Raw genomic sequence first — 56,319 nt, forward strand, 5'->3', positions numbered from 1 at the left:
AGAACTCCTTAATGAGAAAATTCTACTTCTGATTCCCCCGTTTTTTAGGGGGCATTACCGGGCGATGGCTGCCTGCGGCCTGTTTTCTTACCTTGCTACAGGAGTGTGAGTCATGTCTTCTCTTTCAGGAAAAACGGCGCTCGTGACCGGCGCCAGCCGGGGAATCGGCGCAGCCATTGCGCGTGCGCTGGCAGGTCAGGGCGCCGATGTGGCGCTGACCTACGGGACATCGAAAGACAAAGCCGAAGCCGTTGCAGCCGAGATCCGCGCGCTGGGTCGCCGGGCCGAGATTCTTCCGCTCGAGGCGGCAGATGCGGGGCAGGTCGCAGCCGTGGTGGATCAGGCTGCCGCCGCATTGGGCCGCCTGGATATCCTGGTCAACAATGCGGGCAACTTTCATACCGGCACCATCGATCAGCTGACCCTGGAAGATTATGAGCGGACGTTCTCCGTCAATATGCGCGCCGTCTTCGCCGCTACGATGCAGGCGGTCAAGTATTTGCCGGATGGCGGGCGCATCGTGTCGATCGGCAGTTGCCTTGCGCCGCGCGCCGGGCGGGCTGGCATCAGCCTGTATGCGGCCAGCAAGGCCGCCCTGGTGGGTTTCACCAAGGGAGTCGCGCGCGATCTGGGCGCGCGCCGCATTACGGTCAATGTGGTTCAGCCGGGCCCGACGGACACGGATATGAATCCGGCCGACGGGCCTCACGCCCAGGCGATGCGCGCCATTCTCGCGCTTCCCGGCTATGGCCAGCCAGAAGACGTAGCTGCAATGGTGGCGCATCTGGCCGGCGAGGGTGGCAACTACATTACCGGCGCGCTGATCGATGTCGACGGCGGGTTCAATGCCTGAGCGCCGGGGCGGCAATGCTGCCTTGAACCAGCTACCTACCCACCGGTATTTTGCTACATCGCCTTTATACCGCCGCAGGCCTTGGTGGCGGCGGTAAATGAAGGCGGCGAGGGCTATCAGCACAAGGCCGGGGCCGCGAGCTGATAGCCCTCGGCCCCGGCGGTCTCAGCCGGCTTGCCGGAAGGCCGGCTGGGCGGTGAAGCGGCTGATGTGGTGGTCGCGATCGCCGAACAGGGTGTTGATCACCGTCAGTCGTTTGAACATATGGGCTGCCGGCAGTTCGTTGGTGACGCCGATACCGCCGTGCAGTTGCACGGCCTCCTGGCCGACGGCCCGGCCCGCCTGCGCGATGCGGGCCTTGGCGGCCGATACATAGCGGCGCCGCTCTTCGGGGGATGCCGAGTCGTAGCGGCCTGCGGCGAGCATGGTGATGGAGCGCGCCTGTTCTGCGTGGATCAGCATGTCGGCCATGCGGTGCTGCAGCGCCTGGAAGCTGGCGATGGGCACGCCGAACTGTTTGCGCAGCTTGGTGTAGCTGACCGTGGTTTCAATCAGGCTGTCGATCAGGCCTACGGCTTCGGCGCACAGCAGTACGCAGGCGTAGTCGGCAGTGGCATCCAGCAGGTCCCAGCCTTTGCCCTCAGCGCCCACGAGCGTACCCGGTGTGTTGTCCAGACGGATGTCGGCGGCGCGCAGGTTGTCGATGCTGCGGTAGTCCTTGATCTGCAGGCCGGGCGCGTTGCGGTCCACGAGGTAGAGCGAGATGCCGTCTGTGTCGGCCGTCTCTGCGTGCGAGCGCGCCGACACGAGCAGCCAGTCAGCCTGCGCGCCGTGGGTGATGACGCACTTCTCGCCGCTCAGCCGGCCCTGGCTGGCGCGGGTCCGGACCTCATTGAGCTGATAGCGCGAACGGGCTTCGTTGAAGGCCGCAGCCAGCTTCAGGCTGCCGGCGGCGACCTGGCTCAGGACAGCGCCATGGCCGCCGGCCCGCTGCAGGGCGTGGGCGGCAATGACGGTTGCCTGGTAGGGCTCTACGATCATCGCCGGCGCCAGCGCTTGCTGCACGGCCATCATATCGACGGCTGAGCCGCTGAACCCGCCGTGCTCGCTGTCGATGGGCAGGGCCATCAGCCCCAGTTCGGCCAGGGCGCGCCAGGCGCCATCGTCATGTCCCTGCGGCTGGCGCAGGTAGCGGCTGCGGCTGTCGAAATCGTAGTCTTTCTCGATGAACCTGCCGATCGCGGCGGTCAGCTGCTTTTGTTCGTCGTTCAGATCGAAGTTCATGCTGCGGCTTCCTCACAATCCCAGGATCATTTTGCTGATGATGTTGCGCTGGACCTCGTCCGAGCCCCCGTAGATGGAGGTCTTGCGGTAGTTGAGGTAGTAGGCCGCCAGCGCTGCGGCCTCGTCGTAGCCGGTGACGGCATGCTCGTTCTCGCCGTCCAGATAGGCCGTGTCGAACGGCTGGGCGTAGGGGCCGACGGCATCCATCATGAGTTCGGTCAGGCGCTGCTGGACTTCGACCGCCTTGATCTTCAGCATGGAGGTCTCGGGGCCTGGGCCCTTGCCGGCGGTCTCGCCGGAGACGATGCGCAGGACGGTCATCTCCAGGGCCATGAGTTCGATTTCCAGTTCGGCCACCTTGGCGCCGAAGACGGGGTCGTGCAGCAGAGGCTGGCCGTCTTTCTGCTCGCGCAGGGCGATGCGCTTGAGGAAGGCCAGTTCTCGCTTGCAGGCGCCCAGCCGCGCGATGCCGGTCCGTTCGTAGCCCAGCAGCACCTTGGCGTAGGTCCAGCCGCGATTCTCCTCGCCGATGCGGTTCTCGACCGGCACCCGCACGTTGTCAAAGAAGACTTCGTTGACCTCGTGGTCTTCGTCCAGCGTCAGGATGGGGCGCAGCGTGATGCCGGGCGTGGCCATATCGATCAGCAGGAAGGTGATGCCGGCCTGCGGCTTGGCCTCGGGGTCGGTGCGCACCAGGCAGAAAATCATGTTGGCGAAGTGCGCCAGCGTGGTCCATGTTTTCTGTCCGTTGACGACATAGAAGCGGCCGTCGGGCGTGAGTTCGGCGCGAGTTTTGAGTGAGGCCAGATCGGAGCCGGCGCCGGGCTCCGAGTAACCCTGGCACCACCAGTCGGTGCAGTCGCGGATGCGCGGCAGATATTGCTGCTGCTGCGCTTCGTTGCCGAACTTCATGATGACCGGCGCCACCATGGAGGCCCCGAAAGGCAGTATGCGCGGGGCGCCGGCGCGCCCGCATTCCTCGTCCCAGATATGTCGCAGGGTAGCGTTCCAGCCGGTGCCGCCGAATTCGACCGGCCATTGCGGCGTGGACCAGCCCTGGGCTGCCAGAATGCGGTGCCAGCGGGCCTGATCCTCGCGCGACAACCGCAGGTGGCCTTGCACCTTGGCGCGGATGTCGTCGGGCAGATTGGCTTGCAGCCAGGCGCGCATGCCGGCGCGAAAGGCCTCTTCCTGCGCGGTGTAGTTCAGATCCACATCAGTCTCCTTTTCCCTTGTGCCGTTCTGCGACGGCATGGATGGACAGCCGGGGTCCGGCGGGCGGCCCGGCGCATCCGGGCCGCCCGGGCCGCGTCAGCGCAGATGGGCGATTTCAGGCGCCATGTCGCCGCGTGCGCGGAAGTGGTCTTCGATATAGGCCGGGCTGACGGCCTCGATCGTGCTCGGATTCCAGGCCGGGTTGCGGTCTTTGTCGACCAGCACGGCGCGGATGCCCTCGGCCAGGTCGGCCTGCGCGCAGCAGCCCAGCGAAGCCCAGTACTCGACCCGGAACACCTCGGCCAGCGACATGCGCTTGCAGCGGCGCAGCAGTTCCCAGGTCAGTACGATGGAGCTCGGGGCGCCCTTGTTGAAGGCAGTGACCGCGCCTTGCAGCCATTTGTCTTCGCACTGGAAGGTGCGCATGCGCTGGGCGATGTCCAACAGGTCGTCGCCGGCGAACAGGGCGTTGATGGTGTCGTAGTGTTCCAGCAGGCGGGACGGGGGCTGGGTGGCCTGGCTGCCGGCGTCCAGCAGCAGGCGCGACAGGATGGCGTGGTTGTCCTGGGCGCTGGCGCTCCAGGTCTGGGCGGCAATGGCGTCCAGCACGGCGGCCTTGTCCTGATGCGGCACGTAGAAGTCCGCCAGGCCGGTGAAGATGGCGTCGGTGGCGTTGATGATGGCCGCCGTCAGGCCCAGGAACAGGCCGGTCTTGCCCGGCGCGCGGCCCAGGAACCAGGTGCCGCCCACATCGGGGTACAGGCCGATGTTGATCTCCGGCATGGCCAGGCGGGTGCCGTCGGTGACCACGCGGTGCGAGGCGCCCACCAGCAGGCCGACGCCGCCGCCCATCACGATGCCATGCCCCCAGCACAGCAGCGGCTTGCCATAGTTGTGCAGCAGATGATCGAGCTCGTACTCTTCGCCGAAGAAGCGTTCGGCGTACTCGTTGCGCGCGCCGCCGACTTCCAGCAGGGTGTCGTACAGCTGGCGCATGTCGCCGCCGGCGCAGAAGGCTTTCTCGCCCGCGGCATCGAGCAGCACGCCGGCAATCGAGGCATCGGCCTGCCAGGCGCGCAGCTGGGGCGTCATGTCGCGCACCATCTGCATGGACAGTGCATTGAGCGAGGCCGGCACGTTGAGGGTGGCCACGCCGAAGAATTTATCCTGGCCGGCAGGGATCGTTGAAAACTTGACCACGGGTTCTTGCATCTTGCGTCTCTTCCAGGTTGATTCAAAAGTGGGGGTTCCGGCTTATCGATAGCGTCGGATGAGCCATTCGACCACACATGCGGGCTTGTCGGCGCCTTCCTGCTCCAACGCAATCTTCCAGGCGAACTGATAGCCGTTCTCGCCCACGGGCGTGGCGTCCATGAGGGTGGCGCGCGCACGGATTGCCGTGTCCGAGAGTACCGGAGCCATGAAACGCACCTTGTTCAGGCCGTAGTTCACGCCGGTGCTGGGCTCCTTGATCTCGAAGATACCGGCCATCAGTTTCGGCACCAGCGACAGCGTCAGAAAGCCGTGGCTGATGGTGCGCTTGAATGGGCCTTTGGCGGCGCGCTCCACGTCGACGTGGATCCATTGCATGTCGCCGGTGACTTGCGCGAACTGGTCGATATCCGCCTGGGTGATGGTGAGCCAGTCGCTCACGCCCACTTCTTCGCCCTTGCGGGCGATCAGGTCTTCCAATGTCTTGAATTCGATCATGTCGTGTCTCCTCGTTGGCTTATTTTCCTTGGAAGCGAGGCTTGCGTTTCTCACGGAAAGAGGCCATGCCTTCGCGGCCATCTTCGCTGCCTGCAATCTGTTCGAGCTGCGCTTTCTGCGGGTAGAAGGTGTCCATGGGGCTGCGTGCCAGCGTTTGTTGGGCGATGGCCTTGATCTGCTGCACCACCAGGGGGGCATTGGCAGCGATCCTGGCGGCCAGCTGCATGGCTTCGTCACGTTGCGCGCCGACTTCGCAGACCGTGTTGACCATACCCAGTTCGCGGGCGCGGGTCGCGCCCATCACGTCGCCGGTGATGGCCCATTCCAGGCCGGGGCCATACGGGATCTTCTTCGGAAAGCCGCCCATGACGCCCTGGAACAGGCCGACCTTGGCTTCCGGGTAGATGAAACGGGTGGACTCGGAGGCGATCACGATGTCCGAGTACAGGGCGATGGTGGCGCCGGCGCCGACCACCAGGCCGCTGACCGCAGCGATGATGGGCTTGTTGCAGGGCACCGAGAGGTTGGGCACCGCTGTCCAGATGTCGCCCGGCATGTCGTGCACGTCGGAGCCTACGCTGAAGGCTTCGTCGCCGGCGGCGGTGAGCACCGCCACACGGTCATCGGAGCGCGCGAAATCGCGCCAGGCCTGGGCCATGCCTTCGACCACGGCGCGGTTCAAGGCGTTCTTCTTGTCCGGACGGTTGATCGTGATGAGCAGCACGCCGCCGCTGGATTCGCATTGGATTTCCATGGTGTTCCCCTTCCATTCGTTGTGATGACCTTGCGCGCGCTGAAAGCGCGGGATACTTGCTTTTCTGAACCTCGCTGCCGCGGCGGGCGGCGTGCCCGGCGGGCATGCCCGTGGGGGCGCGCCGGTCTTATGGCGGCGGGGCGTGTCCGGCTGCGGCCAGGGTGTTGCGCCGGGTGGCCGGATAGAGCGCTGTCATGGGCGTGTTCCTCCTTGGTGTTTGCCGGGCGGCCTTTGCAAAGGCTCTGTGCAGGCCGCGGGCGTGTCGCCTTGGCGGCCGGGGGGCGAATTCACTATGGTGCAGGCCCGGCACATGCTCAATTGAGATTAAGTTCAATGGCGTGCCGGCCGTCGACGGGTGTTTTGCGATGCTAGCTGGCGGTCGGCATGGCGAACTCGGCGCCCGGCTCGGTGTCCTCGGGCCAGCGCTGCATGATGCTCTTCTGGCGGGTGTAGAAGCGCACGCCCTCTTCGCCATAGGCATGCATGTCGCCAAAGAGCGATTGCTTCCAGCCGCCGAAGCCGTGCCAGGCCATGGGAACGGGGATGGGCACGTTGATGCCCACCATGCCCGCTTCGATGCGGCGGCCGAACTCGCGCGCAGTCTGCCCGTCGCGGGTGTAGCAGGCCACGCCGTTGCCATAGGCGTGGGCGTTGATGAGCTCGACCGCCTGATTGAAGTCGGCCACCCGCAGGCAGGACAGCACCGGCCCGAAGATTTCTTCCTGGTAAATGCGCATCCCGGGCGTGACGTGATCGAACAGCGTGCCGCCGGTGAAGAAACCGTCCTCGTGGCCTGGGACGCGGTAGCCGCGGCCGTCGACCAGCAGGGTCGCGCCTTCCTGCACGCCCAGGTCGATGTATTGTTCGATGCGTTCGAGCGCCTGGCGCGTGACCACCGGGCCCATCTCCGCATCCGGCTCCATGCCGTTCTTGATCACCAGTTCGCGGGTACGCGCAGCCAGCCGGGGCAGGATGCGCTCGGCCACGTCGCCCACCAGCACGGCGACCGAGATGGCCATGCAGCGCTCTCCTGCCGAGCCGAAGGCCGCGCCGATCAGGCCATCGATCGCCTGATCGATATTGGCGTCGGGCATGATGACCATATGGTTCTTCGCGCCGCCCAGGGCTTGCACCCGCTTGCCCTGCCGGGCGCCGGTTTCGTAGATATAGTTGGCGATGGGGGTCGAGCCGACGAAACTCACGGCCTTGACGCCGCGATGATGCAGCAAGGCATCGACCACGACTTTGTCGCCCTGAACCACGTTGAAGACCCCGTCGGGCAGGCCGGCCTGCTTGAGCAGGTCGGCCATGAACAGGGCGGCCGAGGGGTCGCGTTCGCTGGGCTTGAGAATGAAGCAGTTGCCCGTGGCGATGGCCACGGGGAACATCCAGCACGGCACCATGCACGGAAAATTGAAGGGGGTGATGCCGGCCACCACACCCAGCGGCTGGCGCAGCGTCCAGTTGTCCAGACCGGTGGAGACCTGGTCGCTGAAATCGCCTTTGAGCAACTGCGGCACGCCGCAGGCGAACTCGATGATGTCGATGCCACGGGTCACTTCGCCGGCGGCATCGCTGAGTACCTTGCCATGCTCGGCGGTAATGATGGCGGCCAGTTCATCGCGATGTCGATTCATCAGCTCCAGGAACTTCAACATGATGCGGGCGCGCCGGATCGGCGGCGTGTCGGCCCACTTGGGAAAGGCCGCCTGGGCGGCCGCCACGGCCGCCTCGACATCCTCTGGCGTACCCAGCCGCAGCTGGCGCGTCACCGCGCCGGTGGCCGGGTTGAAGACCGGCTGCGTACGTGTGCCCTGGCCGGCGTGTCGCTGTCCGCCGATGAAGTGCGTGACCTCGCTGGATTGGGTATAGGGCGCCACCATGGAACTCTCCTGTCAGGGCAGGGCGCAAGGGACCTGCCGCGTTATCGATGTCTGCAGTGTAGGGAGGGGGGGCGCCTGCCGGTAGCGGGATGACGCCGAACCCACTGTTCACGAAAACAAGCTACTGGCATGCTATAGATACGAGACAGTCCCGCAACGAGAACAACCACCAGGAGGTCAGGGCGTGCGCAAGGAGAAGGTCGAGGAACTGTGGGGCCATCTGCATCGGCTGACGGTATTGCATCAGCAGGGCAGCTTCAGCAAGGCGGCCGCCCGCCTGGGGATCAGCAAGGCCTCCATGAGCCAGCACATCACCGACCTGGAGCGCGCCGCCGGCGTGGCGCTGGTGCGGCGCAGTACCCGCAGCGCCAGCCTCACCGATGCCGGTCGTCAACTGGTGGAGTCCATGCGCGGTGCTTTCGAGCAGATCGCAGCGGGCTATGCCGACGTTCGCGATCTGGCCGGCGAGCCGCGCGGCCATCTGCGCGTGACCGCGCCGGTGGCCTTCGCACGTCAGCAACTGGTGCCGCGTCTGGCGGGCTTTCTGCGCCAGTATCCGCAGATCCGGCTGGAGCTGGATATGTCGGATCGCCTCAGGCCGCTGGCCGAGGAAGGGTTCGATATTGCCGTGCGGCATACGGCTGCGCCGCCCGAGACCCACGTGGCCTGGACCTTGTCGGCTACGCGCAGTCTGCTGGTGGCGAGTCCGGCCTATCTGAGCGCGGCGGGCATGCCGCAGACGCCGCAGGCCCTGTGCACCCACGCCTGTCTGCACTACCCCCGGCGGCAAGGCCAGGCGACCTGGACCTTCGTGGCAGCGGATGCCGCCGCCACGTCGGCTCCCCACGGCGATCCGGTGACGGTGGCCGTGTCGGGGCCGCTGGCCGTCAACAACAGCGAGGCGCTGCGCGACGCCGCGCTCGATGGCATGGGCATCGCGCTGGTCCCGGACTTTAGCGCCCAGGCCGCCCTGGACGATGGGCGCCTGATCGAGGTGTTGCCGCAATGGCGGGCCGCGGGCGTGTTCGGTGAATGGCTGTATGCGATCCGCCCGTATTCGGCGCATGCGTCGCGCGTTTCGCAGGTGTTCGTGGATTTTCTGCGCACCGCATTTGCCGATGGCTTCGCCAGCAAGACGGCCCGCCGGGAGTAGGGCGGGGTTTCAGTTGCCCAGCAACAGCTCCTTGCTGCGCTTGGCTTCCAGCCAGAAGGCGCGCGCCACCGGAGAGAGCTTGTTTTCGTTCAGACAGGCCAGGCCGATGCTGCGTCGCGTGGACGGCGTGAGCGGCACGAAGGCCACGCCCGGATAGGCCTTGGGCAAGGCGAGCCGCGCCAGTATGGAAACTCCTTCGCCGCGCGACACCAGTTCCAGGATCGACATCAGTTGCAGCAGTTCGTGATGGATGTCGGGCTGATAGTCGTAGCGGGCGAAAAGCCGCAGGATGAGTTTCTGCGATCCCGCCAGCGTCATGATGAAGGGGTAGCGCACGATCTCCGACAGGTCGACCGTATCCTGGCGGGCCAGTTCGTGCCTTTCGGGCAGGACGGCCACCAACTCGTCGATGGCCAGCGGCACGGTCTCGAAGTCGCGCTTGGGCAGGGTGACGGCGGCGATCTCGACCCGCCGCTCGATGATGTCCTGGGTGGTTTCGTCATCCGGGCGCTCTTTCACCAGCACTTTGACGCCTGGGTACTTGGCGCGGAACTGTTTGAGCACCGGCGGCAGCGCGTGCAGCGATGCGCTGGCCCCGAAGGAGCCGAGCTTGAGCAAGCCCGTCTTGAGTTCGGCTCCCGAGCGGGCCGTCGCCTCGACCAGTTGCAGGGATGTGAACACATCGCGCACATGGGGCAGCACCTGTTCGCCGGGATAGGTCAGGGCCAGCCCTTGCTGGGTTTTCTCGACCAGCGTGGTCCCCAGGATTTCTTCCAGCGCCCGCAGTGCATGGCTGGTGGCCGAGGGCGTCATGCCGAGCTTGGCGCCTGCGCTGGCGATGCCGTCGGAGGCCGCCAGGGTCAGCAGGAGTTCCAGCTGTTTAAGAGTGGGGGCAATGCGCTTTGACCTGTTTGACATGGGTGCCGCTTACCCCGTTGGCGAGGTTTTTGATTATCGGAAAATCAGCAAGGCATATCGCACCTTGTTGAGATTAGTCTCACGTGGGAGCCAGGTCAACGAAGCGCAGCCTTAATGATGCACTTCAATCTGCTTGTTTTCCCTAGATACTGGAAAACCATGAGACGGCATTTTCTTGTGGATTTTCTTATTTCGAAAAACGATTTCCGAAGCCTGCCGTCCGATCGTTAGGATGTCTTCTCGAATTGGCTGAATGCTTGCTGCATGCGGCTCTCGGGGCATTGAACAGCGTCGTTCCCGTTTCTGGAGAGCCGTGCAACTGGTACGGCGTGCGCACGATGCCTGGACGCTGCATGCCTTATCTCGCTGTCACATTGCCGAATGAAACTAGGGATAACGCTGGTATGGCCCCGGGCTTGAAGGCAAATTCAATTGGATATGTTGAAAAAGGGCTTATATCTTGTAATCAAGGACGGGCTCGCAGAGCTGTACGCCGAGCAGGTGTTCCTTAAATAACTAGAAGGAGACATGAGGTGAAAAAGAATATTGTCATCGCCCTGCTGGCCGGCGTTGCTGCGGTAAGCAGTGCTTATACGTACGCAGCCGACGCCTTTCCCAACAAGCCGATCCGCCTGGTGGTCAATTTCGGCGCCGGCGGGTCTACCGATATCGCCGCGCGCATTGTCGCCAAGAAGCTGGCGTCCATTCTGGGCCAGGGGGTGGTGGTCGAGAACCGCTCCGGTGGCGGCGGCACGATCGGGCCGTCCTATCTGGCCAAGCAGGAGCCGGACGGATACACCATCGGCCTGACCGCCCAGGGCGCGATCGCCACGGCGCCCTGGATGTACAAGGTGACCTATGACACGGATGACTTTGACTACATCGGCGCATTCAGCAAGTACCGCTATGTGTTCATCGTCAATGCTGACTCGCCTTACAAGAACATCCAGGATGTGGTCGATGCGGCCAAGAAGTCGTCCAAGCCGCTGCTGTTCGGCACGCCGGGGCCGCAGACGAACTTTGTCTTTCCCATGCTGACCAAGCAGACTGGCGCCGAGTTCGAGCAGGTGCTCTACAAATCCGGCATGGATACCACCGTGGGCGTGGCGTCCAATCAGGTGCCGATGGCGGTGGTGATCTCACCGGAAGCCTGGCCGCAGATGCAAGCCGGCAAGGTGAGGATGATCGCATCGGCGACCGGCTCGCGCTGGTCGGAGTATCCGGACGTGCCGACGGTGGCGGAGCAGGGTTTCGATGCCACTATCGAAGGTTATCTCGCACTGGGCGCGCCCAAGGGCGTGCCGGCGCCGGTGTTGGCCAAACTGCGCGATGCGGTGGAGCAGACGATGGCCGATGAGTCGGTGCGCAAGGAGATGGAGCGCGCCGGCATGGAAGCCGCCTACATGAAAGGTCCGGAATATGGCGAGTTGATGCGCAAGGAGAAGGCCAAGGCCAAAGTGTTGATCCAGGAGCTCGGCCTGGCGGTTCAGGACTGAGCTGGATGCGCGCGCCCCGCGGGCGCGCGCATTGCCCCGGTTGTGCCCGGATGACCGGGCGTGGTCAGGCCAGGCCGACGTGTTCGCGCGTGGCGCGCTGGGGCCGCTGGATGCCGTTCTGGGCCAGGGTGCGCTCCAGCAGCTGCTCGTAGATGGGCTTGCCGCCGATCCATTGTGCGGTCAGGTTGGCAGCCAGGCAGGTTGCGATCAGCGGCAGGGTCATGTTGTAGGCGCCGGTCAGTTCCAGGGCGAGCGCCACGCCGACAATGGGCGCGCGCACCGAAGCGGTGAACAGGCCGCCCATGGCCGCGACGGCGAAGGCGATGGGGATGTCCGGCACGGACGGCGCCAGCGCCTCCACGACACCGCCAAAAGCCATGCCGATGCAGGTGGCCAGCGCCAGGATGGGCGCGAAGATGCCGCCGGGCACACCGCTGGAGTAGCTGCCGACCAGCGTGACGAAGCGCAGGCAGGCCAGCGCCAGCAGCAACATCAGGCCAGGGCTGTTGCCGACCAGACGCATGATGACGTGCTCGCCGCCGGTGACAGCGAAGGGCAGCGCGACGAACAGCGCGCCGATCACCAGACCGGTGATGGCGGGGAAAAGATAGGGCACGCGGGCATGCAGGCGTGCGGCGAAGGCGCCCGTCCAGAGCAGGCTTTTATTGAGCCACACGCCCACGAAACCAAGCACGCATCCCAGCACGGCAAAGGCAGCCAGCATCGGCAGGGGCTGGTCGGCAAGCGGCGGCATGGACAGGTCGGGGGCGGTGCCGCCGATGGCCTGCGAGGCGATCACCGAAAGCAGGGCCGCGGCGATCACGCCCATGTAGGTGCGCAGCGTGTAGGGAAACTGGCGATGGGTTTCTTCGACGACGAACAGCACGGCTGCCAACGGTGCATTGAAGGCGCAGGCCAGGCCGGCCGCCGCGCCGGCGGCAAGCAGGCCGCGGCGTTCCGGCACGCTGGTCTTGAAGAAATCGGTGAAGGCCGCGCCCAGCGAGGCGCCGATATGGATGGTGGGCCCTTCGCGGCCCAACACCAGCCCGGAAGACAGCGCCGTGATGCCCATGACGAACTTGACCGGCAGCACCCGCCGCCAGTGCACCACCCGCAGACCCTCCATCGCGCCTTCGACCTCCTGTACGCCGCTGCCGCCAGCCTCCGGCGCCACGCGGCGGACCACGTAGGCTGCCAGCAAGGTGCACAGCATGGTGATGAGGGCCACGCTGATGACCAGCGCCGTGCCGTCGAGATGGGCGGAGAGCCAGACGGGCCAGCTCAGCAGCGCGTCGATGATGAGGTGAAAGTAGGAGCCCACGACGCCGGTCAACAGGCCGGTCAGGGCGGCGATCGCAATAAAGCGGGCCTGCGCCGACTTGCTGCCGGCATTGCCCAACTGTTGGCTCGGGTCTTGCATCGTGGCGGGGGCGGCGTTGTCCGCGCTGGCCCGCCCCGGGCTTTTTTCTTGTGTCATTGACAACCCTTATTCCTGCCTGACTTGTCTGTGGCACGCGATGGTTCGTCTGGTGTCGGCGAACCGGGCAGGCTTGCATGCCTTGCGGTGCGAGCCGGGAGATGGCCGCCAGGGGCGGCGGCGCCGTTGCCGGCCGGCTCGACATGGCCGCAGATTGTAGCAAGGCAGAGGAGGCGGCTGTACGGATCAGTCCAGAATGCGCCGGCGGCGGAGGCCGGCTTACTGGCGCCGGAATGGGGCAATAGGGGCATCGATCCGGGCGCACCCGGCGATGGCACAGGGCAGATAAGCGAATGAAACGGGTGGTGGTGCAACGGGTCGGCCTGCTGGCGGGATGGGCGGTGATGGCGGCGTGCCCGGCACAGACGGCGGGCGCCTGGCGCAAGGTCTCGGATGCGCAGTTCGACAGACAGCATGTGTTTTCGATGCTGCCGCAGGAAGCCGAGCCCGGCAGTCGTTGGCTTGCCTATGATGCGCATGCGCATCGCCTGGTGTGCTGTCTGGTCGTGGGCGGCAAGGCCCTGAGCAAAGCCCAACTGGAAAGTGATTACGCGATTCCAGGGCCGTGGGTCACGGATCTGATCAACGGCTGGAACCTCGACGCGGCGCCCTACCGGCCGCAGGTCCAGCCGCTACGGGGGCAGGGGGAATATGCCGGGTATGAATTCAAGGAGCCGGATCAGGCGCTGGGCGGCCTTTTGCTGCCGATGGGCGCGACCGCCGCAAGCGGACCCGCCAGCCTGACGCTGGAGGGCCGCGTCTTTGCCGTCGGGCAGTCGGGCCGTTCGCTGGCCGATGATGACGGCGGCGTGGTGCTGTACCGTCTGCGCCCATCCGATGGCGGACCGGCGCTGCAGGTCGAAATCCGCTTTGGCATCTATTGACGTCCAAGCCGGCGCCAGCGGCCGGGCCGGTATCATCTCGCCCTGACCGAATCACCGAGACGCCGGGATCCAGATGAGCGGGATGCCACAAAGCCAGCACGCACCGCCGAGCCAGGAGGACAGGCTGTTGTCGCACCGCTGCGGCCGCGGCAGGGGGCTGGCTGCCCGCTTCGGCGTCGCGGTCGCGCTGCTGCGGGTGGTCCGCGCCATCTCCGGCAGCGAGTCATATGCCTATCTTTACCGTATTGGCGGCGGGTTGCTCTTTCGCGAGACACAGCCCGTGATGACGTTATGAGGGCGCCGCGGGGCGGCGCTGCAAGTATTTTTCAACTGATTGAAGAAGAGGAGTTTGTAATGTGGAGTAGCAAGGTAAGCCTGGAGAGCCTGACCGAGATGCAGCCGGGTACGCTGCCGGGCACGTTCGGCCTGCGGCCGGTAGCCGTTTCCGAAGGTCGCATGACCATGGAAATGGAGCTGCAACCCTGGATGATGGCGCCTAACGGCTATCTGCACGCGGCGGCCCACATCACGCTGGCCGACACCTGTGCCGGTTACGCTACGCGTGCCCATATGCCCGACGGGGCCAAGGGGTTCACCACGCTGGAGTTGAAGTCCAACTTCCTGGGCACCGCCCGCGAAGGCGTGTTGCGCGTGGAGGCGGTGGCCGAGCACCTGGGCCGCACCTCGCAGGTCTGGTCGGCCACGGTGTTCGACAGCAACGGCCGCAAGCTGTCGCTGTTTCGCTGCTCGCAGATCATTCTCTGGTGAGGCTTGCGGTCCGTCCGCCGCACGGCGCGGGCGGACCGTTCACGCCATCGGGGCCACCGCTGCCCCGACGACGTCGCTGCAAGCCGGCATCGCGCGTACCGGGAACGCCCCGGGGGTTGCCGTCAGGGCAGCCCCGGGGCGTTGTGTCATTGGAGCGTAGCCTTGAATTGTTCCATCCGGTCTTTCTCGCGCGCATAGGCCTGGGTGGCATAGGCGGTCAGTTCGGCGGGACTGCGGTAGCTTTCCGGTTGGTTGAGCTGTTCGAGCACGCGCTTGCCCGCAGGCGAGGCGAGTGCTTGTCGGAAGGCATCGTGGATGATCTGCACCTGTTGCGCGGGCAGATCCTTGGGGCCGGCGATGCCATAGGGAGAATCGATGACGCTGTCCACGCCCAGTTCGCGCAGCGTGGGGACGTCGGGGAACTGGCGGGAGCGCTCGGGGGTGAACATGACCAGATAGCGCAGATGGCCTGAGCGGATGTAGGTCGAGGCGACCCCCGACAGCACGCCCGCATCGATATGCCCGCCCATCAGGTCCTGGGCCTGTTCGGAGTCGCCTTTGTAGGGGGCGCGTATGACATCGAGGCCGGTTTGCTGTGCCAGTTCACCGAGCACGATGTTGGGCGTCTGCACCGGCCCGGCCGCGCCGATGGAAATCTTGCCGGGACGTTTCCTGGCGTCCTCGACGAAGTCCTGCCAGGTCTGCCATGGCGCATCTTGCTTGACGGCCAGGCCAAAGGTGTAATCCGACAGGCCGATGACATAGGTGAGTTTCAGCGGATCGAAATGAACGCGGTTCAGATGGGGTTCGCGGTAGACCGAGGCGGGTATCACCGCCAGGGTGTAGCCATCCGGCCTGGCGTGGGCCAGTTCGGCTGCGCCGAAAGTGCCATTGGCGCCGGGTTTGTTTTCCACGATGATGGGCTGACCCAGTGTGGCGGAGGCTTCCTTGGAAACCATGCGCAGGTGGATGTCCGTGGGACCGCCCGCGCCGTAGGGCACGATCAGGCGGATGGGCTTGGCGGGATAGCCTGCGGCCTGGGCGGTGGTCGCGCCCAGAGGCAGGGCGGCGGTCAGCAGCGTCAGCAGAAGCCGGGATACGGAGCGGGCGGAATAGCGCATGGTTGTCTCCCTGGTAGGGTTGTGTTGCTGCGAGAGCACTCTTTTTGTGGGGGTGGGGTGTGAGGCGGGCCTTCTGATAAGAAATATCCGGGCGGCGGGCGGGGGCCGGGGCCAAAGCCCGGGGGGGGGGCGTGGGGATACCGGACCATTCTCGAAAGCGTTGCGCTCTCTGTCCAATATCGAATACCTTGCGGTGAAGTTGGCACAGGATATCGAAGGCCGGTTCGGTCAAAAGGCACTGACCGCCGATCTGGCTGGCGGGCGCCAGGTCGTGGCGCCATGCGACATATGCGGCGCACAGGCTGTTTTGCAGTCCGGGCGGGCGGAAGGCTAGAATAAGGGCAGTTTTTCACCAAGGATTTTCGTCATGCGCCATTGATGCCGCCGTCTCCCCGACGGCCAGTCTCCACCTACCCCCGACCGAGCAGGGGGAGCTCTTGGCATCCCTGGAATGACACATGACGAATCCCTTTCTCACGCTGGAAGGCGTGTCCTGCGTTCTGCCGGACGGCAGAACTCTGTTTTCCGATCTCAACGAACACTTCGACCTGCGCCCGACCGGGCTGGTCGGGCGCAATGGCGCGGGCAAGTCGGTGCTGGCGCGCATGCTGGCGGGCCTGCTGCAGCCCAGCGCCGGGCGCTGCCTGCGTTCGGGCAAGGTGTTCTATCTTGCGCAGCAGGTCGCGCCTGGGCCGCAGGCGACGGTGGCGGCATTGGCTGGCCTGCAGGCACCGCTGGCCGCGCTGGCGCGCATCGAGGCTGGCAGCAGCGATCCTGCCGATTTCGACTGCCTCGATGAGCGCTGGGATCTGGCCCAGCAATTGACCCAGGCGCTGCAACGCTCTGGCCTGGGCCATCTGGATGCTACGACGCCGGCCGCGCGCCTGAGCGGCGGTGAAGCCATGCGCGTCAGCCTGCTGGCGGCTGAGATGTCCGGTGCGGATTTTCTGGTGCTCGATGAGCCCAGCAATCATCTGGACGCTTCCGCGCGCGGCGCACTGATCGAGCACTTGCAGGCCTGGCGCGGCGGCCTGCTGGTGGTCAGCCATGACCGGCAGCTGTTGCAGGCGATGACGCGCATCGTAGCCCTGTCGTCGTTGGGGCTGCGCAGCTATGGAGGCGACTTCTCGTTCTATGAGGCATGCCGGCAACAGGAGCGTGAGGACGCGCTGGCCGGGCTGGCGCAGCGCAAGCAGGAACGCCGGCGTCAAGAGCAGGCCTTGCGCGAGCAGCAGGAGCGCCAGGCGCGGCGTCAGGCACGCGGCCACCGCCATGGGCAGCAGGCCAATCAGGCCAGCATCCTGCTGGACCGCCAGAAAGAACGCAGCCAGGCGTCGGCCGGGAAACTGCAGCAACGGCAGGCTGCGGCGCGCGAGCAGTTGACGCAGCGCGTGCACGCCGCTGCGCAACGCATCGCCGACGAGGCCGAGATCGTGCTGCACGCCTTGCCGGTGGCGGCCTTCGTGCCACGCCAGGTGGCGGCGCTGGAGCAGGCGGTGCTGCCAGGGGTGCGCGGCGCGACACGCTGCATCGACCTTGCCCTGCACGGGCCGCAGCGCATCGGCGTGAGCGGGCCCAATGGCTGCGGCAAATCAACCCTGCTGCGGGTGCTGGCGGGGCGCCAGGCGCTCTTGCAGGGGCGCAGTCAGCGCTGGGTGCCGGGGCTGTACCTCGACCAGCGTCTGGAGAGCCTGGCGCCGCAGCTGTCGGTGCTGGCGCAGTTGCAATCGGCCAACCCGAAAGCGTCACAGAGCGATGTACGCCAGTGGCTGGCTCATCTGGGGCTGGATGCGCAGCAGATTCAGGCGCCCAGCGGCATGCTCAGTGGCGGCGAGCGTCTCAAGGCGGCGTTGGCTTGTGTGCTGTACGCGGATCCTCCGCCACAATGGCTGCTGCTGGACGAGCCCAGCAATCACCTGGATCTGGCGTCGCTGGAGGCCTTGGAGGCCCTGTTGCGTCACTACCCGGGGGCCTTGATGGTGGTGTCGCATGACGAGACTTTCCTGGATCGCCTGGCGCTGACGCATCGTCTGCGCGCTGACGAGGCCGGCTGGCGCTTGTTGCCCTGTTAGGGCGGGGCGTCTCGGATGCCAGAGGCGTCCAGGACGGCGGCAGCCTGCTGCGCAATGGCCAGGGCGTGGCCGGCGCTTTCGCCGTCTTCGAGATGCCATAGGGCGGACAGCCCGGTCCAGGCGAGCACCCAGCTGAGCAGGCGCTGCGGCTCCAGCGCAGCGGCCTCGCAGACCTGCCGCAGGCGCGCGTCGAAGGCGTGGCGGGCCAGCCCAGGCGCGCCTTCCGGGTTGCAGAACAGATTGGCATAGTCGAAACCGCGTTCGCCATACAGGCCCTTGGGGTCGATCGCCAGCCAGCCGGCTGCGCCGAAATCCAGCAGGTTGCCGTGATGCAGGTCGCCGTGCAGGGCGACCGGTTCGTGCGCGTTGTCCAGCAGGTTCTGCGCAGTATGCGCGCAGCGCGCCAGCAACTCAGAGTGGGCGCCGCCGCCCTGGATCAGCGGGGCAAACCATTGCGCCAGGGGTGTGAGGGCGGGCCGGGGCGCGGCGCGCGCTTGATGCAGTTGTGCGGCTGCAGCACACAAGCGGGCGGTGGCGTGGTGGTCGCCACCCTCGATCGCCATACGGGCGAGGCTTGCGCCGTGGGGGGCGCGCGCCATCAGCAAGGCGTGCGCGTCGTGGGCGAATACCGGCGCCGCGCCGGCGCCCGCCCACCAGGCCATCAGTGCGCCGGCCTGTTGTTCCTGCGGGTCTTCAGACAGCTTGAGCATGGCGGGCTGGCCGCGCCAGCGCACCGGTTGCAGGCAGCTGGTACGCGAACGCAACATCGCGCTATCGGGGGTAAGGCGCCAGCGGCGCAGATAGTCGTCGAGCATCATGCGGTCCGGGCGGCGACGGCGGCGAGCAGATCATCCGGATGGACCATCAGGGCCCGGGCGCGCTGACGGTGGCGGTCCATGTTGAGCACGCCCTGCCAGCGCGGCGCGGCGCGCAACTCGTGCCACAGCGGGGCGAGCTGCCGGCAGTCGGGGGCGAGGCCATCGGTCCATTGGCTGGCATAGGCCAGGCTGGCCGGCGCGCTCAGCAATTGCATGCGGCTGGCGGGGTTCAGGCCCGGCAGGGAGTCCGGGTCGGGCGGCGCGTCGCTGCAATAAAGCACCCGCGAAGCGATGGTCTGTGGTTGCGTGGGCAAGTGGTGCAGACTGAGCCCCCGCAGGCTGACCAGGCCTTGCTGGCTGGCGAAGGCATAGTCGCGATCCGGTTCGGCTCCGGCCAACAAGCGCAAGCCTCGCAACAGGCGCGGCAGGTCGGTGGTGGCTGCATCCAGTGAAGCTTTGGCCTCGACAATCAAGGCAATGTCCCAGGACGATGTCGTCTCCAGGCCTGCCGGGTCGCGACGCAGGAGTACAGCGTCCCATTCGGTCTTGGCATGATCTGCCGCTCTCGACAAGGCAGCCGGCACCCGCAGCGAGGTAACCACGCGGTGCCTGCCCGGATTGCCCTGGTCGAGGTAGTCGGCCAATGCCTGCAGCGCCTGGGCCGCGCGGATTTCGACAGCCAGGCCGCGCTCATGGGCCAGCTGCGCCTGGGCGGCTGCCGCAGGGCTGCCCGGACGCGGTCCCTGGAGGTCGCGCAGCGCTTCGTAGCGCAGCACGTCGTCTTGCAGGGCCAGACGCTGCAAGCGTTGCAGTCGTTCGAGCGCTTCGTCATGGGTCAGCCGCAACAGGCTATGGGCCAGTGTGGGATCCGATGCCGCGGTCTGCAGGCCGGCGAGTCGGGCGAGCCCGGCGGCCACGGCCTGCCAGTCTTCCCGGCTGGCTTGCGCGTGCAATTGCGCCAGCGCCTGGCGCAGGGCGGGCGGGCCGTGGCGTGGCGGCTTGGCCGGATGTGCGATGGCGTCGATGCGGGTGCGCAGGCGGCGGCGGTCGCCGCCCTGCTGGCGCAGCAGGGCGAGATAGTCGCGCAGGATCTGCGAGCGCTGTTCCAGCAGCAGCGCCTGGAAGGCCGGCTCGCCGCCTTGCGGCGCAAGCGCCTCGTGGATGAGCTCGGCCAGCGCCTGGCAGAAGACCGGCTCCAGGGAGTCGGCCGCCTGGGCTGCGGCATCGCCATCCTGCAGCGCGGCGATGCAGCGCGCCAGCCTCGTGGCCGCTTGCGTCGAGGCGGCCGGGGCAGCGGCAGCGGCGGCTGCCCCGGCATAGCGCCTGGGCAGCGCTTGGAGAAAATCAGCGAGAAGGTCGGCGTCGTCGGGCATGGCGGAGCGGCGGTTCGCGCCGGGCAGTCGAGGCTGCCGGCGGGCGTCAGGCTGTGATGGTAGCCTGCGCCCGCAAGCCGGGCCAGCCGCCTCCCGGCTTCAGCCCACGCGGCGCGCCAGTTCCGGCGAACGCAGCGAGTCCTCATAGGCGCGGCGCAGCGTGTCGGGGTCGGCCTGGCCGGCGGCGATCTGGTTGAGCGCCGCCTTCATGGAAGCCATTGCGCCGCTGGCGTTGTCCAGCAGGCTCTGGACATAGCTGTCTACCGCGCTGTCCAGCTCGGTGGGTTCGACCAGATCGGTCAGAAAGCCGATGCGCAGCATTTCCTCGGCATGGATGGTGCGCGCGGTCAGGAAGAGTTTCTTGGCCGCGGGCAGGCCGAGGTTGGCGACGTAGCGGCGCAAGCCGCCAGGGTAATAGTGCAGGCCGAAGCGGGCCGCCGGCATGAACAGGCGGCTGCCGCGCACGCCGATGCGAAAGTCGCAGCACAGCGCCAGGTCCGTGGCGCCGCCATAGACACTGCCGTTGAGCGCGCCGATGACGGGGATGGGCAGCGCCTCCAGCGTATCGAGCACGCGCTCGAAGCGGTCATCCAGCTCATGGCGGATGGCCGCCAGGGTATAGCCGGAACTGAATGTCTGCCGGCCGCTGCCGGTGAGCACCAGCACCCGCACCTGCGGATCGGCGGCCACCTGGGCCAGGTGCGCCTGCAGGATGGGCAGGTCGGCGGGGTCCAGCCGGTTGTGCTGGCGGGGCCGGCACAGGCGCAGCCGGGCCAGCGGGCCTTCGATGTCCAGTTCCGGCGCGCGGTCGTTGTCTTGTTGCATAGGGGTTTGCGTTGAGGAGGTCATCAGGCCGGCCCCATCAGGAGATCGGGCAGCCAGGTGGCGATGGCAGGGAAGATGGCCAGCAGCACAATGAACAGCAGCATGATCATCACGAAAGGCAGCGATCCCCACATGACTTCGCGCAGCGGCACCTGGGGAGCCACGCCGCGAATCACGAAGAGGTTCAGGCCCAGCGGCGGATGGATCAGGCCGATCTCCAGGTTGATGGTGAGCATCACGGCGAACCACACCAGGTCGATCTCGCTTTGCTGCAGCACCGGCAGCATGATGGGCATGCTCATCAGGATGACGGACACCGCAGGCATGAAAAAACCGGCCAGCAACAGGAACAGGTTGAGCACCAGAATCAGTTGCCAGTGGCTCAGCTGCCAGCCGAACATCCAGTCGGCCACGCTCTGTGTCACGTAGAGATACGACATCATGTAGGCATACAACGCCGCTGCGGCGATGATGAGCAGAATCATGCTCGACTCGCGCGTGGCGTCACGCATGATGGCCCACAGGTCTTTCAGGCGCAGCGAGCGGTACACCACTGCCACCAGCACCAGCGCCAGGAAGGCCGCGATGGCAGCCACCTCCGAGGGCGTGGCGAAGCCGCCGTACATGAAGACCGTGACCGCCACGATGATGCCCAGAAAGGGCAGGGTGCGCAGCAGGCCTGACAGCTTTTCGGCCAGCGTGTACGTCTCCGGCGGCGGAGCCTGGCGCGCGGCGATAGCGCGCTTGAGGCCGCTGCGGCTGGCGAACCAGGCATAGACCGCGAACAGCAGGATCAGGGCCAGCCCGGGGATCACGCCGGCCAGGAACAGGCGCGCGATGGAGGTGTGGGTGACGATGCCGTAAATGATGAAGGTGATGGACGGCGGGATCAGGATGCCCAGCGTGCCGCCGGCGGCGATGGCGCCGGTGGCCAGGCGCGCCGGCACGCCGCGCTTGAGCATTTCCGGGATGCCGACCTTGCCGATGGCGGCCGCGGTGGCGGGGCTGGATCCGCACATGGCCGAGAACAGTCCACAACCGAAAATGTTGGCGATCACCAGGCCGCCGGGCAGGCGACACAGCCAGCGATGCAGCGATTCGTACAGGTCGCGCCCGGCGCGCGACATGCCGATGGCCGCGCCCAGCACCACGAACATGGGCAACGTCAGCAGGGCGAAGTTGGACAGCTCGCCGATGAAGGTCTTGGCGACTGCCTGCAGCGCGCCCGGATCGCCGAAGATCGCCAGAAACCCGATCGCCACGGCGGTCAGGCCGAAGGCGATGGGGATGCCCGAAAACAGCACCACGAAGGTGATCACGAACAGCCAGGCGCCGATTTCCAGTTCAGTCATAGCGTTTCTCCAGGGGCAGGGCCGCGGCCTCGCGGCGCAGGCAGGGCCAGCGCATTTCCACCAGGTATTGCAGCGCCGTCAGGCCCATGCCCAGCGGCACGGCGGCATACTTGGGCCAGACCAGGGGTTGCCACACGCCCAGGGCGCGTTCGCCGCTGCGATAGGCGTCGATGGCCATGAGCAGCCCTGACCAGGCCAGGTAGAGGCAGACCGCGACCCCGACGGCCTGGGCGCTGAAGCGCAGCACCTCGCGGGCCCGGCCGGGCAGGATGTTTTCCAGCAATTCCATCTTGACGTGGCCGCCCGTGTAGAGCGTGTACGGCGAGCCCAGAAAGATGGCGATCACCATCATTTCGATGCTCATCTCCAGTTCCCAGGAGTTCTGGTAGCCCATGCCGCGCACCAGAACCATCCATGTCAGCACGCCGATGGCCGCCAGCAGCAAGGCGGCCGCCACCATGGCGCAAGCCATGCTGCAGCGTGTTATCCATTTTCCAAGCGTTGTCACCCCGGTCTCCTTGCGTTGTGAATGACGATGCAGAATCGCGCCGGCGCTCAGGGTTTGCGGGATTGTTCCAGCGCTTGCAGCAGGTCCTTGGCCGCGGGGCTGATGCTGGCGTACTCGGGCCAGGCGGTGCGTTTGGCCAGGGTCAGCCATTGGTCGAACTCAGGCTGGGTCATGGTGTGGATGCGGGCGCCGGCCTTGCCGAAAGCGGCCAGGGTTTCCTGCTTGACCTTGATCTGTTCGGCGTTGAAGGCCTGCTGGGTGCTGGCGGCGGCCTGTTCCAGGGTTTTCTGTTGCTGCGGCGTGAGTTTGTTCCAGACACGCATCGAGATGGCCAGCGGCTGGAAGACCACGAAGATTGTGTAGTCGCCGCCGATGGTGGCGTACTTGGTCTGTTCGTACAGGCGCATGCTGACGAAGGTTTCATACGACGTCATCAGGCCGTCGAGCACGCCGGTCTGCAAGGCGTTGTACAGCTCGGTCGACGGCATGGAGAACACCGAGGCGCCGGCGCTCTTGAGCATGGTGTCGATGCTGCGGTCGGCGCCGCGCATCTTCAGCCCCTTGACGGTGTCCGGCGCGCCGATTTCGCGTTCGCGGTTCGCAATGCCGCCTTCGGTCCACCACCAGGTCAGCAGGTGAAAGCCGTTGGCTTCGCACAGTTCCTGCAGCTTCTGCTCGAAGGCGGAGCCTTTCAGCTGCATGGCATCGTCGACGCTGCTGACGGCGCCGGGCAGGATGGTGATCGACAGCTCCGGCACCTTGCCCACGCCGTAGATGAGCGGGAAGATCGCCAGGTCGACCGTGCCGTCCTGCAGGGCGTCGATCTGCTTGACCGGATTGCTGATCAGCGAGGCCCCCGGGTAGATGCGGAACTTGAGCGCGGGGTCCAGGCGGCTGGCTTCGGCGGCGAAGGCGCGTGCGCCTTCGTCGCGCCCATCGCCGCGCGGCCATTGGTGCGAGAGTTTCATGGTCTGGGCCTGGACAGCGGCGCAGGCCAGCATCAGCAAGGGGGCGGCCAGCAGGCGGGAAAGATTGCGTTTCATGATATGTCTCCTCGGGGTCGTTGTTATCGCGGCGTGTCGGCGCACGCCTGGTGTTGGAAAACGACGCGATCGGCGCACAGCGCGTCGATGCGCGCGGCGGGCAGACCGTAGGCCTTGAGCACCTGGCGGGTGTGCTGACCGAAGAGGGGCGGCGCGCTGCGCACGCTGCCCTCGGCCAGCGCCTGCATGGTGATCGGCAAGGCCAGCTGGCGGATCTCGCCCAGCTCCGGGTGCTGGGCGGTTTCCACCATACGGCAGTGTTGCACCTGTGGATCCGCAAAGACATCGGCCAGGTTGTTGATGGGGCCGGCCGGGATGCCGCGCGCGATCATTTCGCGGGTCCAGTGCATGCGGGTGTTGCCGCGCAAGCGGCTTTCGATCAGGGCTTTCAGTTCGTCGCGATGCTGCATGCGCTCGGCGTTGCTGAGATAGCGCGGGTCATGGGGCGCGTCGGGCAACTCCAGCAGTTCGCACAGCCGCAGCCACATGTCCTGGGTGGCCGGGGCGAGATTCAGCGGGCCGTCGGCAGTCTCGAAGACGCCGTAGGGGGCAATCACGGGGTGGACGTTGCCGGTGGGTTGCGGCACTTCCTGCAGGCTTAGATAGCGCTGGCCCTGCACGCTCAACAAGCCCACCAGACTGGCCAGCAAGGAGGTCTGCACCTGTTGCCCGCGGCCGTCGCGCTGGCGTTCTATCCAGGCGGCCAGCACGCCCATGGCGGCCCACATGCCCGAAGTGAGGTCCCCGATGGCCACGCCCACCCGGGTCGGGCCGCTCTCGGGCATGCCGGTCACGCTCATCAGGCCCGAGTAGCCCTGCGCGATCTGGTCAAAGCCTGGCCAGTTGCCGGCCGGGCCGCTGCTGCCGAAACCGGTGATGGCGGCATAGACCAGGTCGGGCCGTTCGGCGGCCAGGCTCTCGTAGCCCAGGCCCATCTTCTCCATCGTGCCGGGCTTGAAGTTCTCGACCACGATATCGGATTCCAGGGCCAGTTCGCGCAGCAGGGTCAGGCCCTCGGGATGACGGAAGTCCAGGCCCAGGCCGAGTTTGTTGCGATTGCTGCTCAGGTAGTAGGCGCTGACGCCGCGGTCGAAGGGGCCCCATTGGCGGATCATGTCGCCGGTGGGGCCGGGCTCGACCTTCACGACTTCCGCGCCGAGGTCGGCGAGGATCATGGTACAAAAAGGGCCGGACAGGGCCCGGGTCAGATCCAGTACTCGCACACCTTCCAACGGCAATGCCATGCGTCGCTCCTGTGTCGGTTTCGGGGGCCGGGCCTGGCGGGGCGGGTCCGGCATGAGGGGCATCTTAGGAAGCGCAGGCGCAGTCGAAAAATACGGTTTCCTGATTGCTCCATAAGAAAAAATGATGTCGGCGATGCTGCAATGCAAAAAAACAATGGCATGGCAGGGAGGGGGAGATGAACCTCAGGCAGCTCAAGTACTTCGTGAAAATCGTCGAGGTGGGGGGCATGACGCGCGCCGCGCAGACGCTGTTCGTGGCCCAGCCTGCCCTCAGCCAGCAGATCGCCTTGCTGGAGGCGGAGCTGGGCGTGCGCTTGCTGGACCGGCATGTGCACGGCGTGATGCCGACCGCCGAGGGCGAGCTGCTGTACCGACATGCGCGCACCATCCTGCGCCAGGTGGACAACACGCGCGCCTTGCTGATGCAAAAGGACGAGGACGTCACCGGCAAGGTGTCCATCGGCATGCCGTCGAGCACCGGCCGGGTGCTGGCGTTGCCTTTGTTGCAGCGCGTGCGCGATGCCTATCCGGGCATCGTGCTCGAGATCGTGGATGTGCCCAGCGCCGACCTGACCGGCCTGGCGTCCCAGGGCCGGGTGGATATGTCGATTACCCCGGATCAGACGCCCAAGCGCGGGCTGCAGGTACTGCCCGTATTGCTCGAAGAGATCTACGTGATCCTGCATCCTGACGTGCAGGTCAGCGCCGATCCCATGCCGTTGGCCGAACTGGCGCAGATTCCGCTCATTCTGCCCAGCCTGCCCAACACCTTGCGCACCCGTGTCGAGCATGTCTTCCAGCAGGCCCGGCTGGAGTACAAGCTGGCGGGCGAGGCCAGTACCTCGGCGATCCTGATTCCGGCGGTCAAGGCAGGCATGGCCGCCACTTTGCTGCCCTGGTCGGCGGTGCATGAGGATGTGCGGGCCGGCGCGCTGCGGCTGGTGCGCCTGCCGCCGCCGGCGTTTCTGCGCGAGCTGTCCCTCTGCACGTCCAGCAGCCTGCCGTTCACGCAGGCCGCCAGCAAGGTGCGGGCGATCTGCCTGGCGCTGTGCCAGGAGCTGGTGCGCAGCGGGCAATGGGCGGGGAGTCGCATGGTGGACTGAACGTGCCGCGCCGCACGATGGCGGGCTTGCGTCACTTTCGAATTGACCGACGGTCGGTCGGAAAATAGAATAAAGACTCATTCAAGGGGGACGTGCCCCCGCATCGAGGAATTGCCATGTCGTCAATGCGTCGCCGGTCTGCGCTATGCGCCGTTTATCTGGGGAGTTTTCTGGCTACGCTGGACATCAGCATCGTCAATGTCGCCCTGCCCACGATGCAGGCGGCCTTGCGGACGGATATCGCCGGCATGCAGTGGGTGGTCAATGCCTATGCGATCTGCCTGGCCGCGTTCATGCTGTCGGCCGGCCCGATGGCCGACCGTCATGGGCACAAACGCAGCTGGCTGGCCGGCGTGTTGTTGTTCACGGCCGGCTCCGCCCTGTGCGGGTGGGCGCCGTCATTGGCGGCCTTGCTGGCCGGGCGTGCCGTGCAGGGCGTGGCGGCGGCTTTTCTGATCTGCGGGGCCATGCCGATCCTGACGCACGCCTTTCCCGACCCCAAGGCACGCATGCATGTCATCGGCGGCTGGTCGGCCTTCAATGCCCTGGCACTGATGCTGGGGCCGCTGGCGGGCGGCTTGCTGCTGCGCGACTGGGGCTGGCAGAGCATCTTTCTGATCAATCTGCCCATCGGGGCGCTGGCGATCGCGCTGGGCAGCCTGGGCATCGTCGAATGCCGCTATCCGGACCATGCCGCGCGAGACCCTTGGGGGCAGGGGCTGAGCATCCTGGCGCTGGGTGCGTTGACGCTGGGTGTGATCGAGGCCGGCGTTCAGGGCTGGACGGCGCGCCTGCCGGTGGTTTGCATGCTGGTGGCGGTGCTGGCCTTTCTTGCCTTCGTGCGGGTGGAGCGGCGCGTGCCGCGCCCCTTGTTGCCATTGCGGCTGCTGCGCGAGCGCGCGTTCGCGGTTGCGAATATGGCGTCTTTCGTGCTGGGTTTTTCCTACTACACCAGCCTGTTCTTCTTCTCGATCTTCCTGCAGGAAATCCAGGGTTTCTCGCCGGCCGAGGCGGGTTGGCGCCTGATGCCGCAGTTTGCAGCCACCCTCATCATGTCCTTTCTGTTCGGGCGCTTGAGCCGGGGCATTTCCCTGCAATGGCTTACGGCGGCAGGCTACGGTCTGTCCGGACTGGCTTTTCTGGTGATGGCCGGGCTGGGCGCCCACACTCCCTATTTGCCTGTGGCGATGGCTTTTTGCCTGCTGGGCGTGGGGGCGGGCCTGGCGGTGCCGGCCACCAGCATCGCCATCATGCGGCTGGCTCCCGGCGAGCAGGCGGGCGCGGCCTCGGCCACCATGAATGCCCTGCGTCAGTCGGGCATGACGCTGGGCATTGCACTGCTGGGAGTGCTGATGAGCGAGCGGGCGGTGGGGTTGTTCAGCCGCGCCGCAAGAGAGCTGGGCGTGGCGCAGGCCGACACCGTGGCGCGCGCCGCCATCACCGAGCATGTTTTCCCGCAACAGGGGGCGGCCTTGCAGGCACTGTTCGTCCCGGCCCTGGAAGGGGGCTTTCAATTGGCGATGTTGCTGGCCGGGCTGGCCTGCCTGTTGGCGCTGGGGTTGTTGCTGCGTCTGCCGGCGCTGCAGCCGGCGCAAGCTGCGCCGCCGTCGGCGTGAATCCTGCCCCGCGGCTCAGCTGCGGGAGGCAGCGCCCGTTGCGTCGTGGGGCGCGGCGTCAAGTCCGGCGTAGAGCGCATGGATCTCCTGCGCGGTCGGGATGACATTGGCGAACAGGATGCGATAGAGCAGGGGCGCCAGCACGCGCTCGATGATGAGGCCGGTGGCCGGCGGCGTTTCGCCACGTTCGGCCGCGCGCTGGGCAAGCGCGTCGATCTGTTGCCGCGTGATGCCATCGCATTTGCCGGCATTCTCGTGCCCGGCGTGGCACAGGACGTCGCGCAGCAGGGAACGCCCGGGCGTGGAGGAGGTTTCCTCGACGTATTGTTCCAGCCAAGCCAGGATGTCGCCACGGAAGCTGCCGGTATCCGCAGGCGGCTGCTCCGGCTGCATTTGTTCCAGCGCCACGTCGGCCAGCAAACGTGCCAGATCGCCCCAGCGCCGATAGATGGTCGACGGGGTGACGCCGGCGCGCATGGCAATGGCCGGCACGGTGAGCGCGTCGCGGCCGATTTCCTGTTGCAGCTCGCGGGTGGCCTGGTGCACGGCTGCCTGGACGCGGGCGCTGCGGCCGCCGGGGCGGATTGCGGGTCTATCGTTCATGGCAAAAAGAAGAAAGGCCGTTAATGCAAAATATTTGCTTTAGTGGGAGGGCTAGGTTTACCATGCTAACGCAAACATTTTGCCTTTAAGGGATAAGCATGTCCACGAGTGCAGAGCGGCCGGGGAGCCCCGGCGGCCGGTTACGACCGCCGGTGGCGCTGGCGGTCTACGCCAGCGCATCGGTGGCGTTCATGGTCGCGGCCAGTGCGCCCACGCCGTTGTACCGGCTGTATCAGCAGGCCTGGGGATTCAGCTCCACCGTGTTGACGGTGGTCTTTTCTGCCTACGCCCTGGTGTTGTTGCTGACCCTGTTGGTACTGGGGCGGCTGTCCGACTATATCGGCCGCAGGCCCCTGATTCTGCTGGCCCTGGGTCTGCAGTCAGTCGCAATGGGCTTGTTTCTGCTGGCCGGTGACGCCGAGGGGCTGCTGGCGGCACGTATGGTGCAGGGCGCTGCCACCGGAGCGGCGACGGCGGCGCTGAGCGCGGCCTTGCTGGATCTGGGCCAGGAGCGCGGCGGCCTGATCAACGGGCTGGCACCCATGGTCGGCATGGGGCTGGGCGCCATCGGCAGTACCGCACTGGTTGCCTTGGCGCCTGCACCGTTGCGTACCGTTTTTGCGCTGCTGCTGGCGATCTTTCTGGTGCTGTTTGCGCTGGTCTGGCGGGCGCCGGAAACGGTGGCACGGCGCGCGGGCGCAATCGCCAGCCTGCGCCCTCGCGTATCCGTGCCACGCCAGGTGCGCGCCACGCTGCTGTCGGTCACGCCGGCCAATACGGCGGTCTGGATGCTGGGCGGTCTGTACCTGTCGCTGATGCCTTCGCTGGTGGCCAGCGTGATGCGGACCGACTCGCCCTGGCTGGCGGGTTTCGTGGTGGCCGGGTTGACCCTGAGCGGCGCAGCAGGCGGGCTGGTGGTGCGCGGCTGGGCCACTTTCTCGATCTTGCTCGCGGGCGAGCTGGCCTTGGGCGTGGGCCTGTTGGCGGTGCTGTTCGGGATCAACACCGGGGTTGGCACAGCACTGTTGTTGGGCTCGGTCTGTGCCGGATTCGGGTTTGGCACAACTTTCCTGGGGGCGGTGCGCAGCATCATGCCGCTGGCCTTGCCCAACGAGCGCGGCGCGCTGATGGGCGCCTTCTATCTGCAGAGCTATCTGTCCAACAGCGTACCCACCATGGCGGCGGGCTATCTCGCGCAGCGGGTCGGGGTGCTGCCGGCCGCCAATATCTATGGCGCGGTGATCCTTGTCCTGGTCCTGTTGTCGCTGGCCTTGCTGTGGCGTCAGCGCTCTCGACGCCAGCGAAGTCCTGAGGCATGCTGAGCAAGCAATCCCGCTCTTGCGATACGCTGGTTTGACTGCTGATGAACATCTATCGTGCCCGCACCTTCACCGCCGGGCGCCCCTGGGGCGCGCTGGACATCGCCAGCCTGGACGGCGTCACCGTGCGTCTGCACTGGAGCGACCAGCCGTATCACTGGCATGTCAATGATGGTCAGGAGGTGTTCGTCGTGCTGGCCGGCCAGGTGGAGATGCGCTGGATGCGCGATGGTCTCGAAGAGCGTTTCCTGCTGGAAACCGGAGATATCTTCCACGCCTCTGCCGGCGATGCGCATGTGGCTCATCCGCGTGGCGAGGTGCGCATCCTGGTCATCGAGCGCGAAGGCAGCGAGTAGGCGCGGCCCGGCGCAAACGGCTACTTGAAATCGATATCGTCGACGCTGTCGAGCAGGCGCTGCTTGCCGGCCAGCACGTGTTGTTCGGCCAGTTCGGCCGCGCGCGCGCCATCACCGGCGACGATGGCATCCAGGATGGCGCGGTGCTCTTCGTTGGAGCGTTGCATCTTGTTGGCGTAATTGAAAAAACGCCGGCGGAACAGATGCAACTCATTGGTCTGCGCCTCGTAGACCTGGGCGGCGTGACGGTTGTTGCTGTACTCGAGGATCAGCGCGTGAAAGCGCAGGTTCAGCTCATAGTAGCGGCCGCTTTCGTTGTCGCGGCAGGCCTGCTCCATGTCGGCGTGCAGCTGCTCCAGCACGGGCAGGCGCTCGGGCGTCAGAAACTCAGTCGCGCGCCGGGCCGCAAAGCTGAATAGCAAGGCGCGCAGGTCGTAGCTCTCGAGCATGTCGCGCATGGAGATCTGGCGCACGAACATGCCGCGATGGGCGACCGGCGTGACCAGTCCCTTGCCTGCCAGCATGCGGATGGCTTCGCGGATGGGGCCACGGCTGGTGCCCATGCGCGTGGCCAGCGCCGCTTCGTTCAGGCGCGTGCCCGGCGCCAGTTCGCCGGAATAGATCATGTTGCGCAGTTCATCGACGATGGTGGTGGTGAACAGGGGCGCGCGCGGACTACGGTCATCGGTCATGAGAGGCGGGGCGGAGCACCAGGGAGGGACACGGCCGGAGTATACCTGTCCCCATTCGGAATCGCAGGCATGTCGGCCCATATTGTCATCAATAATCGCATGATTGATTTCACTTAACCATATAGTGTTGACACTTTTTCGTCATTAGTTCACAGTTCGTCCCGGCGTGTCTGCGGAAGAGGGGGTCCCGGTGATCCGAGGCGCGTAAACACAACGGCAAATCAAAGGAGACAAAGATGAGGAGAACAGCGGCGGCGCTGGCCATGAGTGCCAGCCTGGCGGCGGGTGGCGCAATGGCGGCGGATTTCCCGGGCCGTCCGGTGACGGCAGTGGTTCAGATGGCTCCGGGCGGGCCGACCGATCTGCTGGTGCGGGTGGTGCAGCAACGCATGGGCGATGCGCTTGGCCAGAGCGTGATCGTGGAAAACAAGGCCGGCGCCAGCGGCCTGATCGGCCTGCGGCATGTGCTCAATGCGCCGGCCGATGGCTATACGGTCGGCATCGCATCGGCCACCTCGCACGGCGTGGCGGTAAACATCTACGAAAAACTGGCGTATGACCCACTGAAGGACTTCAAGCCGGTGGGCGGCATCGTGATCGCGCCCGGGGTGCTGATTGCCAGCAAGCAGATCACGCCGGACTGCAAGTTCGAGACCCTGCTCGAGAAGCTCAAGGCCGAGCCGGGCAAGTACAAGTTCGGTTCGGCCGGCATCGGCACGCTGGCCCATATCAGCGGCGAGGCATTTCTTGCCGAAGTGGGCGCCAGCATGCTGCATGTGCCGTATCGCGGGCTGGGGCCGGCGATGGTAGACCTTTATGGCGGGTCGGTCGATGTGATATTTGACAATATCAGTTCAGCCAAGACGCATATCGAAAGCGGCAAGGTCTGCGCGCTGGCCGTGCAGTCGCCCGAACGGGTGGCGGGCTACGAGAGCATCCCCACCTACAAAGAACTGGGCTATCCGCAACTCAACCGCCCGACCTGGTACGGCATGATCGTGCGCGAGGACACGCCGGACACGGTGGTGGCCGAGTTGAACAAGGCCCTGAACCAGGCTCTGGCCAGCGAGGATGTCGTGCGCACCTATGCCGGGATGGGCGTGGCGCCGATTCCGGATACGCCGCAGGCCTTCGGCCAGCGGATGCAGGACGAGATTCTCTACTGGCAGGGCGTGGTGGAGAAGATCGGGTTTGAAAAACTGAAGATGTAGAGGCAGCCGTGAGCATGATCGCTTCGCATGGCGCCGAACTGTATGTCGAGGAAGTGGGCAGCGGCCAGCCCATTCTCTTTCTGCACGAGATGGGGGCGGATCTTCACAGCTGGGAGCCGCAACTGCGCCATTTTTCGCGCAGCCATCGCTGCATCGCCTACAACGCGCGCGGTTATCCGCCGTCGTCGGTGCCGCCCGAAGCGGCAGCCTATTCGCAGGAGACGGCCGCGCGCGATGCGCTGGCCGTGCTGGATGCGCTGGATATCGAGCGCGCCCATGTGGTGGGGCTGTCGATGGGCAGCTTCGCCACCCTGCAGTTCGGCCTGGATTTCCCCGAGCGGGTGCGCTCGCTGACCGTGGCCGGCTGTGGTTCGGGGTCGATGCTGGCGGACTATGACGCCAGCCAGCGCGGCTACGAGACCATGGCCGCCGGCATCGAGCGCGATGGGCTGGACGCTTTTGCGGCCCGCTATGCCGCCAAAGCGGTACGCCAGGCCCAGCGGCGCAAGGATCCGCGTGGCTGGGCGGCGTTTGCGCAGGGCCTGCGGCGGCTGGACGCCGTCGGGCTGGCAGGCACGCTGCGCGGGGTGCAGGGGCGGCGGCCTTCCCTGTGGCATCTGCAGACGCGCCTGGCACAGTTGCAATGTCCCGTACTGCTGCTGTGCGGGGACCAGGACACGCCTTGCCTGCAACCCAATCTGTTTCTCAATGAGGTGTTGCCCGACAGCCGCCTGTTCGTCTTCGGCGACAGCGGCCATGCGCTCAACCAGGAAGAGCCTGGACTGTTCAACCAATTATTGCGGGACTTCATCGAACGCCATGACTAAAGACAGTGCGGCCTTGCCGCTTTCCAATGTAAGGGTGCTGGACCTGACGCGTGTGCGCGCCGGCCCGACGGCCATCCGCCAACTGGCGGACTGGGGCGCGGACGTCATCAAGATCGAAGAGCCGGTGGATCCGGCAACCGAGACCGAGATGGGGGGCATGCGGCTGGGGCCCGATTACCAGAACCTGCAGCGCAACAAGCGCAGCCTGACGCTGAACCTGAAGGACCCGGCAGGTCTGGAGGTGTTCAAGCGCCTGGTGCGCGATGCCGATGTGGTGGCCGAAAACTACCGGCCCGACGTCAAGGAGCGCCTGGGCATCGGTTACGAGACACTGCGCGAGATCAACCCGCGCCTGATCTACGCCAGCATTTCCGGCTTTGGCCAGGACGGCCCCTATGCCCGGCGGCCGGGCTATGACCAGATCGTGCAGGGCATGGGCGGGCTGATGTCGGTGACCGGCCTGCCCGGACAGGGCCCGGTGCGCGCCGGCATTGCCATTTGCGATACCTCGGCCGGCCTGTATGGCGCCTTCGGCATCATGATGGCTCTGTACGAGCGCGAGCGCAGCGGCCTGGGGCAGTGGGTGCAGACTTCCCTGCTGGAGTCGCAATTGGCCATTCTCGACCTGCAGGCCGCGCGTTGGCTGGTGTCCGGCGAAGTGCCGGCGCAGGCGGGGAATAACCATCCCACCATGATCCCGACGGGCTTGTTCAACACCCAGGATGGGCTGATGACGCTGCAGGTGCCGGGCCAGGTGATGTGGGAGCGCTTCTGCAAGGCCTTGGGACGCGAGGACTGGATGGAAGATCCGCGCTTTCGCATGAATCGGGATCGCTCGCAGCATCGCGAAGCGCTCAATGACCTGATCGAGGAGATCTTCGCCACGGCACCGCGCCAGTACTGGATCGAGCGCCTGAACGCCGCGGGTATCGCCTGCGGCGCGGTCAACACCATCGACCAGGCGTTCGCCGATGAGCAGGTCCGCCACCTGGGGGTGGCCTGGCCGGTCGAGCATCCGCAGCTGGGCGAGATCGGGCTGGTGGGCCAGCCTTTGCGCAGCGACCGGCATCGCGCGAGTCTGCGTTCGATTGCCCCCATGCCGGGGCAGCACAATGAAGAGGTGCTGGGCAGCATCGGCCTGAGCACCGAAGAGATCACGGATTTGCGGAGCCGCCATGTCATCTGAACTCGATCAAGCTGCGCCGCAACTGCGGCTGGAAAAACAGGGCGGGGTGGCGACGCTGTGGATCGATCATCCCACCCGCCTGAACGCCATGACTTTCGATATGTGGGCGGGCCTGCCGGCCTTGCTGGCCGAGGCGCAGGAGGATGCGACGGTGCGTGTGCTGGTGTTGCGCGGTGCGGGCGACAAGGCGTTCTCGGCCGGTGCGGACATCTCGCAATTCGGCGAGCGCCGCAGCACCGAGGCCGGGGTCAAGTTGTGGAACGAGACCGTACAGGCCAGCGTGGCCTGCCTGGCGCGCTTTCCCAAGCCCGTGGTGGCGTTGATCCAGGGCATCTGCTTTGGCGGCGGAGTCGGCCTGGCGCTGCATTGCGACCTGCGCTATGCCTTGCCGCAGGCGCGCTTCAGCATTCCGGCCGCCCGTCTGGGCGTGGCCTATTACCCAGGTTGGCTGCAGCGCCTGACCGCGCTGGTGGGGCCAGCCGTGGCCAAGGAAATCATGTTCACGGCAGGTCGCTACGATGCTGCGCAGGCACAGGCGATGGGCCTGATCAATGGCGTGCTGGAAGAGGCGCGGATTCTGGAGATGGTGCAGTCCGTGGCGCAGCTGGCGCCCTTGTCGCATGCGGCAAGCAAGCTGGCCATCGAGGCGGCGGCGCAGCCCGCGGGGTGGTATGGTCAGGCGCAATGCGAGGCGGCCGTGCTGGCCTGCTTTCGCAGCCAGGACTACAAGGAAGGCCAGGCGGCGTTCCGCGACAAGCGGCCGCCCGTCTTTGCGGGGCGCTGACGCCCGTCTTCCGCCACCAAGGAGCAAGCATGCGCAGTACCGCCACCGTCACCGCCCGTCTGACGCCGGATCCTTTGCAGGGCCAGGACCTGGCCGCCTATGGCCGGGCCTTGCGGGCCGGTCGCATCACGGCCGTGGCGGCGACACAAGCCTATCTGGATCGGATTGCCCTGCTCGATCCGGTATTGACGGCCTATGAGGTGCTTGCGCCGCAGGCGGCGCTGGCCAGTGCGCAGGCCATCGATGCGCTGCTGGCCGCGGGGACCGACCTGGGCCCCCTGATGGGGGTGCCGCTGGCGGTCAAGGATGTCCTGCACGTCGATGGTTTGCCGACACGTGCGGGTTCGCAGGCCGACGTCGCCGACCTGATCGGCGGCGAAGGGCCTTTCGTGGCCGCCTTGCGGCGCGCCGGCGCCATCATTCTGGGCAAGACGCATACGGTGGAGTTCGCCATCGGCAGTACCGGTGTCAACTACCACCGGGGCACGCCGCGCAATCCCTGCGATGCCGGTCAGTTCCGGCTGGCGTCGGGCTCGTCCAGCGGGTCGGCGGTCGCCGTCGCGGCAGGCCTGTGCGCGCTGGCCGTGGGCACCGATACCGGTGGCTCGGTGCGCGGGCCCGCCGCTTTCTGTGGCGTGGCCGGCATCAAGTTCAGCCGCGACGCGGTCAGCCGCAGCGGTGTGTTCCCCATGAGCCGCAGTTTCGATTCGCTGGGCTTGCTGGCGGATTCCGCCGCCAGCCTGGCCCTGGCCTGGCAGGCATTGCATGGATCGGTGGTTGCGCCGCCGCCGCCGCAGCGGCTGCGCCTGGGCGTGCCGCGCGCCTATTTTTTCGAGGCTCTGGCCCCTGAGGTGCAAGCCTGCACCGAGCGGGCCCTGCAGGCCCTGGCCGAAGCCGGGGTGCAACTGGTGGAGATCGACTTTCCCGAACTGACCGAGATCGATGCGCTCTATACCGCTGTCGCGCGTCCGGAGTTGATGGCCAGCCTGGGGCAGGGCCGATTCGAGGCCATCCGGGGGCAGCTCAATCCGGATGTGGCCGAGCGGGTGGCCGAAGGGCTGGACGCCGGCGCCGAGGGGTATCTGCGCGCGCGCTGGCGCTTGCAGGCCTTGCGCGAACGCGCCCTGAGCCTGTTTCAGGGCGTCGATGCCTGGGTCGCGCCGGTCAAGCACAACCTGCCGCCGGTCTTTGCGGGGAGGTTCGAGTCGCAGGCGGCCGAGCGGGCCCTCAACCGCTATTGTGGTGGGCCGACGCGGGCGGCCAATGCCCTGAACCTCTGCGGCACCTCGCAACCCATTGCTCAATGGGGCGCGCCCTTGCCGGTGGGGCTGCAATTGCTTTGCCCGGCCGGGCAGGACAGTGGGCTGCTGGCCGTGGCGCAGGTCTGCGAAGCCATATTGGGCCGGCGTCAGGCGCCGGATCTGGCGGCTTTTGTGCCGGCCTGAGCCAGGCCGGGCGGCGTTCAGGCACGGTTGACGGTGCGCGGGGCGCGGCCGTAGTGCTTTTCGAACGCGGCGCTGAAGCTCGAGGGATGGCGATAGCCGACCTGGTAGGCCACGCTTGAGACGCGCTGGCCGCTGTGCAGCAGTTCCCAGGCGCGCTCCATGCGGATGCGCGTGAGCAGGCGGTGCGGGGTGGTGCCGAACAGATCGCGAAAACCCTGTTTGAGCTTGCATTCATTGGTGCCGACCGCCGCGCACAGGTAGCCCAGCGTCAGGGCTTGCGCATAATGCGCCGCCATCAGATCACGAGCGCGCAGGATCTTGTCCTGATCCGAGGCGCGCAGGGGTGTGATGGCGGGCGCGGGCAGCAAGCAGCGGGTCTGTTCGGCCAGCAGGCCCAGGGCGGCGATCTGCAGATCAAGCAGCCCGCCGCCCTGGGCATGCAAGCGCGTCACGGTGTCGGCCAGATGCCGGATCACGGCGCTGTGGGGGCCGACATGCAGGCGCTGGGCGATATCTTCGTGCCGGATGCCGTCGAGCAGATGCGCCAGGCCGTAGCGTTGCAACAATGCGGCTTCGGCCACCAGCCGCAGTTGCCGGACCGGGCGGTGGGCCGGAAAGCGGCGCTGGCCGCGCACATTGGCGAAGGCGGCGATGGTGCTGCTGCCCTGGACGAAATCGAAACGCCCGCCGTCCACGCCCAGCGTGCTGGACTCTCCTTCCAGCGCCACGGTGATCGTCAGTGAGCGGGGACGCTCCACCCGGCTGGCGTGCAGCAGGTCGCGGTTGGCTTGGTATTGCGCGTAGACCAGCGACAGCCCCGGGTCGAGCACGATGTGGTCGGTCAGGCAGCGACCCAGTTCGGTGGGCAGTTGGCTGCGCCACCAGCCCGATTGGCCCAGGCGGCTTGGGGCGCTGAAATCAGAACAACTCAAGCGATAAGACATGACATTCCTTGCGTGCCGGCAGACAGACGCTCCGGATGGCCTATGTAAAACTCCGGTTTGCCTATGTATTGAATGATAGCCATTTGCATTGCCGTTTTATAGTCCTCTCCAGGCGTAACGACGCTGTCATGGCTGGGGAAAGACACAATGAATGCAATGCGGGGGGCGCACCGGAGCGCCTGGAGGCTGGCCGTGCCGCTGGCGCTGCCGGCGGCGCTGGCGATCGGGCAGGAAGCGCCGCCCGTGGCGCAGTTGCCGTCCATCACGGTGAGCGCCGACAAGGTCGAGCGCGCGCTCGATCAGGTGCCGGCCAGCGTGGCGGTGCTGGATGGCCAGGAAATCGAACAATCGCACCTTACGCGCCTGGATCAACTGGAGGGGCGTGTCCCCGGCCTGAGCTTCCAGCCTTTCGGGCAGCCGGGCATGAAGTCGCCCGTGATGCGCGGCTTGACCGCCTCGATCTTCTCCTATTCCACCTCGGTGCTGATGGTGGTCGATGGCGTGCCGACCCTGACCGCCCAGGGCTTCGAGAATGACCTGATGGATATCGACCGCATCGAGGTGCTGCGCGGGCCGCAGTCCACCCTCTACGGCCGCAATGCCGAGTCGGGCGTGATCGCCATTTACAGCAAGCCCATGGATGACACGCCGCGCGCCAGCGTGGCAGCCGAGACCGGGACCCAGGGCCGGCGCGGTCTGCGGATGTCGTTGAGCCGGCCGCTGGTCGAAGACAAACTCTATGCGAGCCTGTCGGCATCCTGGCGGCGCGAAGAGGGCTTTATCCGCAACCGTTACACCGGCGGCAAGGCAGATGGTCGCGAGCATCAGGACCTGAAGGCCGGGCTGCGCTGGCGCCTGGGCCCTGACAGCGAGGTGGTGCTGCGCTACGCGCGTCAGCATTATCACGATGGCGCCAATCTGTGGGGCAGCGTGGATGCGCCCCGGACGCAGGTGTGGTCCGGTACGCCAAGCTGGAATCGTTCGCTGGGCCAGACGCTGTCCCTGGACGCTTCGCACACTTTCGGCAACGGTTGGCGGCTGCGCGCCATCACGGCCTACAACGATTTTCGCGACAAGGTGCAGCAGGATACCGACTTCCAGCCGGCAGACTTGCTGCATATCGGGCGGGACAGCCATCTGCGCACCACGTCGCAGGAGTTGCGTCTGGAGGGCAACTGGGGGCGCGCCGAGTGGCTGGCCGGGGTGTATGCGGACCGGGGCCGCCATGACCTGCGCAACATCAGCAAACGCGGGGTGGCTCGGCAGGATTATGGCGCCGATCTCAAGACCGGGGCCTGGGCGGTGTTCACGAACTGGACCTGGCCGCTGGGGCAGGACTGGACGCTGTCGGGCGGCGCGCGGCTGGAGCGCAGCGCGGTGGCCCTGCATCCGGATGACGCGGCACGTCAGCGCAAGGCCTGGACGCATCTCTTGCCCCGGCTGGCCTTGCAATACCAGTTCGACCCCGATCATCAGTGGTATGCCAGCGTCAGCCGGGGCGTGCGCGCCGGGGGCTACAACGTGTTCGTCTCGGCTTTGAACTACCCGGCCTACGCGCCGCAGCGCAGCTGGTCATATGAAACCGGCATGAAAGGCTGGCTGCTGCAGCGGCGCCTGCGCTACTCGGTGGCGGCCTACTTCATGGACGTCGACAACATGCAGGTCATGATGCAGCCGGTGCCGGGCGTGAACTACATCTCCAGCGCAGCCACCGCGCGTTCGCAGGGCCTGGAGCTGGAGATGGACTATCTGCTGGGGCAGGGCTGGCAGTTGCGCGCCGGGCTGGCCTGGAACCGCACCACGTTCGACCGCTTCCGCGATGGCGCGGCCGATTATGCCGGACACCGCAATCCTTTTGCGCCGGCACTCAGCGGGCGCGTCGGCGTGCGCTACGAAGCCGCCAACGGCAGCTATGTGCAGGCCGATGTGGTCGGTACCAGCAAGATCTATCTGGACCCGGCCAACGACTACAGCCGGCGCGGCTATGCGCTGCTTAATCTGACGGCCGGTTACCAGCAGGGCGATTGGGAGATCTCGGCCTACATCAACAACCTGACCGACAAACGCTATGACGCCGTGGGCTACCAGGGTGGCTTCGTGACGGTCTACAGCCCGCCGCGAGAGGCGGGGTTGCGCCTGACCTGGCGCATGTAATGGAGCGCATCAATATGAATTTTGAAACCCGGCACCCTCTGCAGCCCTATTGGAATGCAGCGGCGGCCCCCTTGCAGGCTCAGGCGCTTGACCAGGCCCTCGAGCACGGTTTGTTCGACGCTCTGGCCCGCGAGCCGGCCAGGGCGGTCGAGGTCGCGCAGCGTCTGGCGCTGGAGCCCCGCGCCACGGCGTTGTGGCTGGACCTGTTGTGGAGCATGGCGCTGTTGCAGCGCCACGTCGGCCAGGATAGCGCGGCCCCGCGCTATCTGGCCTCGCCGCTTGCGCGCCAGTTCTTTGCGGGGCAGGCTGCCCAGGCTTGCGCGCAAGCCTGGCGTTACCGCGCCGATCTGCTGGCCGCCATGGCGGCCAGCTGGCCTGAACTGCTGCGCGACGGCGTCAAGCCGCAAGGGCCGGCAGCACCGCGTGGCAGCTGGGCGCAGGCGGCGCGGGTGCAGATCGGCCAGGAGCAGACCGCCGTGACGGCGCCGGCCGTGTTGCGCCTGCTGCAGAGCCTGCCGCCTTTGCCGTCCCAAGGGCGCTTCCTCGATCTGGGGGGCGGCCCGGGGCATGTGGCCATCGCCCTGGCGCAGGCCTTGCCGCAATGGCACGGGGAGGTCTGGGATGAGCCCGAGACCGCAGGCGTGGCCCAGGAAAACATCGTGCGCGCCGGGCTGCAAGCGCGCCTGGGCGCGCGTGGCTGCGATCTGAACCGCGATTTCCCGGGAGGCGGCTATGGCCTGATCTGGTGCTCGGCCGTGCTGCATTTCCTGAGCGATCCGCAGGCGGCCCTGGCTGCAATGGCCCGGGGCCTGGCGCCTGGCGGGCGCCTGCTGCTGGCGCATGCCGAACAGACCGACGATCCGGCGCTGGCCGCGCAGGTGCTGCCTTTCTATGGCGCGTTGCGTCTGCGCGGCAACTACCTGCCGCAGGCCGGCGAGATCGCCGCGGGCATGCGGCAGGCGGGTCTGCAGAGCGTCGAATGCCTGGGCCGTTGTGATTTCCCCATGGCGCCGGTGTGGGTCTATGCAGGACAGCGGGCGTGAGCGCCGCACGCAACTGGTGGCCGCAGCAATGTTTGCTGGCCTGGCTGAACCTCGTGTTCACGGCTCCCGTCATCTATCTCTACGTCGGTTTGCCGCTGGTGCTGCGCCAGCATGGATGGAGCGGGCTGGATATCGGCCTGCTGCAGTTGGCCGGCCTGCCTGCCATTCTGAAGTTTCTGCTGGCCGCGCCGGTGGATCGCTGGCGTCTGGGGCGCGCCAGTTATCGCAACTGGGGCATGCTGCTGGGGCTGGCCTATGCGGGGGCCTTGTGGCTGATGGGGGTGCACGATCTCGGGCGCAGCAGCTATGCGCAACTGTTCACCTTGGCCATGCTGGTCAGTCTGCTGGGCACCTGGGTCGATGTGCCCGTCAATGCACTGGCGATTCAGATGTTGCCCCCGGCCCAGCGCATGCGCGCTGGCGCCTTGCGTTCAGCGGCCACCTCGCTGGGAGCCATCGTCGGCGGCGGCCTGGCCCTGATGCTCTACGACCAGGGCGGATGGGCCTGGCCATTTCAGGCCCTGGCGCTGGCCGTGTTGTCCGGCGTGCTGCTGGCGCCCTGGCTGGGGGCCGGGCAGGCGCCGCAGCCCGAAGCGCCGGCTGCGCCGGCGGGGGGGCTGGCGGGCATACCTCAGGGGCTGGCCTGGTTTGGCGCGCCGGCCCATCGGGTATGGGCGGTCTTTCTGGTGTTGTACTACCCGTCGATCGGTGCTGTGTGGGTCTATCTCAAACCGCTCATGCTGGATCAGGGTTTTGCGCCGGGGCGCATCGCCTGGATCGTCGGCATTCTGGGCGGCCTGGTGGCCGCGCTGGCCAGCCTGGCGGCGGCCCGTCTGTCACGCGGACCGGCGGCAGCTGCGGCATTGCCCTGGTTCGGCGGCTTTAATCTGCTGGCCATCGCGGCCCTGGCTGTGGCTACGCTCGGGCAATTGGGGCCGCAGGCGCTCACGGCTGCGGCCATGCTGATTGCCGCGGCCATGGGAGCGTCGGCCGGGTTGGTCTTCGGCCTGATGATGTATCACGCGCGCCCGGGACTGGCGGCGCTTGACTATGGCCTGCAGTCCAGCCTGTTCGTGGTGGGCCGCACGGCCGCACCGGTGGCCGCGGGCGCCCTGCTGGACCTGGGCGGCTATGGCCTGATGCTGGGCAGTCTGGTGGGGGCGACCACGCTGGTGTGGCTGATGGCACTGCGAGGCCGGCGCCGGATCCTGGCGCCGGGCGCGGCAGGGCGTTGAGACGCCGCCTGGCGGGTCAGGGTGCAGGCGCCGGTCCGGGCAGGGCGGGCAACCGCCACAGCAACAGCGTCGACAGCAGGTGCAGGGCGCTGGCCACCACGGCCAATGCCGCCAGCCCCAGGCCGATGAACGGCGCAGCCAGTGCGGTGCCCAGCGTGGTGATGCCCAGGATGAAGAATACGATCAGGGCCGAGCCGCGCGCGTGGTTCTCGCCGGAGGCGACCACGCCAAGATAGAAACCTGCCGGCCCGCGCAGGCCGAGCCCCACGCCCATGGGCAGGAACAGCAGGGGTAGCCAGCGAGGGTCGCTGCCGCCGCCCAGACCGTAGAGCAGAAGCGTCAGCGCGCTGAACAGGCCCATCAGGCTGCCCGCCATGATCACGCGCTCGGTGCCGAAGCGCTCGCCCAGCCGCGCGGCCAGGTTGGCTGCGACGATGAAGCTGGCGACGTTGATGATCTGCAGGATGATGAAATCATCGAGGCTGCCGCCCATGGCGCCGACGATGACCGCGGGCGCGCCGAACACGAAGGTCAGCAGCCCGCCCAGGGTCAAAGCCTGGCTGAGCGCATAGCGGAGATAGCAGACATTGCCCAGCAGTTGCCGATAGGTGCCGCGTGGTGTCGAGGCGGCCGTCTGCGGGGGCAAGCCCAGCCTGAGAATCAGCAGGGCCGCGAGGGCGGCCGCCACGCTCAAGACGCCGAAAGAGGAGCGCCAGCCGAAGTGCGCCAGCAGGGCCGCCCCGGCCAGCGGCGCGAGCGCCGGACTCAGCGACTCGGCGCTGCCCAGCAGGCCGATGGCGCGCACGCTGGCCTGCGGGTCGAACAGCTGACGGATGATGCCCGGCGCGAAAACCGGCGCGGCCGCCGAGGCCGCGCCTTGCAAGGCACGCAGGGCGATCAGCGTGTCGATGCCGGAGGCGAACATGCAGGCCAGCGAAGCCAGCGCGAACACGCCCAGGGAACTGAGCAACAGGGTCCGGCGCGCGATGCGTTCGGCCAGGTGCCCGAACAGCAGCAGGCCGAGGGCCGACCCCCCCGCATAGGCGGCGAGCACCAGTTGCGAGGTCGAGGCGGTGGTGGAGAACAATTCAGGCAGGCGCGGGATCGCGGGCAGGATCAGATCGGTACCGGCCAGCGACAGCATCGAGCACAGCATGAGGAGCGCGAAGGTCGTGTGGTTGCGCGAAGCAGGCATTCAGACAGCAGTAGGAAAACGCGGCATAACGAGCCAAAGGCGAAGCATACGCGTTTTTCCCGATGCGCCCGGGCGGCCCCGGTGGCAGCGTCAGGGCACGCGGCCCGGCCTGCGGGCCTGCCCATGAGAGCCAGCCGTGCTGCTCTTGCAGGCAAGTCGGCCGCATCGATTTCTGATCTAATGTGTAAGCTTTTATTGTCCTATGTCAAATAAGTCCAGGCCTGGAACGGGTCACGGGGAAAGAGCATCATGATGTTTTTCTGGTGGGCGCTGCCGGCCCTGCTGGTACTGCTGGCCATCGCCAGCGGGCGAGCCAACACCACGCAGGCTGCCTTGCTGGGGCTGCTTGCGGCGTTGCCGGTGGCCTGGCTGACAGGCCCGTCAGCGGTTGGCGCGCCGGTGCTGGGCGAGGCGCTCTGGCGCGGGGTCTGGATCGGGGCGGTGATCGCGCCCTACATCCTGGGCGGCCTGCTGTTCTGGCAAGTGGCCGCGCGCGCGCCGCAGGTGGCGGCAACGCCGGCCGGCCCCGGCACGGAGGATCCGCTGGCACGGCGCCGCCTGGCGTTTTTCGCCTGTTTTCTGGTGGGGCCTTTCGCCGAATCGGCCACCGGGTTCGGGGTCGGCATGCTGGGTACGGTGGTGCTGCTGCGTCCGCTGGGCCTGGCCCCGAGACACCTGATGGTGTTTGCCTTGCTGAGCCAATCCCTGATTCCGTGGGGGGCCATGAGCAGCGGAACCATCCTGGCGGCGGCCTACGCGCGCCTGCCGCCGGCCGTGCTGGGTTTGTACACGCTGCTGCCGGCCGTCTTGCTGATGGGAGTCTGGTTGTGGCTGTTCTGGGCCACGGCGCGCGCAGCCGGTCTGCCGGGCACGGTCGGGCAGCGTCTTGAGGAGGCTGGCTGGGTGGCAGCCGGTCTGGGGCTGCTCGGTTTGAGCACCCATTTCCTGGGGCCCGAGACCGCTTTGCTGGCAGCCTACGGTCCCTTGATCGTATTGCGCTATCTGCGCGACCAGCGCCCGGACTGGCGTCAGGCCCGGGCCGCGGCCGCCCGCGCGGCGCCCTATGCCGCGCTGATCGGCGGCCTGGCGGTTTCGCGGCTCGCGCCCGGTGCGCGCGAGGCTTTGGGCAGTCTGGGCCGGGTGGCGCCCTTTGCGGATCTGCCTGCGTGGTCGCCGCTATATCATGCGGGTAGCTGGCTGGTGGTGGGCGCTTTGCTGACGGCTCTGTTGCGCAGGCAGACCGCATGGCTGGGACAGGAGTGCCGCCATGCCTGGCGCACCGGGCAGCATGCGGTGCTGGCAGTATTCCTGTTTGCCATGATGGCCGAAGTGTTGACCGTCTCGGGGATTTCAGGCGCGTTCGCGCAGTCGACGCTGCAGGCCTTTGGAGAGAAGGCCATCTTGCTGGCGCCGCCGGTATCCGGGCTGTTCGGAGTGCTGACCAATAGTGGCAACCCGGCCAACAGTCTGTTTCTGCCGTCTCATGTCACGCTGGCCCTGGAAGCCGGGCTGAGCGTACCCTTGGTGGCGGCGTTGCAGCACGCCAGCGGCACCTCGCTGGGTTTGTTTTCTCCGGTACGCATGTCGATTGCCGCCGGCCTGGCTGGCGGTCGCGGACAGGAGCGTCAGGTATACCGGGGCCTGCTGCCTTATGCGGCGATGGCCTTGCTGGTGCTGCTGGTGTTCGCCCTGTTCGTGATCAGCCCGGGCGCGGCGTCGGCGGTCTCTGCCGTGACCTCAAGGGGAATCTGATGGCGCTCGAAACCCTGGATCGCCCACTGCGGTATTTCCTGTGCATTGCCGAACTGGGCTCGCTGTCCAAGGCGGCCGACCTGCTCGACCAGACCCAGTCCAGCGTCAGCAAGCAGCTTGCCGGCCTGGAGGCGACCCTGGGGGCCCCGCTTTTCGTGCGCACCGGCCGCGGCGTGGTGCTTACCGAAATGGGAGCCCGGCTGCATGAAACCCTGCGGCCGCTGTATCGCGATATCGATGCCGCGATTGACGAGGCGCGCCGGCATAGCCATACCCACGGTACGGTCCGGCTGGCGAGCGTGCATACCCTCAGCTATTACTTCACGGCAGAGGTGGTGGCGCGTTTCGCCAGCGCGCACCCGCAAGTCAACCTCGCCCTGCTGGGACGCAGTTCACCCGACGTGGTGGCCCTGGTCGACAGCGGCAAAGCGGACCTGGGATTCGTCTATGACGTCGCCGTCGATGTGGGAACGGTGATTTCGGAGCCGTTATTCCAGAACGAGATGGCACTGGTGACCCGGCGCGACAAGCCGACCATGCCCGGCGCACCGCTGCGCCTGGTGGGGTTCCCGCCCAACTATGCCTTGCGGCGCATGCTGCATAGTTCCGGGATCGAGGCGACGTATGTGGCCGAGGCCGAAACGGTCGACACCATGCTGCAGCTGGTGGCCTCCGGCGTGGGAGACTGCATCCTGCCTTCGCGCATCCCGCCGCAGCGGCTGGCGGAGTACGCCTTGTGCCAGCAGCCGCTGGAGAGCCCGCCGCTGCGACGCTGGGTGGTGGCGATCCGCCGTGCCGATCGTCCCTTGCCGGCCCTGGCGCAACGCTTCCTGGCCTGCGCCATGCAGGTCGCCAGCGGCCTCAGACGTGACGAAAAGGAATAGCTGCTATGAGCGCCGGGTCATGGCTGGTTTTGACATAGGTCAACACAATACGGGGTGAAGGCTGGCAGCGCGCCGGCCCGGGATGCACAGAGGAGATTCCCGCATGAACACCCAGGCCTGTCCGCAGCGGCGCTTGCGCGCCGCGCCATCCTGTAGCCCCTGTCGGCCGCATCGGCCGCACAGCCTTTGAACGCGGGCATCAGACCCGCATGACGGCCCGGCCGTCCGTCCTCGCCGAGGCCGGATAGGGCGTCGGGCCCGACCCGAAGATACTCACTGGAGACAAACCATGACGCCCTTCAAACGCGTATGGATGGGGATGCTGTTTGCCGTAAGCAGCCTGGCTTGCGTGGCGCCGCAGGGTGCGCAGGCCGCCTATCCCGAAAAACCGATTCGTCTGCTGATTCCTTTTGGCGCGGGCGGCATCACCGACGTGGCCGGTCGCTTGATCGGCCAGCATCTGGGCGAGGCCCTGGGCCAGACCATCGTGATCGAGAACCGTCCCGGCGCAGGCGGTGCGATCGCTTCGCAGTTCCTGATGGGGGCGGCTCCGGATGGCTATACCCTGATGCTCGGCACGGTCGGCACCCAGGTGGTCAACAAGATGCTCTATCAGCGCCTGAACTACGAGCCGTCGGCCATGACGCCGATTTCCCTGTTGAGCAATTCGCCCTATGTCATGGCGATCAACGGGATCGATGGCGTGAAGGATCTGCCTGGGCTGGTGACCTATGCGCGCGCCAATCCCGGCAAACTGAACTTCGGCTCAGCGGGCAACGGCAGTTCGCCGCATCTGGGGCTGGAGCTGTTCAAGCTGGCCACCCAGACGGATATCGTCCATATCCCGTTCAAGAGCGGCGCCGAAGCCGTCAATGCAGCCATTGGCGGCCAGGTGCAGGGTGTGATCGACGCCTTGCCGGTTATTGCGCCGCAGGCCGCCAACGGCAGGCTGACGATGCTGGCCATTGCCGCTGCACAACGCAATGCCGCGCAACCGGAGCTGCGCACCAGCGTGGAGCAGGGGGTCGAGGGCTTCCAGATCGGTTCCTGGAATGCGCTGGTCGCGCCGCCGGGCATGCCTGCCGATCGTGTGCAGGTGGTCAGCGACGCCGTGGCCAAGGCAATGGCCCGGCCAGAACTGCTGGCGCGTCTGGCCGAGATGGGGATCGAACCGATGAAGACCGGCGTGCCCGCCTATCGCGATCATATCGCCGCCGAAACGGACAAATGGACCCGGGTCATTCAGGCCGCCGGGACACGACTGGATTGAGGAAGCTTGCCATGTTGATGCTCTATGACACCCGGCGTTCGGGCAATGCCTGGAAAGTGCGCCTGATGGCCGGTCTGCTGGGCGTGCCCCTGCAGCGGCAAAGCCTGTCCATCGACCGGGGCGACCTGGCGCAGGAGTCGTTCACCCGCATCGCGCCGCTGGGGCAGGTGCCCGTGTTGCGCCTGCCCGACGGCCAGCACCTGGCGGAGTCGGCCGCCATCCTGCAATACCTTGCCTGGGGCACCCCCTGGTGGCCCGAAGGCCGCGAAGCGCAGGCCCAGGTGTTGAGCTGGCTGTCCTTCGAGCAGGACCGGCACATGAAGCCGCTGGCGCAACTGCGCCTGCATCTGGCCCTGCACCAGCGTGGCAACCCGCAGGAGGAGCCCTTTGCGGGCTACGCCGTGGCTGCCCATGCCGCCTTGCGGATTCTGGAGGCACGCCTGCAGGCCCAGGGGCCGCAAGGCTGGGTCGCCAGCCAGCAGACGCCCACCATTGCCGATGTCGCGCTTTATCCGTATACGCGCATGGCGCCCATGGGCGGCATTGCCTTGCAAGACTATCCCGCCATTCTGGCGTGGCTGGGCCGTATCGAGCAGTTGCCTGGTTATGAACCGCTCTTTCCCGGCCAGCCGGACCGCAACCTTTCCACTGCAGAACATCCTTGAGGCTGACGATGACGCAACCCGATACCTTCCAATTGGACAAGGCCACCCTGGTGGCGCAATCCACCGCCCGCATGGACAAGCAGTTCAGCGAAAGCGCCTATACGCTGCGCCAGAAGCTGGCGCTGACCTGCCGCATCCTGTTCGACAACGGCCACGATTCCGGACTGGCCGGGCAGATCACCTGCCGCACCGACGCGCCGGGCCAGTTCTTCACCCAGCAACTTGGACTGGGCTTCGATGAGATCACCGCCGCCAACCTGCTGCGGGTCGACGAAGACCTGAACGTCCTGGACGGGCAAGGCATCCCCAACCCGGCCAACCGCTTTCACTCCTGGGTCTACCGCGCGCGACCGGACGTGAACTGCATCATCCACACTCATGCCTTGCATACGGCTGCCCTGGGTATGCTGGAGCAGCCGCTGGTGGTGTCGCACATGGACAATTGCGTGCTGTACGACGACGTGGCATTCGTCGCAAAATGGCCGGGCATTCCGGTGGGCAACGAAGAGGGCGAGCTGATCTCGGCGGCCCTGGGCGACAAGCGCGCGCTGATGCTGTCGCATCACGGCTTGCTGATCGCCGCCACCTCGGTGGAGGAGGCCTGCGTGCTGGCGCTGGCTTTCGAGCGCGCAGCGCGCATGCAGTTGCTGGCCAGCGGGGCCGGCACCATTCAGCCTATCGACCCGGCGCTCGGCAAAGAGGCGCATGACTGGATCCTGCGTCCGCGCCGCAACACCATCGCCTTCGAGTACTACGCGCGTCGCGCCTTGAAGCAGCCTCGCAATCACGATTGCCTGGACACGGGCAACTGAGCGCCCCGGCGCATTCGTCTTTTCTTTCTTCCCCGAGCCGGCGGCAACGCCGGTTTTTTTTCGTCTTGCCTGCCCATCGGGCAGGCGCGGCAATGCCGCCGTGAAGGCGCGTTTTCCCTGGGAAAACAGGGCGCGGTTATGGTATATTTTTGACCTAGGACAAAATGCATTTGTAGCACGCCCAGGCGCCGTGCCTGGGCGTGAGCAATGCGCCGTATCGCAACGAGGCCCAGCCGTGAGCACCGAAGATTTCCCGTCGTCGTCGACGCAGCCCTTGCATGATCTGCACAACCGTTGGCCGCAGGCCGAGAGCGTGGATGACTTTCGCCACAACCTGGCGGCGGTGCATGCACGGATCGCGGCGGCCTGCGCGCGCGTCGGCCGCGACCCGGCGGGCGTACGCCTGCTGCCGGTCAGCAAGACCAAGCCGGAAGCCAGTATCCGCCTGGCTCATGCGGCGGGATGTCTGCTGCTGGGCGAGAACAAGCCGCAGGAAGCCTATCGGAAATGGGAGAACCTGCAAGACCTGCCAGACCTGAAATGGTCGGTGATCGGTCACCTGCAGACCAATAAGGCCAAACTGGTGGCGCGCTGCGCCAGCGAGTTCCAGGCGCTGGACAGCCTGCGCGTTGCCGAGGCGCTGGAGCGCCGGCTGCAGGCCGAAGGCCGTGCGCTGGATGTGTTCGTGCAGGTCAACACGTCGGGAGAGGCCAGCAAGTACGGCTTGCATCCCGATGAGGTGGCGGACTTCCTGCGCCAGCTGCCGGCGTTCAGCGCCTTGCGCGTGCGTGGGCTGATGACGCTGGCCCTGTTCTCGGCCGAGGGCGAGCGGGTGCGTCAGTGTTTCGTATTGCTGCGCGAGCTGCGTGAGCGCCTGCGGCAAGAGGCGCCCGAGGGCGTGAGCCTGGACGAACTGTCCATGGGCATGTCGGGAGACTTCGAAATCGCCATCGAGGAAGGGGCGACCGTGGTGCGCGTGGGGCAGGCCATTTTCGGCGCGCGCGCCACGCCGGATAGTTTCTACTGGCCGACCGCCGACGGGGACGCCGCCGACAAATGAGCCGTCCAGCCGTATCGATGGCCAGCGGCGTGGGGTGTTCGCTGCTGGCCTCGTCGTTGTTCGCCCTGATGTATTACTACGCCAGCTGGCTGGCCCCGCTGGACAGTCTGCAGATCTATGGCTGGCGCATCGTCCTGAGCCTGCCTCTGCTGACTGCCGTGCTGATGGCCGCGGGGCAGGGCCGGCAGCTGCGCGCGCTGGCGCGCCGCCTGCGCAACGAGCCGCTCCTGTGGCTGGGCGCGCTGGCGTCGGCCTTTCTGCTGGGCGTGCAGTTGTGGCTGTTCATGTGGGCGCCCTTGCATGGGCACGCCCTCGATGTGTCGCTGGGCTACTTCCTGCTGCCCCTGATGCTGGTGCTGGCCGGTCGATGGTGCTTCGGGGAAAGGCTTTCGCCGTGGCGCAAGCTGGCCAGTGTTCTGGCCGGGCTGGGCGTTGCGTATGAAATCCTGCAGGCCGGCTATCTCTCCTGGCCCATGGCGCTGGTGGCGCTGGGGTTTCCGCCCTATTACCTGCTGCGCCGTCGCCTGGGCACCGATAACCTGGCCGGATTGTGGCTCGATCTGGCCCTGAGCCTGCCGGCGGCTTTGGCCGTCGTTGCGGGCGGCGGGTCCTGGGCGCTGCCGGAGCCGGTGCAGCTTGGCTTGCTGGCGGGCCTGGGCGTGATCAGCGCCACGGCGCTGCTGGCCATGATCGCGGCCAGCCAGCGCTTGCCGCTGGCCCTGTTCGGCTTGCTCGGTTATGTCGAGCCGTTGTTGCTCGTGGTAGTGGCATTATTGTTGGGTGAGCAGATCGAGGCGGCGCGTTGGCCGACCTATCTGGCCATCTGGGCGGCAGTCGGGGTCTTGTGCGCGGAGGCTGTCGCGCGTCTGTGGCAGGCCCGCTGGCCGCGATTGCCACGGGTCGGGACGGGCCCTGTTCTGGAACAATCCCAGCCTTGAGCCTGCTGTCCGTTTTTTGCCGTGGCGACGCGGCAATGGTTTTGTCGTCTTCATAAAGGTAGACCTTCATGGCTTCCGAGCAAGGATATCTCGCCACCGGGCGGCCTTTGCTGTTCGATGTGGTTTCGGTGCAGTCGCAAGTGGTGTACGGCCACGTCGGCAACAACGTGGCCGCGCCCGCCTTGCGCGCGCATGGCCTGAATGCCGCCGTCGTACCGACGGTGCTGTTCAGCAATACGCCGCACTATCCGAGCATGCATGGCGGTCCGATACCGGAAGAGTGGTTCGACGGCTACCTGGAAGATCTGGAGGCGCGCGGCGCGCTGGCGAGCCTGCGTGCGATCCTGGTGGGGTATCTGGGAAGCCCGGGCCAGGCCGTGGTCCTGGGCCGCTGGATCGAGCGCATGCGACAGGCGCATCCGCAGGTGCAGGTGGTGGTCGATCCGGTCATGGGCGACGATGACCACGGCCTGTATGTCGCCGATGGTCTGGCCCAGGCCAGCCGCGAATATGTCCTGCCGCAGGCCCATGGCCTGACGCCGAACAGTTTCGAGCTGGGCCTGCTCAGCGGCCGTGAGGTCGGGCGCATCGAGCAGGCGGTGGTCGCCGCACGCAGCCTGCTGAATGAGCGGCTGCAGTGGCTGGTCGTGACCAGCGCGGCGCAGGAAGATTGCCCGCCGGGCCATCTGCAATTGCTGGTGGTCACGCGCGACGATGCCCAGCTGTTGCGTCATCGGCGGGTGGAAACCACGCCCAAGGGCACGGGCGACCTGTTCAGCGCCGAGCTGAGCGCGCATCTGCTGGCTGGCGCCAGCCTGCCGCAGGCCGTCGAGCGCGCGACCCACTATCTGGTTCAGGCCCTGGCGGCCACCCGGGCTGCCGATAGCGCCGAGTTGCTGATGCCGGCGAGGCAGGATATCGCCGCGCCTGGCCCGGCTGACTGGTTGCTGGATCTGGGCTGAGACGGAACGGATATTGCCAGAACGGGGCGCCACGCGGATGGCGCCCCGTTTGCATTGGGGGGCGCGATCAGGCGCCCGCTTCAGGCATCGAGGGGGGCAGTTCGAGCGCGAACATGGCATCGCTGAGGGCCTGGCCGCAACGCACGGCGGCCCCCGGGCGCCACGCGGCGGCCAGCGGGCCGGCGGTGGCCGGCAGCAGCAGCACCACGCTGGAACCCATTTCGAAATGACCGATGTCGGCGCCGGCTGGCAGCCAGTGCGGCGCTTGCCCGGCTTGCGGGGCGCGCCACTGCCAGCGGCCATGCCGCAAGGCCCTTGGCAGGGCGTCGTCCCAGCGGGTAACGATGCTGCCCACCATCGCCGCGCCCACCAGCACCATCGCGAATTCGCCCCAGACAGGATGGCGGAAATGACAGACCCGCCGCTCGTTGCGGGCCAGCAGCCCGTCCACGCGTTGCACGATCTCCGGCCGCACCGAGAAGCGCCGTCCGGGCACGTGGCGCATGGCGACCAATTGGGCCGGGCAGGGCAGGTGCACGCGGTGGTAATCCCCCGGGCTCAGGTAGAGCGTGAGGAAATGCCCGCCTGACAGGCGTCGAGCGAGGCGGGCGTCGCCCAGCAGTTCCGCTGCGCTGTAGGTCTGCTGCTTGGCCTGGATGAGCTGCTCGCCATCGATATGTCCGCGCTGGCTGATGCGGCCATCCACCGGGCTGATGCAGTCGGCCTTGGCCGGCGGACGGGCCTGCGGGTGCAGCGCGCGGCTGAAGAAAGCGTTGAAGCTTGCATAGTCGCCGGGCTGGGTGAGGGCGGCTTCGCGCATGTCGATGCCATAACGCTTGATGAAAAGACGTATCAGCGGCTGCGCGATCCAGCGGCGCCGACTCGCACCCAGGCGGCCCGCGCAGCGGCTCACGAAGGTCAGGGGCGTCAGGCGTTGCAGGAGAACGGATAGCGACATCGGACAGTAGCTCTCAGGAATTATGGAAATGACATGGATCGTACTATAGAATGTCCTAGGACAAATAAACACACGGCCAGGATGGCTATGTCGGGCCATTGCGCCGAAGGACGCTGGATAACCATGGAATCTGCTCGCATCAATGACGCTTGGCGTACCGCATCGGCCAGCACGCCGCAGGGGGGCAGCCGGCCTTTCAACTTCGGCGCTGGCCCCGGGGCCTTGCCGCAGGCCGTGCTGGCCCAGGCGGCCGAGGAGATGCAGGATTGGCGCGGCTGTGGCATGGGCGTGATGGAGATGAGCCACCGCGGGCGCGACTTCATGACGATCTATGAGGAAGCCGTGGCAGGGCTGCGTCGTCTGCTGGCGGTGCCGCCGGAATTCCACATCCTGTTTCAGCAGGGCGGAGGTATCGGGCAGAACGCCATGGTGCCCCTGAACCTGGGGGCGGGCGGCGCTGCCGATTTCGTGCTCACCGGCAGCTGGAGCGAGAAATCCCATATCGAGGCCGGCAAGTATCTGGAGAGGGCTGGCGTGGCGGCATCGGCGCGCGCGAGCGGGTACTGCGGGATTCCCGCAGCGGCGCACTGGCAGCTTGACCCGCAGGCGGCCTATGTGCAGATATGCAGCAATGAAACCATACAAGGGGTGCAGTTCGACGAGCTGCCCGATCTGGCGGCGCTCGGATCGAGTGCGCCGCTGGTGGTGGATTGTTCTTCCGATATCGCGTCGCGCCCCATGGACTGGAGCCGTGTGGGCATGGCCTTCGCCGGTGCGCAGAAAAACCTCGGGCCGGCCGGCCTGACCGTGGTGTTCGTGCGCGATGACTTGCTTGGGCGGGCGCAGACCCTGTGTCCCGACGCGTTCAACTACAGCCTGGCGGCGCGCCATCAGTCGATGATCAACACCCCGCCGACCTGGGGCATCTACATCCTGGGCCTGATGGTGAGCTGGATCGCCAGCCAGCAGGAGGGGCAATGGCGTGGTCTGGCGGCCATGGAGCGACGCCATGCACGCCAGGCGCAGACCCTGTATGCCGCCATCGACGCCGGCAGCTGCTATCAGAACCGGGTCGATCGCGCGGCGCGCTCGCGCATGAATGTGCCCTTTTTCCTGACCGATGCCCGACGCGAAGGCGAGTTTCTGGCCGGGGCCGCCGAGCGCGGCCTGCTGCAGCTGAAAGGGCACGCCAGCGTGGGCGGGATGCGCGCCAGCCTGTACAACGCCATGAGCGATGCCGGCGTGCAGGCCCTGGTGGAATACCTGCGGGATTTCGAGCGGCGCACGGGCTAGCCCCCCTGCGCCGGCTGTGTGGCTATCCGGCCCCTGCATGCGATATGAAACGGGGCCGCTTTTTGCTTGGAACCATCGCCATCATGGATGACTCTTTTCTCAGCCCCCGCCTGCGGGGCCTGCAGCCTTACGTGCCGGGCGAACAGCCCCAGATCGAGGGGCTGGTCAAGCTCAACACCAACGAGAATGCCTATCCGCCATCGGCGCGGGTGCGCGCGGCCATCATCGAGGCCGCCAGCCACGGACTGGAACGCTACCCCGATCCCGAGTCCTGGGCCTTGCGGCGCGCCATCGCGCATCATCACGAGGTCGACCCGAGCCAGGTTTTCGTCGGCAATGGTTCTGACGAAGTGCTGGGGCACGCGTTCGCCGCGTTCTTCCAGCATGCTCCGGCGCGTCTGCTGCTGCCGGATGTGACCTATGGTTTTTATGCCGTGTACTGCCAGCTGTACGATATCCCCGCGCTGCCGGTGCCGGTGGATGCCGGGCTGCAGCTCGACGTGGAGGCCTTCGCGCAGGCGGCCGGGCAGCCGGAGGGTTGCGCCGGCATCGTGCTGGCTAATCCGAATGCGCCAACCGGGCAGGGGCTGGGGGCTGAGCAGTTGCGCACCCTGCTGGCGATAGCGCCCGCGCGTGTAGTGATGGTGGATGAGGCCTATGTGGACTTCGGCGGCGAAAGCGCCGTGGATCTGGTGGCCCAGCATCCCAATCTGCTGGTGGTGCAGACGCTCTCCAAGTCGCGCGCGCTGGCCGGACTGCGGGTCGGCTGGGCTGTGGGGCAGCCAGAGCTGATCGAGCTGCTGACCCGTGTGAAGAACAGTTTCAATGCCTATCCGTTGGGCTGGCTGGCCCAGCAGGGTGCGATCGCAGCACTGCAGGACCAGGCTCATTTCGAGCAGACTCGCCGCGCCGTCATGCGCACCCGCGAGCGCCTGGCCGAGGGCCTGCGCGAACGGGGCTTCGAGGTGTTGCCTTCATTGGCCAACTTCCTGTTTGCGCGCCACCCGGCCCGGGATGCCGGCGAGCTGGCGGCGCAACTGCGTCAGGCGAGGATTCTGGTGAGGCATTTCCGCCAGCCGCGCATCGCGCAGTACCTGCGCATCAGCATCGGCACGGATGCCCAGGCGGATTATCTGCTGCACGCGCTGGACGGCCTGCTGGCGCAGGCCGGCGGCACGGCGGACACCGCTTCCGGCTAGGCAGGCCTTTGCCGGCGGCCCGAAGGCGGCCGGCAGGGACACACAGCCGTCAGGCGACGCAATCGACGTAGTGTGTTGCCTGGCCCTGGGCGTCGCGCAGGGTGACGAAGCCGTGGATGTCGGTGCCGAAGCCCGGCGCATCGCGGTTCAACTCACGCGAGAACCGCAGATAGTCCACGATGCTGCGGGTGAATACCTCGCCCGGGATCAGCAGGGGAATGCCCGGCGGGTAGGGCGTGATGAGGCTGGTTGTGATGCGGCCTTCCAGCTGGTCGATGGGTACGCGCTGGGTGCGTCCGTTGGCGATGCAGGCGTAAGCCTGCCCCGGCGCCATGGCGACTTCGGCCTGGGTGAGATACATGTCGGTCGTCAGCCGGGCGATATCGTGGCGGGCATAAAGCGTGTGCACGTGCTGGCACAGATCGCGCAGGCCCATTTCCTCGTAGCAAGGGTGTTTGCGGCAGAAGTCGGGCAGCACGCGCCACATCGGCGTGTTGCGGCGATAGTCGTCCTTGAATTGCTGCAGCGCCGTCACCAATGAGTTCCAGCGGCCCTTGGTGATGCCGATGGTGAACATGATGAAGAAGCTGTAGAGGCCGGTCTTCTCGATGATGACGCCGTGCTCGGCCAGGAACTTGGTCACGATCGAGGCCGGGATGCCTTGCTCCCCGAAGCGGCCGTCCATGTCCAGCCCAGGAGTGACGATGGTGGCCTTGATCGGATCCAGCATGTTGAATCCAGCTTCCAGCGGCCCGAAACCGTGCCAGGGGGCCGTCTCGCCATGATCGAGCACCCAGCCGGAGGGATCGCCGATGCCTTCGTCGGGCAGGGTCGGCGGCCCCCATACCTGGAACCACCAATCGCCCTCGGCCAGCGGCTCGGCCACTTCGCGCATGGCGCGGCGGAAATCGAGCGCTTCAGCAATGCTCTCCTCGACCAGGGTTCTTCCGCCGGGCGGCTCCATCATCGCCGCCGCGACATCGCAACTGGCGATGATGGCGTATTGCGGTGAGGTGGACGTGTGCATCAGATAGGCTTCGTTGAACAGATGACGGTCGAGCTGGCGGGTGGCGGAGTCCTGCACCAGAATGTGGCTGGCCTGGCTCAGGCCGGCCAGCAGCTTGTGGGTCGACTGGGTCGAGTAGACCAGCGATTCACGCGGGCGCCGCCGCCGTCCGCCGATGGCATGATAAGCGCCATAGAAGGGGTGGAAGGCAGCGTGCGGAATCCAGGCTTCGTCGAAGTGCAGCGCTTGCACATAGCCGTCCAGTGCTGACTTGATGGCTTCCGTGTCATAGAGAATGCCGTCATAGGTCGACTGGGTCAGCACCAGCAGCCTGGGGCGCAGCGTCTCGGCGTCGACATCGGACAGCAGCGGGTGGGCCCGGATCAACTCCTTGATGGCTTGCGGCGAGAAGGCTTCACGCGGGATCGGCCCGATCAGGCCGAGATGGTTGCGTGTGGGACGCAGGAACACCGGAATGGCGCCGGTCAGCACGATGCTGTGCAGGATAGATTTGTGGCAGTTGCGGTCGACCACCACGACATCGCCGGGCGCGACGGCGTGCTGCCACACGATCTTGTTGCTGGTGCTGGTGCCGTTGGTCACGAAAAAGCAGTGGTCGGCATTGAAGATGCGCGCGGCATTGCGTTCGCTGGCGCCGATGGCGCCGCTGTGGTCCAGCAATTGCCCGAGCTCCTCCACCGCGTTGCAGACGTCGGCGCGCAGCATGTTCTCGCCGAAGAACTGATGGAAGACCTGGCCCACCGGGCTTTTCAGGAAGGCCACCCCGCCCGAATGGCCGGGGCAATGCCAGGAATAGGAGCCGTCCTCGGCATAATCGAGCAGGGCTTTGAGAAACGGCGGGCGGATGCCGGCCAGATAGCTGCGCGCTTCGCGGATCAGGTGGCGCGCCACGAACTCCGGGGTGTCCTCGAACATATGCAGCACGCCGTGCAGCTGGCGCAGGATGTCGTTGGGCAGATGCCGCGCGGTCTTGGTTTCGCCATAGACGTAGATCGGCACCTCGGCATTGCGGCGGCGCACTTCCTGGATGAAGCT

At 66.6% G+C, this 56,319-nt stretch carries 51 protein-coding genes (1 of these 51 only partly in view); 29 read left to right on the forward strand and 22 right to left on the reverse strand.

From position 1 onward, the window contains the following. Nucleotides 1-112: 112 nt before the first annotated feature. Nucleotides 113-853 carry an SDR family NAD(P)-dependent oxidoreductase gene (locus tag A7V84_RS11595; RefSeq protein WP_063492122.1) on the forward strand — a complete coding sequence of 247 codons (741 nt, stop codon included), beginning with the start codon at nt 113-115 and terminating at the stop codon, nt 851-853. Between the two features lie 165 nt (nt 854-1,018). Here the strand turns inward: A7V84_RS11595 and A7V84_RS11600 are convergent, their stop codons facing one another. From A7V84_RS11600 to A7V84_RS11625, 6 genes are all read right to left on the reverse strand, one after another. Next, on the reverse strand, nt 1,019-2,137 hold the full coding sequence (locus tag A7V84_RS11600) for an acyl-CoA dehydrogenase family protein (protein WP_025517360.1): 1,119 nt from the start codon (nt 2,135-2,137) through the stop codon (nt 1,019-1,021). A 12-nt stretch (nt 2,138-2,149) separates the two neighbouring features. After that, nucleotides 2,150-3,352 (reverse strand): acyl-CoA dehydrogenase family protein, encoded by a 1,203-nt coding sequence (locus A7V84_RS11605; RefSeq protein WP_063492123.1) that lies wholly within the window; start codon nt 3,350-3,352, stop codon nt 2,150-2,152. Nucleotides 3,353-3,448: 96 nt separating this feature from the next. After that, nucleotides 3,449-4,564 (reverse strand): enoyl-CoA hydratase/isomerase family protein, encoded by a 1,116-nt coding sequence (locus tag A7V84_RS11610; RefSeq protein ID WP_025517357.1) that lies wholly within the window; start codon nt 4,562-4,564, stop codon nt 3,449-3,451. A gap of 42 nt (nt 4,565-4,606) precedes the next feature. Beyond that, nucleotides 4,607-5,062 carry a MaoC family dehydratase gene (locus A7V84_RS11615; protein WP_025517356.1) on the reverse strand — a complete coding sequence of 152 codons (456 nt, stop codon included), beginning with the start codon at nt 5,060-5,062 and terminating at the stop codon, nt 4,607-4,609. A 19-nt stretch (nt 5,063-5,081) separates the two neighbouring features. Further along, nucleotides 5,082-5,816, reverse strand: coding sequence for an enoyl-CoA hydratase/isomerase family protein (locus A7V84_RS11620; protein ID WP_025517355.1), 735 nt, complete (start codon nt 5,814-5,816; stop codon nt 5,082-5,084). 368 nt (nt 5,817-6,184) lie between these two features. Next, nucleotides 6,185-7,699, reverse strand: coding sequence for a CoA-acylating methylmalonate-semialdehyde dehydrogenase (locus tag A7V84_RS11625; RefSeq protein ID WP_025517353.1), 1,515 nt, complete (start codon nt 7,697-7,699; stop codon nt 6,185-6,187). A 184-nt stretch (nt 7,700-7,883) separates the two neighbouring features. Here A7V84_RS11625 and A7V84_RS11630 point away from each other — a divergent pair, with 184 nt between their 5' ends. Continuing rightward, nucleotides 7,884-8,852, forward strand: coding sequence for a LysR family transcriptional regulator (locus tag A7V84_RS11630; protein ID WP_063492124.1), 969 nt, complete (start codon nt 7,884-7,886; stop codon nt 8,850-8,852). Nucleotides 8,853-8,861: 9 nt separating this feature from the next. On the opposite strand, the gene A7V84_RS11635 is transcribed toward A7V84_RS11630, so the two are convergent. Continuing rightward, on the reverse strand, nt 8,862-9,770 hold the full coding sequence (locus A7V84_RS11635; RefSeq protein ID WP_025517349.1) for a LysR family transcriptional regulator: 909 nt from the start codon (nt 9,768-9,770) through the stop codon (nt 8,862-8,864). Between the two features lie 533 nt (nt 9,771-10,303). Between A7V84_RS11635 and A7V84_RS11640 the strand changes: the two genes are divergently transcribed. Then, on the forward strand, nt 10,304-11,266 hold the full coding sequence (locus tag A7V84_RS11640; protein ID WP_025517348.1) for a tripartite tricarboxylate transporter substrate binding protein: 963 nt from the start codon (nt 10,304-10,306) through the stop codon (nt 11,264-11,266). A gap of 64 nt (nt 11,267-11,330) precedes the next feature. Here the strand turns inward: A7V84_RS11640 and clcA are convergent, their stop codons facing one another. After that, nucleotides 11,331-12,743 (reverse strand): H(+)/Cl(-) exchange transporter ClcA, encoded by a 1,413-nt coding sequence (clcA, locus tag A7V84_RS11645; protein ID WP_197669213.1) that lies wholly within the window; start codon nt 12,741-12,743, stop codon nt 11,331-11,333. A gap of 293 nt (nt 12,744-13,036) precedes the next feature. On the opposite strand from clcA, the gene A7V84_RS11650 reads away from it, so the two are divergent. From A7V84_RS11650 to A7V84_RS11660, 3 genes are all read left to right on the forward strand, one after another. Then, a complete protein-coding gene (locus A7V84_RS11650; protein WP_063492125.1) occupies nt 13,037-13,627 on the forward strand; it encodes a hypothetical protein in 591 nt (196 codons plus the stop codon). 127 nt (nt 13,628-13,754) lie between these two features. Then, nucleotides 13,755-13,922 carry a hypothetical protein gene (locus tag A7V84_RS11655; RefSeq protein ID WP_156507936.1) on the forward strand — a complete coding sequence of 56 codons (168 nt, stop codon included), beginning with the start codon at nt 13,755-13,757 and terminating at the stop codon, nt 13,920-13,922. Nucleotides 13,923-13,981: 59 nt separating this feature from the next. After that, nucleotides 13,982-14,395, forward strand: coding sequence for a PaaI family thioesterase (locus tag A7V84_RS11660; RefSeq protein WP_025517342.1), 414 nt, complete (start codon nt 13,982-13,984; stop codon nt 14,393-14,395). A 146-nt stretch (nt 14,396-14,541) separates the two neighbouring features. Here A7V84_RS11660 and A7V84_RS11665 read toward each other — a convergent pair whose 3' ends face one another. Then, nucleotides 14,542-15,516 carry a tripartite tricarboxylate transporter substrate binding protein gene (locus A7V84_RS11665; protein ID WP_025517340.1) on the reverse strand — a complete coding sequence of 325 codons (975 nt, stop codon included), beginning with the start codon at nt 15,514-15,516 and terminating at the stop codon, nt 14,542-14,544. 458 nt (nt 15,517-15,974) lie between these two features. Here A7V84_RS11665 and A7V84_RS11675 point away from each other — a divergent pair, with 458 nt between their 5' ends. After that, nucleotides 15,975-17,588 (forward strand): ABC-F family ATP-binding cassette domain-containing protein, encoded by a 1,614-nt coding sequence (locus A7V84_RS11675; protein ID WP_063492127.1) that lies wholly within the window; start codon nt 15,975-15,977, stop codon nt 17,586-17,588. Here the strand turns inward: A7V84_RS11675 and A7V84_RS11680 are convergent. The 7 genes from A7V84_RS11680 to A7V84_RS11710 form a co-directional block, all read right to left on the reverse strand. Continuing rightward, nucleotides 17,585-18,406, reverse strand: coding sequence for an aminoglycoside phosphotransferase family protein (locus A7V84_RS11680; protein ID WP_082833011.1), 822 nt, complete (start codon nt 18,404-18,406; stop codon nt 17,585-17,587). The two genes, A7V84_RS11675 and A7V84_RS11680, sit on opposite strands and share 4 nt — an antisense overlap. Further along, entirely contained in the window at nt 18,403-19,779 is a 1,377-nt protein-coding gene (locus tag A7V84_RS11685; protein ID WP_063492128.1) for a hypothetical protein, read from the reverse strand. The genes A7V84_RS11680 and A7V84_RS11685 overlap by 4 nt, the downstream gene beginning before the upstream one ends. A 99-nt stretch (nt 19,780-19,878) precedes the next feature. Then, complete coding sequence (locus A7V84_RS11690; RefSeq protein WP_025517334.1) at nt 19,879-20,604, reverse strand: enoyl-CoA hydratase/isomerase family protein; 726 nt, start codon at nt 20,602-20,604, stop codon at nt 19,879-19,881. Between the two features lie 23 nt (nt 20,605-20,627). After that, nucleotides 20,628-21,956 carry a TRAP transporter large permease gene (locus tag A7V84_RS11695; protein ID WP_025517333.1) on the reverse strand — a complete coding sequence of 443 codons (1,329 nt, stop codon included), beginning with the start codon at nt 21,954-21,956 and terminating at the stop codon, nt 20,628-20,630. After that, the gene (locus A7V84_RS11700; RefSeq protein WP_063492129.1) at nt 21,949-22,428 is read right to left on the reverse strand and encodes a TRAP transporter small permease; all 480 of its coding nucleotides are present in this window, start codon (nt 22,426-22,428) and stop codon (nt 21,949-21,951) included. Before A7V84_RS11700 ends, A7V84_RS11695 begins: the two co-directional genes overlap by 8 nt. A gap of 83 nt (nt 22,429-22,511) precedes the next feature. After that, the gene (gene dctP / locus A7V84_RS11705) at nt 22,512-23,507 is read right to left on the reverse strand and encodes a TRAP transporter substrate-binding protein DctP (RefSeq protein ID WP_025517330.1); all 996 of its coding nucleotides are present in this window, start codon (nt 23,505-23,507) and stop codon (nt 22,512-22,514) included. Between the two features lie 23 nt (nt 23,508-23,530). After that, nucleotides 23,531-24,751, reverse strand: a complete 1,221-nt coding sequence (locus tag A7V84_RS11710; RefSeq protein WP_025517328.1) for a CaiB/BaiF CoA transferase family protein — start codon at nt 24,749-24,751, stop codon at nt 23,531-23,533. Nucleotides 24,752-24,927: 176 nt separating this feature from the next. Between A7V84_RS11710 and A7V84_RS11715 the strand changes: the two genes are divergently transcribed. Together A7V84_RS11715 and A7V84_RS11720 are read left to right on the forward strand one after the other, a co-directional pair. Continuing rightward, entirely contained in the window at nt 24,928-25,854 is a 927-nt protein-coding gene (locus A7V84_RS11715) for a LysR substrate-binding domain-containing protein (protein WP_063492130.1), read from the forward strand. A gap of 116 nt (nt 25,855-25,970) precedes the next feature. After that, complete coding sequence (locus A7V84_RS11720) at nt 25,971-27,470, forward strand: MFS transporter (protein WP_025517325.1); 1,500 nt, start codon at nt 25,971-25,973, stop codon at nt 27,468-27,470. Nucleotides 27,471-27,485: 15 nt separating this feature from the next. Here the strand turns inward: A7V84_RS11720 and A7V84_RS11725 are convergent, their stop codons facing one another. Next, nucleotides 27,486-28,073 carry a TetR/AcrR family transcriptional regulator gene (locus A7V84_RS11725; protein WP_025517323.1) on the reverse strand — a complete coding sequence of 196 codons (588 nt, stop codon included), beginning with the start codon at nt 28,071-28,073 and terminating at the stop codon, nt 27,486-27,488. Between the two features lie 98 nt (nt 28,074-28,171). On the opposite strand from A7V84_RS11725, the gene A7V84_RS11730 reads away from it, so the two are divergent. Next, nucleotides 28,172-29,395 (forward strand): MFS transporter, encoded by a 1,224-nt coding sequence (locus tag A7V84_RS11730; protein WP_063492131.1) that lies wholly within the window; start codon nt 28,172-28,174, stop codon nt 29,393-29,395. 41 nt (nt 29,396-29,436) lie between these two features. Beyond that, nucleotides 29,437-29,748 (forward strand): cupin domain-containing protein, encoded by a 312-nt coding sequence (locus A7V84_RS11735; protein ID WP_063492132.1) that lies wholly within the window; start codon nt 29,437-29,439, stop codon nt 29,746-29,748. Between the two features lie 20 nt (nt 29,749-29,768). Here A7V84_RS11735 and A7V84_RS11740 read toward each other — a convergent pair whose 3' ends face one another. Further along, complete coding sequence (locus A7V84_RS11740) at nt 29,769-30,440, reverse strand: GntR family transcriptional regulator (RefSeq protein WP_025517320.1); 672 nt, start codon at nt 30,438-30,440, stop codon at nt 29,769-29,771. Between the two features lie 236 nt (nt 30,441-30,676). On the opposite strand from A7V84_RS11740, the gene A7V84_RS11745 reads away from it, so the two are divergent. The 5 genes from A7V84_RS11745 to A7V84_RS11765 are packed head-to-tail and all read left to right on the forward strand — an operon-like array spanning nt 30,677 to nt 35,893. Continuing rightward, nucleotides 30,677-31,651, forward strand: a complete 975-nt coding sequence (locus A7V84_RS11745) for a Bug family tripartite tricarboxylate transporter substrate binding protein (RefSeq protein ID WP_025517319.1) — start codon at nt 30,677-30,679, stop codon at nt 31,649-31,651. A 14-nt stretch (nt 31,652-31,665) separates the two neighbouring features. Continuing rightward, entirely contained in the window at nt 31,666-32,478 is an 813-nt protein-coding gene (locus tag A7V84_RS11750) for an alpha/beta fold hydrolase (RefSeq protein WP_038855119.1), read from the forward strand. Then, nucleotides 32,471-33,664, forward strand: a complete 1,194-nt coding sequence (locus A7V84_RS11755) for a CaiB/BaiF CoA transferase family protein (RefSeq protein WP_033534030.1) — start codon at nt 32,471-32,473, stop codon at nt 33,662-33,664. The genes A7V84_RS11750 and A7V84_RS11755 overlap by 8 nt, the downstream gene beginning before the upstream one ends. Continuing rightward, the gene (locus A7V84_RS11760) at nt 33,654-34,448 is read left to right on the forward strand and encodes an enoyl-CoA hydratase (RefSeq protein ID WP_025517315.1); all 795 of its coding nucleotides are present in this window, start codon (nt 33,654-33,656) and stop codon (nt 34,446-34,448) included. The genes A7V84_RS11755 and A7V84_RS11760 overlap by 11 nt, the downstream gene beginning before the upstream one ends. Before the next feature lie 29 nt (nt 34,449-34,477). Then, nucleotides 34,478-35,893: an amidase gene (locus A7V84_RS11765; protein ID WP_063492133.1), complete on the forward strand. Its 1,416-nt coding sequence runs from the start codon at nt 34,478-34,480 to the stop codon at nt 35,891-35,893. 17 nt (nt 35,894-35,910) lie between these two features. Here the strand turns inward: A7V84_RS11765 and A7V84_RS11770 are convergent, their stop codons facing one another. Continuing rightward, complete coding sequence (locus A7V84_RS11770) at nt 35,911-36,837, reverse strand: helix-turn-helix domain-containing protein (protein WP_025517312.1); 927 nt, start codon at nt 36,835-36,837, stop codon at nt 35,911-35,913. A 147-nt stretch (nt 36,838-36,984) separates the two neighbouring features. On the opposite strand from A7V84_RS11770, the gene A7V84_RS11775 reads away from it, so the two are divergent. From A7V84_RS11775 to A7V84_RS11785, 3 genes are read left to right on the forward strand one after another with little or no spacing between them, the layout of a single operon-like run. Then, nucleotides 36,985-38,991 carry a TonB-dependent receptor gene (locus tag A7V84_RS11775; RefSeq protein ID WP_115638889.1) on the forward strand — a complete coding sequence of 669 codons (2,007 nt, stop codon included), beginning with the start codon at nt 36,985-36,987 and terminating at the stop codon, nt 38,989-38,991. A gap of 14 nt (nt 38,992-39,005) precedes the next feature. Beyond that, entirely contained in the window at nt 39,006-40,034 is a 1,029-nt protein-coding gene (locus A7V84_RS11780; RefSeq protein WP_162269646.1) for a class I SAM-dependent methyltransferase, read from the forward strand. Next, entirely contained in the window at nt 40,031-41,269 is a 1,239-nt protein-coding gene (locus tag A7V84_RS11785) for an MFS transporter (RefSeq protein WP_025517307.1), read from the forward strand. The genes A7V84_RS11780 and A7V84_RS11785 overlap by 4 nt, the downstream gene beginning before the upstream one ends. Nucleotides 41,270-41,285: 16 nt before the next feature. Here A7V84_RS11785 and A7V84_RS11790 read toward each other — a convergent pair whose 3' ends face one another. Beyond that, nucleotides 41,286-42,464: an MFS transporter gene (locus tag A7V84_RS11790; RefSeq protein WP_033534032.1), complete on the reverse strand. Its 1,179-nt coding sequence runs from the start codon at nt 42,462-42,464 to the stop codon at nt 41,286-41,288. A 249-nt stretch (nt 42,465-42,713) separates the two neighbouring features. Between A7V84_RS11790 and A7V84_RS11795 the strand changes: the two genes are divergently transcribed. From A7V84_RS11795 to pdxK, 8 genes are all read left to right on the forward strand, one after another. Then, complete coding sequence (locus tag A7V84_RS11795) at nt 42,714-44,216, forward strand: L-lactate permease (RefSeq protein WP_063492134.1); 1,503 nt, start codon at nt 42,714-42,716, stop codon at nt 44,214-44,216. Beyond that, complete coding sequence (locus A7V84_RS11800; protein ID WP_025517303.1) at nt 44,216-45,100, forward strand: LysR family transcriptional regulator; 885 nt, start codon at nt 44,216-44,218, stop codon at nt 45,098-45,100. The genes A7V84_RS11795 and A7V84_RS11800 overlap by 1 nt, the downstream gene beginning before the upstream one ends. A 289-nt stretch (nt 45,101-45,389) precedes the next feature. Further along, the gene (locus A7V84_RS11805; RefSeq protein ID WP_231940013.1) at nt 45,390-46,370 is read left to right on the forward strand and encodes a Bug family tripartite tricarboxylate transporter substrate binding protein; all 981 of its coding nucleotides are present in this window, start codon (nt 45,390-45,392) and stop codon (nt 46,368-46,370) included. Nucleotides 46,371-46,381: 11 nt separating this feature from the next. Then, on the forward strand, nt 46,382-47,035 hold the full coding sequence (locus tag A7V84_RS11810) for a glutathione S-transferase family protein (RefSeq protein ID WP_025517299.1): 654 nt from the start codon (nt 46,382-46,384) through the stop codon (nt 47,033-47,035). Between the two features lie 8 nt (nt 47,036-47,043). Further along, nucleotides 47,044-47,847 carry an aldolase gene (locus A7V84_RS11815; RefSeq protein ID WP_025517298.1) on the forward strand — a complete coding sequence of 268 codons (804 nt, stop codon included), beginning with the start codon at nt 47,044-47,046 and terminating at the stop codon, nt 47,845-47,847. Nucleotides 47,848-48,082: 235 nt separating this feature from the next. Further along, nucleotides 48,083-48,907, forward strand: coding sequence for a YggS family pyridoxal phosphate-dependent enzyme (locus tag A7V84_RS11820; RefSeq protein ID WP_063492135.1), 825 nt, complete (start codon nt 48,083-48,085; stop codon nt 48,905-48,907). After that, nucleotides 48,904-49,845, forward strand: a complete 942-nt coding sequence (gene rarD, locus A7V84_RS11825; protein WP_231886730.1) for an EamA family transporter RarD — start codon at nt 48,904-48,906, stop codon at nt 49,843-49,845. Before A7V84_RS11820 ends, rarD begins: the two co-directional genes overlap by 4 nt. Before the next feature lie 68 nt (nt 49,846-49,913). Further along, nucleotides 49,914-50,807: a pyridoxine/pyridoxal/pyridoxamine kinase gene (gene pdxK / locus A7V84_RS11830; protein WP_052125578.1), complete on the forward strand. Its 894-nt coding sequence runs from the start codon at nt 49,914-49,916 to the stop codon at nt 50,805-50,807. Between the two features lie 67 nt (nt 50,808-50,874). On the opposite strand, the gene asd is transcribed toward pdxK, so the two are convergent. Continuing rightward, the gene (asd, locus tag A7V84_RS11835) at nt 50,875-51,765 is read right to left on the reverse strand and encodes an archaetidylserine decarboxylase (protein WP_063940000.1); all 891 of its coding nucleotides are present in this window, start codon (nt 51,763-51,765) and stop codon (nt 50,875-50,877) included. 123 nt (nt 51,766-51,888) lie between these two features. On the opposite strand from asd, the gene serC reads away from it, so the two are divergent. Continuing rightward, entirely contained in the window at nt 51,889-53,058 is a 1,170-nt protein-coding gene (serC, locus tag A7V84_RS11840) for a 3-phosphoserine/phosphohydroxythreonine transaminase (protein ID WP_082833015.1), read from the forward strand. A gap of 83 nt (nt 53,059-53,141) precedes the next feature. Next, on the forward strand, nt 53,142-54,257 hold the full coding sequence (gene hisC, locus A7V84_RS11845) for a histidinol-phosphate transaminase (RefSeq protein WP_063492610.1): 1,116 nt from the start codon (nt 53,142-53,144) through the stop codon (nt 54,255-54,257). Nucleotides 54,258-54,306: 49 nt separating this feature from the next. Here hisC and A7V84_RS11850 read toward each other — a convergent pair whose 3' ends face one another. Further along, nucleotides 54,307-56,319: the 3' portion of an arginine/lysine/ornithine decarboxylase gene (locus A7V84_RS11850; RefSeq protein WP_025517286.1), read on the reverse strand. It continues 249 nt past the right edge of the window; 2,013 of the gene's 2,262 nt are visible here — the last part of the coding sequence; its start codon lies beyond the right edge, outside the window — the gene reads right to left on this strand; its stop codon occupies nt 54,307-54,309.

The sequence above is a fragment of the Bordetella trematum genome (genome assembly GCF_900078335.1).
GTDB lineage: Bacteria > Pseudomonadota > Gammaproteobacteria > Burkholderiales > Burkholderiaceae_B > Bordetella > Bordetella trematum.

Coding starts and splice junctions, on each gene's coding strand:
- A7V84_RS11595 (WP_063492122.1), top strand. CDS start 113: ATGTCTTCTCTTTCAGGAAAAACGGCGCTCGTGACCGGCGCCAGCCGG.
- A7V84_RS11600 (WP_025517360.1), bottom strand. CDS start 2,137: ATGAACTTCGATCTGAACGACGAACAAAAGCAGCTGACCGCCGCGATC.
- A7V84_RS11610 (WP_025517357.1), bottom strand. CDS start 4,564: ATGCAAGAACCCGTGGTCAAGTTTTCAACGATCCCTGCCGGCCAGGAT.
- A7V84_RS11615 (WP_025517356.1), bottom strand. CDS start 5,062: ATGATCGAATTCAAGACATTGGAAGACCTGATCGCCCGCAAGGGCGAA.
- A7V84_RS11620 (WP_025517355.1), bottom strand. CDS start 5,816: ATGGAAATCCAATGCGAATCCAGCGGCGGCGTGCTGCTCATCACGATC.
- A7V84_RS11625 (WP_025517353.1), bottom strand. CDS start 7,699: ATGGTGGCGCCCTATACCCAATCCAGCGAGGTCACGCACTTCATCGGC.
- A7V84_RS11635 (WP_025517349.1), bottom strand. CDS start 9,770: ATGTCAAACAGGTCAAAGCGCATTGCCCCCACTCTTAAACAGCTGGAA.
- clcA (WP_197669213.1), bottom strand. CDS start 12,743: ATGACACAAGAAAAAAGCCCGGGGCGGGCCAGCGCGGACAACGCCGCC.
- A7V84_RS11650 (WP_063492125.1), top strand. CDS start 13,037: ATGAAACGGGTGGTGGTGCAACGGGTCGGCCTGCTGGCGGGATGGGCG.
- A7V84_RS11660 (WP_025517342.1), top strand. CDS start 13,982: ATGTGGAGTAGCAAGGTAAGCCTGGAGAGCCTGACCGAGATGCAGCCG.
- A7V84_RS11665 (WP_025517340.1), bottom strand. CDS start 15,516: ATGCGCTATTCCGCCCGCTCCGTATCCCGGCTTCTGCTGACGCTGCTG.
- A7V84_RS11675 (WP_063492127.1), top strand. CDS start 15,975: ATGACGAATCCCTTTCTCACGCTGGAAGGCGTGTCCTGCGTTCTGCCG.
- A7V84_RS11680 (WP_082833011.1), bottom strand. CDS start 18,406: ATGATGCTCGACGACTATCTGCGCCGCTGGCGCCTTACCCCCGATAGC.
- A7V84_RS11685 (WP_063492128.1), bottom strand. CDS start 19,779: ATGCCCGACGACGCCGACCTTCTCGCTGATTTTCTCCAAGCGCTGCCC.
- A7V84_RS11690 (WP_025517334.1), bottom strand. CDS start 20,604: ATGCAACAAGACAACGACCGCGCGCCGGAACTGGACATCGAAGGCCCG.
- A7V84_RS11695 (WP_025517333.1), bottom strand. CDS start 21,956: ATGACTGAACTGGAAATCGGCGCCTGGCTGTTCGTGATCACCTTCGTG.
- A7V84_RS11700 (WP_063492129.1), bottom strand. CDS start 22,428: ATGGCTTGCGCCATGGTGGCGGCCGCCTTGCTGCTGGCGGCCATCGGC.
- dctP (WP_025517330.1), bottom strand. CDS start 23,507: ATGAAACGCAATCTTTCCCGCCTGCTGGCCGCCCCCTTGCTGATGCTG.
- A7V84_RS11710 (WP_025517328.1), bottom strand. CDS start 24,751: ATGGCATTGCCGTTGGAAGGTGTGCGAGTACTGGATCTGACCCGGGCC.
- A7V84_RS11715 (WP_063492130.1), top strand. CDS start 24,928: ATGAACCTCAGGCAGCTCAAGTACTTCGTGAAAATCGTCGAGGTGGGG.
- A7V84_RS11720 (WP_025517325.1), top strand. CDS start 25,971: ATGTCGTCAATGCGTCGCCGGTCTGCGCTATGCGCCGTTTATCTGGGG.
- A7V84_RS11725 (WP_025517323.1), bottom strand. CDS start 28,073: ATGAACGATAGACCCGCAATCCGCCCCGGCGGCCGCAGCGCCCGCGTC.
- A7V84_RS11730 (WP_063492131.1), top strand. CDS start 28,172: ATGTCCACGAGTGCAGAGCGGCCGGGGAGCCCCGGCGGCCGGTTACGA.
- A7V84_RS11735 (WP_063492132.1), top strand. CDS start 29,437: ATGAACATCTATCGTGCCCGCACCTTCACCGCCGGGCGCCCCTGGGGC.
- A7V84_RS11740 (WP_025517320.1), bottom strand. CDS start 30,440: ATGACCGATGACCGTAGTCCGCGCGCGCCCCTGTTCACCACCACCATC.
- A7V84_RS11745 (WP_025517319.1), top strand. CDS start 30,677: ATGAGGAGAACAGCGGCGGCGCTGGCCATGAGTGCCAGCCTGGCGGCG.
- A7V84_RS11750 (WP_038855119.1), top strand. CDS start 31,666: ATGATCGCTTCGCATGGCGCCGAACTGTATGTCGAGGAAGTGGGCAGC.
- A7V84_RS11755 (WP_033534030.1), top strand. CDS start 32,471: ATGACTAAAGACAGTGCGGCCTTGCCGCTTTCCAATGTAAGGGTGCTG.
- A7V84_RS11760 (WP_025517315.1), top strand. CDS start 33,654: ATGTCATCTGAACTCGATCAAGCTGCGCCGCAACTGCGGCTGGAAAAA.
- A7V84_RS11765 (WP_063492133.1), top strand. CDS start 34,478: ATGCGCAGTACCGCCACCGTCACCGCCCGTCTGACGCCGGATCCTTTG.
- A7V84_RS11770 (WP_025517312.1), bottom strand. CDS start 36,837: ATGTCTTATCGCTTGAGTTGTTCTGATTTCAGCGCCCCAAGCCGCCTG.
- A7V84_RS11775 (WP_115638889.1), top strand. CDS start 36,985: ATGAATGCAATGCGGGGGGCGCACCGGAGCGCCTGGAGGCTGGCCGTG.
- A7V84_RS11780 (WP_162269646.1), top strand. CDS start 39,006: ATGAATTTTGAAACCCGGCACCCTCTGCAGCCCTATTGGAATGCAGCG.
- A7V84_RS11790 (WP_033534032.1), bottom strand. CDS start 42,464: ATGCCTGCTTCGCGCAACCACACGACCTTCGCGCTCCTCATGCTGTGC.
- A7V84_RS11795 (WP_063492134.1), top strand. CDS start 42,714: ATGATGTTTTTCTGGTGGGCGCTGCCGGCCCTGCTGGTACTGCTGGCC.
- A7V84_RS11800 (WP_025517303.1), top strand. CDS start 44,216: ATGGCGCTCGAAACCCTGGATCGCCCACTGCGGTATTTCCTGTGCATT.
- A7V84_RS11805 (WP_231940013.1), top strand. CDS start 45,390: ATGACGCCCTTCAAACGCGTATGGATGGGGATGCTGTTTGCCGTAAGC.
- A7V84_RS11810 (WP_025517299.1), top strand. CDS start 46,382: ATGTTGATGCTCTATGACACCCGGCGTTCGGGCAATGCCTGGAAAGTG.
- A7V84_RS11815 (WP_025517298.1), top strand. CDS start 47,044: ATGACGCAACCCGATACCTTCCAATTGGACAAGGCCACCCTGGTGGCG.
- rarD (WP_231886730.1), top strand. CDS start 48,904: ATGAGCCGTCCAGCCGTATCGATGGCCAGCGGCGTGGGGTGTTCGCTG.
- pdxK (WP_052125578.1), top strand. CDS start 49,914: ATGGCTTCCGAGCAAGGATATCTCGCCACCGGGCGGCCTTTGCTGTTC.
- asd (WP_063940000.1), bottom strand. CDS start 51,765: ATGTCGCTATCCGTTCTCCTGCAACGCCTGACGCCCCTGACCTTCGTG.
- serC (WP_082833015.1), top strand. CDS start 51,889: ATGGAATCTGCTCGCATCAATGACGCTTGGCGTACCGCATCGGCCAGC.
- hisC (WP_063492610.1), top strand. CDS start 53,142: ATGGATGACTCTTTTCTCAGCCCCCGCCTGCGGGGCCTGCAGCCTTAC.